52 protein-coding genes (2 of these 52 only partly in view) are annotated in these 57541 nt (G+C 63.1%); 27 read left to right on the forward strand and 25 right to left on the reverse strand.

The genetic code is table 11. From position 1 onward, the window contains the following. From VUN82_24290 to VUN82_24330, 9 genes are all read right to left on the reverse strand, one after another. Positions 1-747: the 5' portion of a thiolase family protein gene (locus VUN82_24290; protein ID XAS72155.1), read on the reverse strand. It extends 468 nt beyond the left edge of the window; 747 of the gene's 1215 nt are visible here — the first part of the coding sequence; the start codon lies at positions 745-747; the stop codon falls past the left edge of the window. 100 nt (positions 748-847) lie between these two features. Then, complete coding sequence (gene pcaC, locus VUN82_24295) at positions 848-1297, reverse strand: 4-carboxymuconolactone decarboxylase (GenBank protein XAS72156.1); 450 nt, start codon at positions 1295-1297, stop codon at positions 848-850. Next, complete coding sequence (locus VUN82_24300) at positions 1294-2097, reverse strand: alpha/beta fold hydrolase (protein ID XAS72157.1); 804 nt, start codon at positions 2095-2097, stop codon at positions 1294-1296. Before VUN82_24300 ends, pcaC begins: the two co-directional genes overlap by 4 nt. After that, positions 2090-3520, reverse strand: a complete 1431-nt coding sequence (locus VUN82_24305) for an adenylosuccinate lyase family protein (protein XAS72158.1) — start codon at positions 3518-3520, stop codon at positions 2090-2092. The genes VUN82_24300 and VUN82_24305 overlap by 8 nt, the downstream gene beginning before the upstream one ends. Beyond that, positions 3517-4131, reverse strand: coding sequence for a protocatechuate 3,4-dioxygenase subunit alpha (pcaG, locus tag VUN82_24310; GenBank protein XAS72159.1), 615 nt, complete (start codon positions 4129-4131; stop codon positions 3517-3519). The genes VUN82_24305 and pcaG overlap by 4 nt, the downstream gene beginning before the upstream one ends. A gap of 4 nt (positions 4132-4135) precedes the next feature. After that, positions 4136-5005 (reverse strand): protocatechuate 3,4-dioxygenase subunit beta, encoded by an 870-nt coding sequence (gene pcaH, locus VUN82_24315; protein ID XAS72160.1) that lies wholly within the window; start codon positions 5003-5005, stop codon positions 4136-4138. A gap of 36 nt (positions 5006-5041) precedes the next feature. Further along, positions 5042-6913: a TIM barrel protein gene (locus tag VUN82_24320; GenBank protein ID XAS72161.1), complete on the reverse strand. Its 1872-nt coding sequence runs from the start codon at positions 6911-6913 to the stop codon at positions 5042-5044. Next, a complete protein-coding gene (locus VUN82_24325) occupies positions 6913-7827 on the reverse strand; it encodes a shikimate dehydrogenase (protein ID XAS72162.1) in 915 nt (304 codons plus the stop codon). Before VUN82_24325 ends, VUN82_24320 begins: the two co-directional genes overlap by 1 nt. 203 nt (positions 7828-8030) lie before the next feature. Continuing rightward, positions 8031-8801 carry an IclR family transcriptional regulator gene (locus tag VUN82_24330; protein XAS72163.1) on the reverse strand — a complete coding sequence of 257 codons (771 nt, stop codon included), beginning with the start codon at positions 8799-8801 and terminating at the stop codon, positions 8031-8033. A 202-nt stretch (positions 8802-9003) separates the two neighbouring features. On the opposite strand from VUN82_24330, the gene VUN82_24335 reads away from it, so the two are divergent. Beyond that, positions 9004-10326 (forward strand): MFS transporter, encoded by a 1323-nt coding sequence (locus VUN82_24335; protein XAS72164.1) that lies wholly within the window; start codon positions 9004-9006, stop codon positions 10324-10326. Between the two features lie 98 nt (positions 10327-10424). Here VUN82_24335 and VUN82_24340 read toward each other — a convergent pair whose 3' ends face one another. Continuing rightward, positions 10425-13166 carry a VCBS repeat-containing protein gene (locus tag VUN82_24340; protein XAS72165.1) on the reverse strand — a complete coding sequence of 914 codons (2742 nt, stop codon included), beginning with the start codon at positions 13164-13166 and terminating at the stop codon, positions 10425-10427. Positions 13167-13439: 273 nt separating this feature from the next. Between VUN82_24340 and VUN82_24345 the strand changes: the two genes are divergently transcribed. Continuing rightward, positions 13440-13676 carry a hypothetical protein gene (locus VUN82_24345; GenBank protein XAS72166.1) on the forward strand — a complete coding sequence of 79 codons (237 nt, stop codon included), beginning with the start codon at positions 13440-13442 and terminating at the stop codon, positions 13674-13676. A gap of 26 nt (positions 13677-13702) precedes the next feature. On the opposite strand, the gene VUN82_24350 is transcribed toward VUN82_24345, so the two are convergent. From VUN82_24350 to VUN82_24365, 4 genes are all read right to left on the reverse strand, one after another. Beyond that, positions 13703-13990: a MoaD/ThiS family protein gene (locus VUN82_24350; GenBank protein XAS72167.1), complete on the reverse strand. Its 288-nt coding sequence runs from the start codon at positions 13988-13990 to the stop codon at positions 13703-13705. A gap of 7 nt (positions 13991-13997) precedes the next feature. Continuing rightward, the gene (locus tag VUN82_24355; protein ID XAS74782.1) at positions 13998-15152 is read right to left on the reverse strand and encodes an exo-alpha-sialidase; all 1155 of its coding nucleotides are present in this window, start codon (positions 15150-15152) and stop codon (positions 13998-14000) included. A gap of 102 nt (positions 15153-15254) precedes the next feature. Then, positions 15255-15833 carry a PIN domain-containing protein gene (locus VUN82_24360; GenBank protein ID XAS72168.1) on the reverse strand — a complete coding sequence of 193 codons (579 nt, stop codon included), beginning with the start codon at positions 15831-15833 and terminating at the stop codon, positions 15255-15257. Positions 15834-15845: 12 nt separating this feature from the next. Further along, positions 15846-16370, reverse strand: coding sequence for a helix-turn-helix domain-containing protein (locus tag VUN82_24365; protein ID XAS72169.1), 525 nt, complete (start codon positions 16368-16370; stop codon positions 15846-15848). Positions 16371-16549: 179 nt separating this feature from the next. On the opposite strand from VUN82_24365, the gene metH reads away from it, so the two are divergent. Continuing rightward, the gene (gene metH / locus VUN82_24370) at positions 16550-20215 is read left to right on the forward strand and encodes a methionine synthase (GenBank protein ID XAS72170.1); all 3666 of its coding nucleotides are present in this window, start codon (positions 16550-16552) and stop codon (positions 20213-20215) included. A 9-nt stretch (positions 20216-20224) separates the two neighbouring features. Here the strand turns inward: metH and VUN82_24375 are convergent, their stop codons facing one another. Beyond that, a complete protein-coding gene (locus VUN82_24375; GenBank protein XAS72171.1) occupies positions 20225-23212 on the reverse strand; it encodes an ATP-binding cassette domain-containing protein in 2988 nt (995 codons plus the stop codon). Next, on the reverse strand, positions 23209-23760 hold the full coding sequence (locus VUN82_24380; GenBank protein ID XAS72172.1) for a hypothetical protein: 552 nt from the start codon (positions 23758-23760) through the stop codon (positions 23209-23211). Before VUN82_24380 ends, VUN82_24375 begins: the two co-directional genes overlap by 4 nt. A 136-nt stretch (positions 23761-23896) precedes the next feature. On the opposite strand from VUN82_24380, the gene VUN82_24385 reads away from it, so the two are divergent. The 10 genes from VUN82_24385 (at position 23897) to VUN82_24430 (ending at position 33648) form a co-directional block, all read left to right on the forward strand. Next, positions 23897-24676: an isocitrate lyase/phosphoenolpyruvate mutase family protein gene (locus VUN82_24385; protein XAS72173.1), complete on the forward strand. Its 780-nt coding sequence runs from the start codon at positions 23897-23899 to the stop codon at positions 24674-24676. 122 nt (positions 24677-24798) lie between these two features. Next, positions 24799-25830 (forward strand): LLM class flavin-dependent oxidoreductase, encoded by a 1032-nt coding sequence (locus VUN82_24390; GenBank protein XAS72174.1) that lies wholly within the window; start codon positions 24799-24801, stop codon positions 25828-25830. Between the two features lie 299 nt (positions 25831-26129). Beyond that, positions 26130-26819, forward strand: coding sequence for a haloacid dehalogenase type II (locus VUN82_24395; protein XAS72175.1), 690 nt, complete (start codon positions 26130-26132; stop codon positions 26817-26819). Between the two features lie 17 nt (positions 26820-26836). Beyond that, positions 26837-27307 carry a RidA family protein gene (locus tag VUN82_24400; protein XAS72176.1) on the forward strand — a complete coding sequence of 157 codons (471 nt, stop codon included), beginning with the start codon at positions 26837-26839 and terminating at the stop codon, positions 27305-27307. Positions 27308-27346: 39 nt separating this feature from the next. Then, positions 27347-28453, forward strand: coding sequence for an alanine racemase (locus tag VUN82_24405; protein ID XAS72177.1), 1107 nt, complete (start codon positions 27347-27349; stop codon positions 28451-28453). An 85-nt stretch (positions 28454-28538) separates the two neighbouring features. Continuing rightward, positions 28539-29273: an SDR family oxidoreductase gene (locus VUN82_24410; GenBank protein ID XAS72178.1), complete on the forward strand. Its 735-nt coding sequence runs from the start codon at positions 28539-28541 to the stop codon at positions 29271-29273. 69 nt (positions 29274-29342) lie between these two features. Next, positions 29343-30749: an FAD-dependent oxidoreductase gene (locus VUN82_24415; GenBank protein XAS72179.1), complete on the forward strand. Its 1407-nt coding sequence runs from the start codon at positions 29343-29345 to the stop codon at positions 30747-30749. Between the two features lie 46 nt (positions 30750-30795). Continuing rightward, entirely contained in the window at positions 30796-31707 is a 912-nt protein-coding gene (locus VUN82_24420) for an ABC transporter substrate-binding protein (GenBank protein ID XAS72180.1), read from the forward strand. Positions 31708-31815: 108 nt separating this feature from the next. Continuing rightward, complete coding sequence (gene solA, locus VUN82_24425) at positions 31816-32949, forward strand: N-methyl-L-tryptophan oxidase (GenBank protein XAS72181.1); 1134 nt, start codon at positions 31816-31818, stop codon at positions 32947-32949. A gap of 36 nt (positions 32950-32985) precedes the next feature. Then, entirely contained in the window at positions 32986-33648 is a 663-nt protein-coding gene (locus VUN82_24430) for a GntR family transcriptional regulator (protein XAS72182.1), read from the forward strand. Between the two features lie 33 nt (positions 33649-33681). Here the strand turns inward: VUN82_24430 and VUN82_24435 are convergent, their stop codons facing one another. After that, positions 33682-33882, reverse strand: coding sequence for a hypothetical protein (locus tag VUN82_24435; protein ID XAS72183.1), 201 nt, complete (start codon positions 33880-33882; stop codon positions 33682-33684). A 197-nt stretch (positions 33883-34079) separates the two neighbouring features. Between VUN82_24435 and VUN82_24440 the strand changes: the two genes are divergently transcribed. The 3 genes from VUN82_24440 (at position 34080) to VUN82_24450 (ending at position 37557) form a co-directional block, all read left to right on the forward strand. Next, a complete protein-coding gene (locus tag VUN82_24440; GenBank protein XAS72184.1) occupies positions 34080-36605 on the forward strand; it encodes a CHAT domain-containing protein in 2526 nt (841 codons plus the stop codon). Beyond that, the gene (locus tag VUN82_24445) at positions 36602-36946 is read left to right on the forward strand and encodes a CU044_2847 family protein (GenBank protein XAS72185.1); all 345 of its coding nucleotides are present in this window, start codon (positions 36602-36604) and stop codon (positions 36944-36946) included. The genes VUN82_24440 and VUN82_24445 overlap by 4 nt, the downstream gene beginning before the upstream one ends. Positions 36947-37050: 104 nt before the next feature. Then, positions 37051-37557, forward strand: coding sequence for a universal stress protein (locus VUN82_24450; protein XAS72186.1), 507 nt, complete (start codon positions 37051-37053; stop codon positions 37555-37557). Between the two features lie 198 nt (positions 37558-37755). On the opposite strand, the gene VUN82_24455 is transcribed toward VUN82_24450, so the two are convergent. From VUN82_24455 to VUN82_24470, 4 genes are read right to left on the reverse strand one after another with little or no spacing between them, the layout of a single operon-like run. Then, positions 37756-39147 (reverse strand): gluconate:H+ symporter, encoded by a 1392-nt coding sequence (locus tag VUN82_24455; protein ID XAS72187.1) that lies wholly within the window; start codon positions 39145-39147, stop codon positions 37756-37758. Between the two features lie 22 nt (positions 39148-39169). Continuing rightward, on the reverse strand, positions 39170-39805 hold the full coding sequence (locus tag VUN82_24460) for a bifunctional 4-hydroxy-2-oxoglutarate aldolase/2-dehydro-3-deoxy-phosphogluconate aldolase (GenBank protein XAS72188.1): 636 nt from the start codon (positions 39803-39805) through the stop codon (positions 39170-39172). Further along, complete coding sequence (locus VUN82_24465) at positions 39802-41484, reverse strand: D-aminoacylase (GenBank protein ID XAS72189.1); 1683 nt, start codon at positions 41482-41484, stop codon at positions 39802-39804. The genes VUN82_24460 and VUN82_24465 overlap by 4 nt, the downstream gene beginning before the upstream one ends. Positions 41485-41494: 10 nt before the next feature. Further along, positions 41495-42808, reverse strand: coding sequence for an alanine racemase (locus VUN82_24470; GenBank protein XAS72190.1), 1314 nt, complete (start codon positions 42806-42808; stop codon positions 41495-41497). Between the two features lie 166 nt (positions 42809-42974). Between VUN82_24470 and VUN82_24475 the strand changes: the two genes are divergently transcribed. From VUN82_24475 to VUN82_24485, 3 genes are read left to right on the forward strand one after another with little or no spacing between them, the layout of a single operon-like run. Beyond that, on the forward strand, positions 42975-43946 hold the full coding sequence (locus VUN82_24475) for a sugar kinase (GenBank protein ID XAS72191.1): 972 nt from the start codon (positions 42975-42977) through the stop codon (positions 43944-43946). Beyond that, a complete protein-coding gene (locus VUN82_24480; GenBank protein ID XAS72192.1) occupies positions 43906-44712 on the forward strand; it encodes an IclR family transcriptional regulator in 807 nt (268 codons plus the stop codon). Before VUN82_24475 ends, VUN82_24480 begins: the two co-directional genes overlap by 41 nt. Beyond that, positions 44709-45113 (forward strand): Rid family detoxifying hydrolase, encoded by a 405-nt coding sequence (locus VUN82_24485; protein ID XAS72193.1) that lies wholly within the window; start codon positions 44709-44711, stop codon positions 45111-45113. Before VUN82_24480 ends, VUN82_24485 begins: the two co-directional genes overlap by 4 nt. Positions 45114-45239: 126 nt before the next feature. Here VUN82_24485 and VUN82_24490 read toward each other — a convergent pair whose 3' ends face one another. Beyond that, positions 45240-45461 carry a hypothetical protein gene (locus VUN82_24490; protein ID XAS72194.1) on the reverse strand — a complete coding sequence of 74 codons (222 nt, stop codon included), beginning with the start codon at positions 45459-45461 and terminating at the stop codon, positions 45240-45242. Positions 45462-45602: 141 nt separating this feature from the next. Further along, complete coding sequence (locus VUN82_24495) at positions 45603-46904, reverse strand: LssY C-terminal domain-containing protein (protein XAS72195.1); 1302 nt, start codon at positions 46902-46904, stop codon at positions 45603-45605. 218 nt (positions 46905-47122) lie between these two features. Between VUN82_24495 and VUN82_24500 the strand changes: the two genes are divergently transcribed. The 4 genes from VUN82_24500 (at position 47123) to treS (ending at position 53463) form a co-directional block, all read left to right on the forward strand. Further along, positions 47123-47725, forward strand: a complete 603-nt coding sequence (locus tag VUN82_24500) for a PadR family transcriptional regulator (protein XAS72196.1) — start codon at positions 47123-47125, stop codon at positions 47723-47725. Continuing rightward, positions 47722-49488: a sulfatase gene (locus VUN82_24505; protein XAS72197.1), complete on the forward strand. Its 1767-nt coding sequence runs from the start codon at positions 47722-47724 to the stop codon at positions 49486-49488. The genes VUN82_24500 and VUN82_24505 overlap by 4 nt, the downstream gene beginning before the upstream one ends. A gap of 59 nt (positions 49489-49547) precedes the next feature. Further along, positions 49548-50906 (forward strand): MFS transporter, encoded by a 1359-nt coding sequence (locus VUN82_24510; GenBank protein ID XAS72198.1) that lies wholly within the window; start codon positions 49548-49550, stop codon positions 50904-50906. A gap of 355 nt (positions 50907-51261) precedes the next feature. Beyond that, positions 51262-53463 (forward strand): maltose alpha-D-glucosyltransferase, encoded by a 2202-nt coding sequence (treS, locus tag VUN82_24515; protein XAS74783.1) that lies wholly within the window; start codon positions 51262-51264, stop codon positions 53461-53463. 55 nt (positions 53464-53518) lie between these two features. On the opposite strand, the gene VUN82_24520 is transcribed toward treS, so the two are convergent. Beyond that, complete coding sequence (locus tag VUN82_24520; GenBank protein ID XAS72199.1) at positions 53519-54562, reverse strand: hypothetical protein; 1044 nt, start codon at positions 54560-54562, stop codon at positions 53519-53521. 152 nt (positions 54563-54714) lie between these two features. Between VUN82_24520 and VUN82_24525 the strand changes: the two genes are divergently transcribed. Beyond that, complete coding sequence (locus VUN82_24525; protein XAS72200.1) at positions 54715-55152, forward strand: VOC family protein; 438 nt, start codon at positions 54715-54717, stop codon at positions 55150-55152. A gap of 18 nt (positions 55153-55170) precedes the next feature. On the opposite strand, the gene VUN82_24530 is transcribed toward VUN82_24525, so the two are convergent. Beyond that, complete coding sequence (locus VUN82_24530) at positions 55171-55626, reverse strand: rhodanese-like domain-containing protein (protein ID XAS74784.1); 456 nt, start codon at positions 55624-55626, stop codon at positions 55171-55173. A 179-nt stretch (positions 55627-55805) separates the two neighbouring features. Between VUN82_24530 and VUN82_24535 the strand changes: the two genes are divergently transcribed. The 3 genes in view from VUN82_24535 to VUN82_24545 are tightly spaced (at most 49 nt apart) and all read left to right on the forward strand, a layout consistent with a single transcriptional unit that may run on beyond the window. Beyond that, positions 55806-56177, forward strand: coding sequence for a metal-sensitive transcriptional regulator (locus VUN82_24535; GenBank protein XAS72201.1), 372 nt, complete (start codon positions 55806-55808; stop codon positions 56175-56177). Positions 56178-56226: 49 nt separating this feature from the next. Then, on the forward strand, positions 56227-56460 hold the full coding sequence (locus tag VUN82_24540; protein XAS72202.1) for a heavy-metal-associated domain-containing protein: 234 nt from the start codon (positions 56227-56229) through the stop codon (positions 56458-56460). Between the two features lie 8 nt (positions 56461-56468). Next, positions 56469-57541, forward strand: partial view of a heavy metal translocating P-type ATPase gene (locus VUN82_24545; GenBank protein XAS72203.1) — the 5' end (the start) only. Its footprint extends 1498 nt past the window's final position; only the first 1073 of its 2571 coding nucleotides appear in the window; the start codon lies at positions 56469-56471; the stop codon falls past the right edge of the window.

The following is a 57541-nucleotide window of genomic DNA, read 5'->3' on the forward strand; positions in this document are numbered from 1 at the left end:
GGCGGTGACCGTGCCGCCGTCGGGCCCTGAACCCTCGGCACGGAACACGGTCTTCAGCGTGGCGAGCTTCTCTGCGGTGGAACCGGCCCGGATGCCCTCGTCCCGGACCAAGTCTGTCCCCGGAACTGGTGCCACCAGGTTGTCGTAGAAGCCGTCGTTCCATGCGGAATCGGCCAGGTTGTGCGAATCAGCAGCGAACTGGTCCTGGCGTTCACGGGTGATCCCATACTTCTCGCGCAGCCGTTCGGTGGCTTCGCCCAGTGAGATGGTCCAGTCCTTGTTCATGGCCGGGTTCACCAGACGCCAGCCGAGCGTGGTGGATGCCAGCGTCATGTCCCCGGCCGGGTAAGGCTTGGACGTCTTCGGCAGCACCCAAGGTGCACGCGACATGGACTCTGCACCGCCCACCAACATCAGGTCGGCGTCGCCGGCGTTGATCTGGCGCGAAGCGATGATCGCTGCGTCCAGGGAGGAGCCGCACAGACGATTGACCGTTGTCCCGGGAATCGACACGGGCAAGCCTGCCAGCAGGGTAGCCATCCGGGCCACGTTGCGGTTTTCTTCGCCGGCGCCGTTGGCGTTGCCGAAGACCACCTCGTCGATCCGTTCAACGTCCAGCCCCGGAGCCCTGCGAACGGACTCGCGGACCACATGGGCAGCAAGGTCATCGGGACGGACAGCAGCAAGACCGGAGCCGAACTTGCCAAAGGGTGTGCGTACGGCGTCGTACACGTATGCCTGGTTCATGGGGATTCCTTTGATTCTCTCTGCCCAACTAGGGGACAGTAAACGTCGCTGTGAGCCTTCAATGGGACATGTGCTGTCCCCTAGTTGGGTGGGGTGGGGACTAGTTGGGTTCGGGGGATGGGGAAGCTGCGTCGATCTCGGCGAAGACTTTCTGCGCCGTCTTGAAGGCCGAATTGGCCGAGGGAACACTGCAATAAATTGCGGTCTGCAGCAGGATTTCCTTGATCTCGTCCCTGCTCAGGCCGTTGTTGAGAGCCGCCCGGATGTGCATGGCGAGCTCCTCCCAGTGACCGTGCGCCACGAGTGCCGTGAGGGTGACGGCGGAGCGCATTTGCCGGCTAAGACCGGGCCGCGTCCAGATGCCACCCCAGGCGATCCTGGTGATCATGTCCTGATAGTCCTCGGTAAAGGAGTCCATGGTGGCGTTCGCGCGGTCCACATGCTCATCGCCGAGCACTTCGCGGCGTACCGCCATGCCGGCGTCGTAGATGTCCTGTCCGGTGGCGCTCGGCTGAACAGCACCATTCCGCTCGGGAGACAAAGAGGTCATCGTCCGTTCTCCTTCATAAAGTCGCGCATCAACCCGGCCACAACTGCAGGCGCCTCCGCTGGCGCGAGGTGCGCGACGCCGTCGAGCGCCACCGCCTGAGCGGTACCGCCGCCCGCGGTGATACCGGAAACAACAGCTTCGGCCAGTGACGGCGGCGCCACAGAGTCCTCGACGCCGGCAATCGCCTGGGTGGGAACGGTGATGCTTCCGAGCTGCTCGCGGACGTCGAATCCGGCGAGGGCTTCACAGCAGAACGAGTAGCTGAAGCGGTCGGCGTCGCGGAGTGAGTGCAGGAGGCGGCTGCTTATGTCCGGCTGTCGGTCCATGAAGCCAGCGGCAAACCAGCGTTCGGCGGAGCCCTGAATCATCACGGGCGTACCCAGTTTGCGCACAGTTTCGGCGCGCTCCAGCCAGCCCTCGGGCGTGCCGAGTTTGGCGCCGCTGCACTGGACAGACAGGCTGCGGAGACGGTCGCCGTGCTTGATGCCGAGCTGCAAGCCGGTGGCCCCACCCAGCGAGACGCCCGCGTAGTGGAACTTCGCGCCCGGACTCACAAAGTCGACGAGATCGACGACCGCGTCCGCCAGTTCCGCGATATCGAAACCTTCGGTGGCGGCTGGCGAGATGCCGTGGCCGGGGAGGTCCCAACCGATGACGTCGTACTCGTCTCCAAGGAGGGTCGCGGTTTCCGCCCAGAGCACAGTGGACGTACCCAGCGACGGACCCACCACAAGGAGCGGCTTGGTTCCCAGTTCGCGCTGCGGGGAGAGCAGAACGGCCTTGACGGTTGGCTTAGCCACGGGTGGCTCCCTTCGTTGTCGGTGAGTCGGAGGCGGCAGACCTTGCATAGTCCGGATAGGCGGCAAGGATCCGGCGCGTGATCTCGGCGGCCTCTCCGAGGTAGCTCGCGGGGTCAAGCAATGCCTCGAGCTGCGTGTCAGAAAGCTTGTCCGCAGGGACAGCCTCGCGGAGCAGCTTTGTGTAGATCCGGGACTGTTCCGCGGCCGGCGCTTTGAGAGTCTCATCGACGACGTTCTGTAGCTTCTGTTTTCCGTCCGGGCCCAGGAGAGGCACGACGGCGGCCATCACACCTTCGCTGAGCAGCAGCGGCCCCGAAATTTCGAGGTTCCGGCGCATCGCTTCCGGGAAGACACGAAGGCCTTCCGTGAGTTCACGGAGATGTCCAGCGGCACCAAGGGCTAGCGCGAGCAGCTGGCGCAGGGCCGGCCATTCACTGTGCCAGGCACCGTCCGGGCGCTCATCGTTGAAGGTGGCCGCCGCGAGATGCAGTTGCGACGCGAGGCCGGGTGCCTGCAACGCCGCGCTGCGAATCAACACGGACAACACCGGGTTCTGCTTCTGCGGCATGGCCGAGGAAACCCCGCGTCCGGCAGCCAAAGGTTCACCAAGCTCGGCAACTTCCGGCCGGCTCAAAAACAGCAGGTCCGCGGCGATTTTGCCGAAGGAATCAATCAGGGCAGCAAGTCCATCGCCCAGGGACGTGACGGCCAGTCGGTTGGTGTGCCAAGGAGCAGGAGCCGTAGCGAGGCCAAGCTTTGAGGCCAAAGAGTCGGCCAGATCAAAGGGGGTGGTCCGCGAGGAAGCAGTCAGTTTGGTTGCCGACGCCAAAGTCCCGCCAGCCCCGCCAAACTGGATGGGCAGCTCAAGGGATTCCAACTGCGCAGCCGCAGCCGCCACACCGTGGAACCACTGCGCAGCCTTGAGCCCGAACGTGTACGGAAGCGCATGCTGCGTCAGGCTCCTGCCCACGCACAGTGTGTCCGCGTGCTGCCCCGCCAAGATGGCGAGCGCCGTCGTCGTGCGTTTCACGTCGGCCAGCAGTGCGGAAATGGTGCGGCTGGCGAGCAGCATGAGGGCGGAGTCGAGGACGTCCTGGCTGGTCAGGGAGGTGTGCACAGCGGTTACCGCAAAAGAGTCCACGGACTTCACCCGGGCGCGCAAATCACCAAGCAGCGGAATCACCGGGTTGCCCCCGCCTTGGGCGCGTTCCGCGATTGCGGCAACATCATAAGAACCGGGATTGGCGGCTTCGGCCACAACTGGGCCGGATCCTGCAGGAACGAGTCCCGCCTCCTCGAGGACAACCGCCCAGGCGGCTTCGACGTCGAGGATCGCCGCGATCACGGCACGGTCGCCCGTCAGCGCCGCCACAGCGCGCGACGCCGAGACCGGGCTTAGGAGGCCGAAGTCGCCGTCGGTCATGGCCGGTTTTCGCTTGCAGGTGAGTCCGCGTTGACGCTGGTTTCCAGCGAACCGTCCTGCTGGAAATCCAGGAATACGGTCTCATCGCCGCCCTGCAGCCGGATGTCCCAGGTGAGTCCGCCGTCGGGGTCGCGACGGGCGATCAGGGTCTTGCGACGCTCGGGATCCAGGGAGCTAAGGAGCGGATCGTTGGCCAGCGCTTCCTCATTTTCCGGAAGATACACGCGGGTGAAAAGGCGGTTCATGAGGCCGCGGGCAAAGACCGCCACGGAGATGAACGGGGCCGAACCCGGCGAGGTGGGTCCGGGGTTGACGGTAGTGAACGTGTAAACGCCGGAGTTGCCCACGGAGCCGCGGCCCCAGCCGGTGAAGGTGTAGCCATTCCGGACCAGGGAGCCGGTGCGCTGGACGATGTTGCCCTCGGAGTCCGGCTGCCAAATTTCAAGGATGGCGTCCGGGATGGTGTTGCCGGCGCCGTCGTAGACCGTGCCTTGGAGGCGGATGCTTCCCGGGCTGCCCGGGGCGAGGAGTTCGTTGTCCTTGTTAAACGGGAGGGCGTAACCGTAGAAGGGTCCGACGGTCTGGCCCGGTGTGGGTGTCAGCTTGCTCATGTGCTTACTCCTCGTCCCCGGCGTCGCCGAATGCTTCGTTCTCTGTCCAAGTCCGCTTGGAGCCGGTCAGGATGATGTCCCACTTGTAGCCAAGGGCCCATTCGGGGCTCGTCAGCTCGTGGTCGTACTCAGCCACCAGGCGGTCGCGGGCCTCCTGGTCCACGATGGACTGGTAGATGGGGTCCAGCGGGAAGAGCTGATCGCCCGGGAAGTACATCTGGGTGACGATGCGCTGCGTGAACTCCGAGCCGAACATGGAGAAGTGGATGTGGGCCGGGCGCCAGGCGTTCAGGTGGTTCTTCCACGGGTACGCGCCGGGTTTGATGGTGGTGAAGCTGTATGAGCCGTCGTCACCGGTGATGCAGCGGCCGACGCCGGTGAAGTTCGGGTCCAGCGGTGCGGGGTGCTGGTCGCGCTTGTGGATGTAGCGGCCGGCTGCGTTGGCCTGCCAGATTTCCACGAGCTGGCCCGCAACCGGGCGGCCGTCGCCATCAAGAACGCGGCCAGCAACGATGATGCGCTCACCTTGCGGCTCACCGTTGTGCTGGATGGTCAGGTCCGATTCCAGCGCGTGCACGTCCTGGTGGCCGAACGCGGGCGAGAATAGCTCGATCGTCTCCGGGTCCGCGTGGTGCAGGCTCTTGGTCGGGTGGCGCAGGATGCTGCTGCGGTACGGAGCGTAGTCCAGCCGGGGCATGGTCTCCGGCGCCTTGCCGTTCTTGAGTGCCTCCGCATAGCGGTCCCCGATGCCCTTCATCTCAGCACTGAGATCCGCCTGGGTTTCCACTTTCTTGGAATCATGGGCGGCGTGCGGCTCAGCGGGAGGCACGAGTTCCTCGGATTCGAGCGCTTCTGCTGTCTGTTCTTGTGGCACAGTCGGCTCCTTTCGGTTGATGGCTTCGTTACGGGTCTAGATGCGGTGCAGCGAGTCGTATTGGACGGCGTGGCGCACCGGCGCGTTGGGCGCTCCGTAGCCGTCGTAGTTGCCGCGGCGTTCCACCATTTCGAAGAAAACGCTGCCAACCGTGGCGGTGTAGAAGTGGAGGAATTCTCCGTTGGCGTCGCGGTCGTACAGGAGATTGAGCTCCTTGAGGGTGGCCAGGAATTCCGGTTCAAGATCGAACCGCGCGTCCAAGTCTTCGTAATAGTTGGCGGGGATCTGCAGGAACTCGAGGCCCCGATCGCGGGCCGCCCGGGCTGCACCCACGAGGTCGTCCACGGCGAACGCGATGTGTTCCTGGTACGTTTTGCGGGCAGTCTGCGTCTGCTGTGCCGGTGCCAGGTTCAGCACCAGCCTGACTGAGCCGTTCGAGGTCTCCATGACCTGTGAGCGCACCAGGCCGCTGGGGCTCGGAACCTCAGCGAATGGCTGCGGCTCAAGGGCCAGGGCGCTGGTGTAGAACAGGACGGCTTCGTCGAAGTGCTGCCACGGCTGGGCCAGATTTACGTGGTCAATCACTGCGTTTTGCACGTTGGAAACGTGTTCCAGCCCCTCGCCAAACTCGTGCGTCCAGGCGGCGGTCCCGTCCGGGCTGCCCTGGCACAGGAAGATTTCGGTGGAGTCCGGGGCGGAGATGCCTTGGAACACTTCCTCGTCAGCCTGGACCTTGCGTGCCACGACTGGCGCCTTGAGTTGTTGGGCGCGAGCGGAGGCAATCACTGGAGAGTCGACGTCGAAACCTAGGGCGGCAATAGCCGGTTCGGCGTGCTGTGCTGCTTGCTCGTTGATGATTACGCGCGCCTGGCCCATGGTCCAGAGCTGGACGTCCTTAGTGCGGTGGCGGCCCTCGAACTCGAAGCCAAGCTGGCCGAGGAGTTTCTCAAGCTGGGCGGTGTCGTCGGCCTTGACCTCTGCGAAGTTGAAGCCGGCTGGCTCGTTCACCTTTGGCAAGGTGGCCAGTTCCATGGGATAACGACGCCGGGAGGCGCTTCCGTTCCCGGCGGCGGAATCCGCGGAGGTGCTTTCGAGCCACTTGGCGCTCTGCTCCTCCAGCCAGATCAGGGAACGCATGGCGTCCACGGCCGTCCGTTCGACGTCGGACTGGCGGAAGACATCGTTGAAAACTTCCAGCGAAACCGGACCTGTATAGCCGGCGCGGACCACGTGGCCCATGAACTTGGCAAGCTCGAACTGACCCTCGCCAGGGAAAACGCGGTAGTGGCGGCTCCAGGACAGCACATCCATCGAGAGCTTGGGTGCGTCGGCAACCTGGACGAAGAAGATCTTCTCCGCGGTGATCTTCTCGATCGGCGCAGTGTCCCAGTCGCGGGAGAGGATGTGGAAGGAGTCCAGGCACGTGCCGAGGTTGGGGTGGTCAACCATCTCGACCAAGCGATACGCGTGCTCGTAATCGTTGACGTACTTCCCCCAGGCCAATGCTTCGTAGGCAACTTTGACGCCGTGGTCCCCCGCCAGTTCAGCAAGCTCTGCCAGTTGGGAGGCACGAAGTTCGTCGTCATCAATGGTTGCCGTCGCCACGTTGGAGCAGACCAGGATGGTGTCCATGCCCAGGCGTTCCATCAGGTTGAACTTCGCCTCGGCCCTGCGAAGGTTGGCTTTGAGCAGGTCCGGAGTGACGCCGTCGAAATCGCGGAACGGCTGGTACAGGTCCAGACCCAAGCCGAGATCGGCGGCCATTTTTCGCACATCTTCGGGGCTGAGCGGCGAGGTGACGAGGTCCTGCTCGAAGATTTCGATGCCGTCAAACCCCGCGATTGCGCAGGCCTGCATCTTCTCTTTCAGTGTTCCGGAGAGGCAGACGGTAGCGATTCCGGTTCGCATCAGTGACCCGCCTTCGTCAGCTCAGGGGCCAGCGAGGCTGCGGCATCTTCCACGGCGATCAGCTCCAGGAAGTGTGCCCGCATGCGGTCGCGATCGGCGTCGCGTCCGGTGAAGAGCTGGAAAGCGTCGGCCGCCTGACCGACCGCCATCCTGCCGCCGTCGAGGACGTCGCAACCCTTGGCGCGCGCCTCGCGGACCAGGCGTGTGTCGATCGGCCGGTAAACGATGTCGGCAACCCAGTGGCGCGGTTCCAGGAGGTCGATGTCCAGGGGCAGTCCCGGATGGGCGGCCATACCAATGGGGGTGCAGTGCACCAGGCCGTCCGCGAGCGGCATGATCTGCGGCAAGTCAGTGGGAGTGCGCGGCGTGACTGTGGCCGCCGGGAAAAGTCCGCCTAGTTCCTCGGCACGATCGGCTGCGCGGGCTGCATCCATGTCCACGAGGTCCAGCACGCCGACCCCGGCCTTGAGCAACGCGTAGGCGACGGCGGACCCGGCACCGCCAGCACCCAGCTGGACAACGTGGTCGCGCTTCGCCCCGGGCAGGCCGTCGGCGAGCGCCGAGCCGAAGCCGGAGAAGTCAGTGTTGTGGCCGATGAACCGACCATCCTGGATCAGGACTGTATTGACAGCACCCAGCCTGTGGGCGTCGTCGGAAATTTCGTCGAGATGCTCCAGTACCAACTGCTTGCACGGGTGCGTGATGTTCAGGCCGTTGAAGCCCATGCGCTGGGCTGCGGTGAGGAGATCCCCGACGGCGGTGGCCGGCAACGCAAGTTCCAGCAGATCGATGGGGCGGTACAGCAAGCGAAGGCCCTGCACGTCGGCTTCGCGTTCGTGCATGGGCGGCGTGAGCGAGGGCATGACGCCTTCGCCTATGAGGCCCACCAGAACGGACTCGGCTCGGTTGCTCATCCTAAAGCTCCTTTGACTTCAGCACCGCGGGCTGTTGGCGCTTTTCGGGCGCCGCCTGACCGGGTGCTATTTAGATTACTACAAGTGTTCATATTCCGCACGCTTGTTCTTATCGCGAACATTTCTGCCAACCTCACCCAAACCAAGTAGCAATAGTGCGCGTTTTGGACCTTCTAAACGCGCTTAACAGCGACCTAGTTGGGTTAGCGCTGGGGCAGGCGGGCCGCGAGTTCAGCCGCGGCCTCCTGCAACGTGGGTACGTGGGCGATGAGTTCGTCCATGGTGAGACGAAAAACCGGCACGGCCGTGGCAAGAGACGCAAAGGCGTGGCCCTGGGAATTGAGGACCGGCACCGCGACGGCGCGCATGCCGATCTCGTTTTCTTCATCCATCACCGCATAGCCCTGCCGGCGCACCTGCTCAATCTCCGCCCGGAATGCGGCCCGGTCGGTAATGGAGCGCTCAGTGAGAGGCTCCAAAGGCAACTCTTCGAGCAGTCGTTCGCGTTCGGCGTCGTTCTCAAAAGCGACAATCGCCTTGCCCACGGACGTCGTGTGCAGCGCACCCAGATGGCCGGGATCGCTCGTGACGCGGAAAGTCTTGGGGCCGTCCACCTTATTGACGGTCAGATGATGGTTGCCGTCGCGCACGGAGAGGATGGTTGCCTCCTCGGTCTTCTCGGTGACGCGCTGGAGTACAGGAAGGGCGGTTGCTGCGAAGCCGTGGTGGTTGGACACCCGCTGGCCCAGCTGGAAAACCCGCAACCCCAGGTGATATCGACGGCCGTCGGGCTCGTAGTCGACGAATCCATCGCGCGTCAGCGAGCCGAGCAGGCGGTACGTCGTACTGAACGGAAGTCCTGCACTTCTGGCCAGATCCGCGGCACTCGCGCCCTTGGGCTCATTTCCCAGCAATACCAACAGGCCCAGGGCCTTGCCGACCATGTCGGTCTTTGTGTCCTCTTTCACACTCATGCTTAGATGCTCTCACATCGTGAGAGCTATTTCTAGATAGTGGGGACAAGTCTTGACAAGTGACCCCAGTCACGGCCACTATTGCTGTATTGCACAAGTAGCTCTCACCATGTGGTTACTTTGGGATTGATCCGGCCGCACCTCGCTCTGGTCTTCCCGCAGAAGCCAGACCCGCGACATCGTCGTCACAGAAGGAACACCCATGAGCCACACAATGCCGTCAGCGACGCCAGGCACAGTTACCCCAGCAGGAACACCCAAGAAGGCGGCACTCGCCAGCTTCCTGGGAAGCGCAGTGGAGTACTACGACTTCTTCATCTTCGGCTCCGCCGCAGCCCTGATTTTCCCGCACGTGTTCTTCCCGGACGCGGACACCAACGCATCGATCATGTCCTTCGCAACGTTCGGCTTCGCCTACGTTGCCCGCCCTGTGGGCGCTGTCATCCTGGGCCACTTCGGCGACAGGATCGGCCGGCAGAAGGTCCTCATGTTCACACTGGTCCTGATGGGTGCCGCGACTTTCGTGATCGGCTGCCTCCCGGACTTCAAGACCATTGGCTGGTGGGCTCCCGTCCTGCTGGTACTTGCCCGCCTTGCCCAAGGTCTTTCGGCTGCCGGTGAGCAGGCCGGTGCCTCGTCAATGACACTGGAGCACGCTCCGGACAACCGCCGCTCGTTCTTCACCTCGTGGACACTGACCGGCACCCAAGGCGGCCAGATTTTGGCAGCGCTCGTCTTCATTCCAGTACTCGCGCTCCCGGACGAGATCAAATACGGCATTGGCTGGCGCATCCCGTTCTGGCTCAGTGCCGTAGTAGTCATCGTGGCGTTCTTCATCCGACGCACCCTGCACGAGCCGCCGGCATTCGCCGAGGCCAAGAAGAACAACCAGATCGCCAAGCTGCCCATTGCCGATCTCCTCAAGCTGCACTGGCGCGACGTCCTCCGCGTGGTGTGCTGCGCCTTCATCGCCGCCGTGAGTACCGTATTTGGAACTCTGGCCATCAAGTACGCACAGGACGTGGCCCACGTCAGCGGCACCATCACGTTGTGGCTCGTTGTAGTAGCCAACATTGTGGCCCTCGGTACCCAGCCGCTGTTCGGCATGCTCGCGGACAAGATCGGCCGCAAGCCCGTCTTCATCTACGGCGCCATCGCCAGCGCCATCATGACTCCGGTGTTCCTGCTGACTTTGGAATCGGGAGTCGTCCCGCTCATGTTCCTGGTCTCCGTGGTGTTCTTCTCCTTCGGGTATGCAGCCGCCAACGCCGTGTGGCCGTCCTTCTACGGTGAAATGTTCAGCACCAAGGTCCGCTTCTCCGGTTTGGCCATCGGTACGCAGCTCGGCTTCCTCATGGCCGGCTTTGCTCCGACCATCGTCACCGCCCTCGGCGGCACCAAGCCTGGCGGTTGGGTCCAGATCTCCATCTTCACCGCTGTCATCTGCGTGATCGCAGCGGTCTCAGCCATGACGGCACGCGAGTCAGCAAAGGTCCCGACGGCGGAACTCGGCTTGCACAAGTAAGTCGCCGCAGCTGCACCTGTACTTATTTGGCGCAGGCAATGGGAAAGCCCGGAATGTCCTCTGACATTCCGGGCTTTTCCTGTCCACCACAGAACTACCTACCGCGGGTTCAGCGCCACCGGCTTGAACTTCCCCATGCCCGTCCCGGAGTACATCAGCAGCGTTCCGTCCCCGGCGACTCCTACCACAGAGGGGTCGCCAGTACCCGTAAACCCGTTGCCGAGGGCAGCGATGCTGGAGAACATGTTCCACCCCGAACCAAGGTAGGAGCGTGTGAGGAAGCCGCCAGCGCCGTTTCCCGGGTAGAGCCAGAGCCCGCCATCACCGGAACGGCCAACGAGGTCTTCCCTTCCGTCGCCGTTGAAGTCACCGGCCTGCAGGACCAGGTTGAACATGTCCCACCCGGTGCCGATCTGCTTGCGGGCAAGGAAGCCCCCGGAGCCGTTGCCGGGGTAGACCCACAGCACGCCGTCGCCGGACTGGGCAACGATGTCCGGCTTTCCGTCGCCCGTGAAATCGCCCGGGGCCAGCAACTGCTCGAAGCCTTGCCATCCGGTTCCGATCTGTTGACGGGCAAGGAACTGTCCCGTGCCATCGGTCGGGTAGAGCCACAGTGTCCCATCGGAAGCCCGGGCTACAAGATCGGGGTGCGAATCGCCGTCGAAATCTCCAGCACTCAACACCGACGTGAACTGGTCCCAGCCCCACCCGACTTGAACACGCGGAAGGAAACTGCCGGATCCGTTGCCCGGGTAAAGCCACAACGCGCCGTCGGTTGCGCGCGCCAGGATGTCGGCGACAGCATCGCCGTCGAAATCGCCCGCTTCCCACACCTGAAGGAACTGGTTCCAGCCGGTCCCGATCGCAAGCCGATCCGCGAAGCCACTGCCGTCGCCCGGATAGAGGGTCATGCCCCCGCCCGCTGCAGCCGTCAGGACGTCCACGCGCTTGTCGCCCGTGAAGTCCCGGCCGCCGACGATGTCACCTACCCCGTTCCAACCAGTTCCGACGGCGGCACGCGGCAGGAAGCCGCCCTTGCCATCGCCGGGGTAGACGTAGAGGGTGCCGTCGTTGGCACGTGCCAGCAAACCTGGAGCGCCGCCGCCGAATGAACCTGAGGCTGCCAGACCATTGAAGGAATCCCAGCCCTGGCCGATCTGCGTTTGGGCGAGGAAACCACCCGTGCCATTGCCTGGATACAACCACAGGCGGCCATCAGAGCCGGCAGCAATCAGGTCACTCCGGCCATCCGCGTTGAAGTCCCCCGCCGCAACCAATTGGGTAAAGCCCTGCCACCCAAAACCGATCTGGCTCCGGGTCAGGAATCCGCCCTTGCCGTTGCCCGGATACAGCCAGAGTGCCCCGTCGCTGGTGCGGGCCAGGATGTCCGCGAAGCCGTCACCATTGAAGTCCGACGTTCCCAGGACGGCGTTGAAAATGCCCCAGCCCGAGCCGATTTGCACCGGATCATCCAGTCGGTTTCCCGGAAGGCCACTGAAGAGCAGCAGCGAACCGTCCGCTTCGCGGGAGATGACGTCAGCCAGTTTGTCGCCGTCGAAGTCGCCGGCGGAGAAGCGCATGCGTGCCTTGAGTTTAGGATCTGCGTTGATGGTGACGGTCGCCGAGGTGGTGGAGACGGAGTTGATCGTGACTTGGGTGCCCGTGTACGTGGTGAAGATGCTGCCGGCTTGCCAGGCGTGGTTCGTCGCGTAATAAGGATCCGAAAACGGAATGGTGGACGGCATGAGAATCAGCGACGAGGCAATCGTTGCGCCGCCGCGTTGGACGATCTTGACGCCCCTGTTGCCAGCGGGCCTGCCCTGCTCGCCGAGATAACTGTCGTACCCCACCGGCTGCCTGAGTTCCAGGTAGTAGACCTCTTTGCTGACCGGGTCTGTGAACTTGATGGCCCTCTGCGCCTCGGTGCCTCCCCAGGGCTTCAGCGTGTAGCTTTTGACGCCTGTGGCCACCCCGACATCCCGAATTTCGTCGCCGCGGCCCAGCCCCGCGTAGTCCCAGAAGCTGGAGCTCACCACCGGCTGGGCGAACTGCGCCGCGCCCATGAGGTCCGTGGTGTCCCCGTATTCGCGGATGTAGCAGGAGCTGTCCGTGAACCGCCCGGTGCTGTCCACGCCGACGTCGGATGCGCCGCTGTAGCACTGCAACGCATCGGCGTGCATCAGTCCGATCACGTGCCCGAATTCATGGCTCATGACGTTGTTGGAGAATTTGCTGATTTGTGGCATCAGCACCCGCCCGCTGTAGCTGCCACTGCTGTAGCCCACGCCCAAGGCGTTCCCGGAAAGCGTGGATGTCGGAATGAAGATCACCAGGGCGGTGTACGGGCTGGCTGTCCACTTCAACTCGCTGGTGATGGTGGACATGATGGTGCTGTAGCTGTCCGTCGACTTGGCTTTGGATTGGAACCCGGAGACCTTGCTGTCCACGGTCATGGACAGCTTGTTGTCCGTCATGGCTTTCCAGTAGCTGCTGGTGGCCGCCACCGTCTGCTCGGCCCCTGACATGGAGATTGGGTTGGTATTATCGGCCAGTTTGGCCGTCACCAAACGGACCCGGATATCGCCATTGGGGCCGGTTGCTGCTCCGCCCGCGCCGAGAAGGGATTCGACGTCGGTGATCTCGCCACTGCTGGACGGGGCTTGTCCGGGTGGCGTCTCGAAGACGTGCTCCGAATGCGGTGTCCCCTCGAAGAACCGTACGTTCGGACTATCGGGTGTGGGTTCCGGCACTGCCGAAGCAGGGGCCTGGACGAAAAACAGGCCGGTGGTGAAAACCACCAGGCCTGTGGACACCGCGATTGCGCGCCGCAAAAAACCCATTGAATCTCCCCGGGGACGGAGTCTGTGGTTCCTGTGAGTCTCAAGAACCGAGATCAGGCTACAGCCGAGCCGGCAGGCGTCTCTGGAGGTGCGCGCCAACCGACGGCGAGTCCTGCCGCCGGTGGCGAGTACCGGCGTCGGGCCTTACCCGAAACGCAAGCATCCCGGAATGCTAACCGGACCCTAACCACGCCGAAATACTCCGGCAACAATGCCCCGCCACACTGGAATAGCCGGCAAGTGCAGGCACCAGCTCCAGTTCAGGAGGACACCATGCTGAAGGAAGTCACCACTCACACAACACGAATACGCGCTCTCAGCCAGCTCCACCGCGGAGACGAGATCGAGGCCCGCATGTCCGTTGGTCCCGCCTACGATGACGTGGTCATCCGCCGCGGACGAGTCCAGGAAACGGCGCCCGGAATCGGCGTCGTCTGGATCATGGACCAAGCCTCCGGGATGCGGAAAGCCATCAATACCGACGAATGCAGTGTTTGGCGCGTCGCCTGAACCCCGGCTTGACCCCAAACACCCGCTTAGCCGCCGGCCACGGACTGGATTATCAAGACCTCCTGGCCAGCCGCAACCTCAGTATCCAGACCCTTCAGGCGCCGGACCTCATCGCCGTTCACGTAAATATTCACGAAACGGCGGAGGGCACCGGTTTCATCCCGCAAACGCCTGGCCAGCACCGGATAGTCTCCGGTTACCGAGTCCAGCAACTGTCCAACGGTCACAGCCCCGTCGGCGGACGCAGTCAGATAGGACTGTCCGCCGACGAGAGGCTGGAGGACACCCGGCAACACCACCGTAAAGTCAGCCACAACGGGCCTAACCAGGTACCGGGGCGCTGGCTGATGCTTCCCGCTCCATGCCACTGCTGCTTCCAACCACGACGGCGGCACGCACGCACAGCACGTCCGGCAAGTGCGAGGCCACTTCAGTGAAGGTCTCGCCCTCGTCGGCGCTGGCATACACCGATCCGCCGCGGGTTCCGAAGTACACGCCAGTCGGTTCGGCGGTATCCACGGAGGCAGCATCCCGAAGGACTGCGTTGTATTCATGGTCCGGCAAACCAGTGTGAAGCTCTCTCCACGTTCCACCGGCATCTTCTGTGCGGTGCACACTCAGCTTGCCGTCCGGCGGGATGCGTTCGCCGTCGGCCTTCAGTGGAATGACCCAGGCTGTGCCCTCGCGCCGGGGATGGGTCAGCATCACGAAGCCGAAATCGGCAGGCAGCCCGTCCGCGATGGAGTTCCAGTTCTCGCCGTCATCGTCCGTGCGGTACACACCGTGGTGGTTCTGTGCGTACAAACGGCCCTCGACGGCGGCATCCGCAGCAATCTTGTGAACGCACTGGCCGAACTCCGGATTGGGATCGGGCATGAAGTAGGCCGAGATTCCCTTATTGCGGGGCTCCCAGGAGGTCCCGCCGTCGAGCGATCTGTAAACGCCGCCCGTGCTCATGGCAACATGGACCTTCTCGCCGGACGGATCCACCACGATCGAGTGGGCCGCCGCGCCACCATACCCCGCACCCCACTCGCTGCGATGAGGGTGGTCCCACAGTCCGCGGTTCAGCTCGAAGTGCTCGCCGCCGTCGGTCGATTTCCATACTGAAATCGGTTCGCACCCGGCCCAAACCACACCAGGGCGGGACTCGGTGTCGGGGTAAATCTGCCAGATGCGTTCCAAGGCAGCGTCTGCGCCGTCCGGGAACTTGATGGCGCCCTGCTCGGGCTCGGTCCAGGTGGCACCGAGGTCATCGGAATGGGCAACGGTGGGTCCCCAGTGCTCCGAACGCACCCCCACCATGATTCTGGTTTTGCCGTCCCGGGTGTCTATCCCGATGCTGGGGATCTCGCTCATCAGGAAGTGCGGGCCGGAGAGGGACCATTCCTTGCGGTCCGGGCTGGTTGCCAGCCACAAACCCTTCTTGGTCCCGATCGCTAGGACATAACTTTCTGCGGTAGCCATGAACCCCATCGAACCATCAGGGCGCATGGGTGGCAACGGGTTCCTTGGAGCTATGTGGATAACCACGGTGGTTTGGATGGCAGCCTGCGAAGAGCCCCGCGTCATGTTTCGCTAGAGGAGGTCCCGGATGAGTTCCGTTGCAGCATCCATGCCGTACAGCTTGTTCAACGTATCCAGAATCTCCTCCGGGGAGCATGCAGTACCCTTTCGCCCTGACCGAACAGACATGGTCCAAACGGCGCGAAGACCCAGGTCAGGCCTCATGGATACCGTGTCAAAGGCAAACTCCTTGGCACTCACGATCTGGATTCCCCCGGGGAGCTTTTCTTCAGGGAAATCGCGGAAATTCTCCGTCACGATACTTCCGGCGCCGCCCACAACTGCGGCGGCCAGCACATGCTCATCATCGGGATCAGGCAAGCTGTAGGTTCCTTCGAGCCCTTCCCACTGCATGACAATCGCGTCTCGAAAGCTGGAACGCATGCGCCCGACCAGGTGGGCAGCTTTTTTCCGTCCCTCTTCTTCGCTATCCCCCCGCTCGACACGCTTAATCTCCTCATTGGCTTCGACCTCCGCCAGGATGGCCTCACTGAAGATGAAGCGGTAAGCTCCCTCGAATGCCAGAGACAATAGAAAATCGCGTTGCGTGCTCGGCCAAAGGACGCAACTGTCAAGAAGGGCCGTGAACATGGCCCTATCGTGTCACCCTTTGTGCTGCCGGCGCCGCTCCGCTGCTACAGCACGAGCCTTCTTCATCCTGTTGATCGCCGTTTCCGGGTCCTCATCGTCAATCGTTCCCATGGAATCCAAAGCTTCGTACTGCTCGGCTTTTCGGACTTCCTTGAACGCCAGTACGTCTTCAAGCTTGATACGCCGGTGAGTTCCAGGCTTTTCGAAGGGAATCTTTCCAGCATCGAGGAGTCGAACGATTGTAGGCCGGGTCACGCCCAAAAGCTCTGCTGCCTGCTGGGTCGTCAAAGTCATCGAACTGGCTGTGATCGTAATTGCCAGGCCCTTACGCATAGCCTCAACGGTCTTAACGAGCACTTCGTAGATTTCGTGAGGGATCTCAACCTGATCACCGGCATCCGCGCCGGAAAGGAAGAACTGAGGAGAAGGCTGAGAACCATTCTTCTCAGCATGGGCCTCCATGAAGTTGTAGATCTTCCCCGTTTGAGGTGCCTCTGGTGCGAGGAAGGTTTCTTTGGCCGCTGCACTCATAGCCATGGTGTGCTCATTTTCCGTTTCCTGCGAATTTATCGTTTTGTTCGTTTTGGCTCATGCTAGTCCCTAGAGATAGAGGAAGCCAGCCGTGGTGGTTTGAAGCCCTCCACAGTTATCCACATATGGAAGTAGTACACGGAAATACTCCGTACTGTGTCCGGCCTCACCCGTACTCTGTTTATATGCCTCGTTTTGCACTCGACATCGATTCCGTTCCTCGTCCCGTTCGCTCCCAGTCGCTTCTGGACGCCGTCAACCAGCGCGTCGTCATTGCTGATGGCGCGATGGGCACCATGCTGCAGGACCGGGAATTGTCGCTTGAGGCCGACTTCCAAAACCTCGAGGGCTGCAACGAGATCCTCAACCACACACGTCCGGACGTTATCGCGGACATCCATGACGCCTACTTCGCAGTGGGAATCGATGCCGTGGAAACCAACACTTTCGGCGCGAACTGGTCCAACCTCTCCGACTACGGCATCGATGACCGCATCGAGGAACTGGCCAACAAGGGGGCCAGAATCGCGCGGGAGCGCGCCGAAGCGGCCGAGGCCGAAGACGGTCGGATGCGCTGGGTCCTGGGGTCCATGGGGCCTGGCACCAAGCTCCCGAGCCTCGGCCACACCAGCTACGACTACCTCAAGAAGACCTTTGCCCTGCAGGCCGAAGGGCTCATCGACGGCGGAGCCGACGCATTCCTCATCGAGACGAGCCAGGACCTCCTGCAGACCAAAGCCGCCGTGAACGGCTGCAAGCAGGCGATTGTCTCCCGCGGCGTCCGCCTCCCCATCTTCGTGGAGGTGACGGTGGAAACCACCGGAACCATGTTGATGGGTTCCGAAATCGGCGCCGCACTCACCGCCCTGGAGCCATTGGGCGTCGACGCCATCGGCCTGAACTGCGCCACTGGTCCGGATGAGATGAGCGAGCACCTGCGGCACCTCTCCAAGCAGTCCTCTGTCGCAATCGCCTGCATGCCCAACGCCGGGCTGCCGATTCTCGGCGCGAACGGCGCGCACTATCCGCTCTCCCCCACGGAACTCGCCACTGCGCACGAGCAGTTCGTGCGCGAATTCGGCTTGGGTCTGGTGGGCGGCTGTTGCGGTACGACGCCGGAGCACATGGCCGCCGTCGTCGAACGTCTTGAGCCCTTCCGTACCAACGGCAACGCGCCCGACGCCGAGACCGTCACCGGCGGCGCGAAAAGCGCTGGCGGCCGGGTCCCCACCGAGCGGGAGGCCGGCGTCGCGTCCCTCTACCATCACGTTCCCTTCGACCAGGAGTCGGCTTATCTGGCCATTGGTGAGCGCACCAACGCCAACGGTTCCAAGGCGTTCCGTCAAGCGATGTTGGAAGAGCGCTGGGACGACTGCGTCGATATCGCCCGCGAGCAGGTCCGGGTGGGCGCGCACTTGCTCGATGTTTGCATCGACTATGTGGGGCGCGACGGCGTAGCCGACATCAAGGAGATCGTCTCGCGTTTCGCGTCGGCCTCCACCCTGCCGTTGGTCATCGACTCCACTGAGCCCCCGGTGCTGCAGGCCGGACTCGAACACATCGGCGGCCGCCCGGTGGTCAACTCCGTCAACTACGAGGACGGCGACGGCCCGGAGAGCCGCTTTGCGCGCATCATGCCGCTTGTGAAGGAACACGGGACGGCCGTGATTGCCCTGACCATCGACGAACAGGGCCAAGCCCGCACCACCGAAGGGAAAGTGGCCATCGCTTCCCGCCTCGTGGACGCGTTGGTGAGCGAATGGGGGATGCGCGTCGAAGACATCATCGTGGATGCCCTGACCTTCCCCATCGCCACCGGCCAGGAAGAAACCCGTCGGGACGCCATCGAAACCATTGAAGCCATCCGCCAGATCTCGACGAAGTACCCCGGCATCCAGACCACCCTCGGCGTGTCGAACGTGTCCTTCGGCCTGAACCCTGCCGCGCGCATGGTGCTGAACTCGGTGTTCCTGCACGAGGCCGTCCAGGCGGGCCTGACCAGCGGCATCATCGACGCCGCGAAGATCGTCCCGCTCGCGTCGCTGCCGGATGAACAGCGCAAGGTGGCCCTGGACCTCGTCTGGGACCGTCGCGAGTACGACGCCGATGGCAACGTCACCTATGACCCCTTGGCGATCATGCTCGACCTCTTCGCCGGCGTCGACACCGCCGCGCTTAAGGACCAGCGCGCCGCGGAACTCGCGGCGCTGCCTACCGGCGAACGTCTGCAGCGACGCATCATCGACGGCGAAGGCAAGGGCCTCGAAGAGGACCTCGACCTCGCACGCAGCGAAGGCATGACCCCGCTCGGCATCATCAACGACCAATTGCTGGAGGGCATGAAGGTTGTGGGTGAACGCTTCGGCGCCGGTGAGATGCAGCTTCCCTTCGTGCTGCAATCCGCTGAGGTGATGAAGAACGCGGTCGCACTACTCGAGCCGCACATGGAGAAGTCGGATTCATCGGGCAAGGGCACCATGGTGATCGCGACCGTTCGCGGCGACGTGCACGATATTGGTAAGAACCTCGTGGACATCATCCTTACCAACAACGGCTACAAAGTGGTCAACATCGGCATCAAACAGGGCATCGCCGAGATCATGGCCGCGGCCGAGGAGCATGACGCCGACGTGATTGGCATGTCTGGCCTGCTCGTGAAGTCCACTGTGGTGATGAAGGAAAACCTTGCCGAGCTCCAGTCCCGGGGCCTGGCGAAAAAGTGGCCCATCATCCTCGGCGGTGCAGCCCTGACGCGTGCCTACGTGGAGCAGGACCTGGCGGAGCAGTTTGAAGGGACCGTCAGGTACGCCAAGGACGCCTTTGAGGGCCTCGCTCTCATGGAACCGTTGGTGCAGGTGGCGCGCGGCGCTGACCCGGACGCGGTCGGCCTCCCGCCACTGAAGAAGCGGATCCACAAGAGTGGCCCGAAGTTCACGGTCACCGAACCGGAGGCAATGCCCGGCCGGTCCGACGTCACCGCCGAAAACCCTGTGCCTGCCCCACCCTTCTGGGGCACGCGAATTGTCCGCGGCGTCGCGTTGCACGATTACGCTGCTTTGCTCGATGAGCGCGCCACTTTCATGGGCCAGTGGGGGCTCAAGCCCGGGCGGGGCGACGACGGCGCCTCCTACGACGAACTGGTGGAACTCGAAGGCCGCCCGCGTCTGCGGTATTGGCTGGACCGGATCCTCGCGGAGGGCATGCTCGATGCATCGGTCGCCTACGGCTATTTCCCGGTAGTGGCCGAGGGCGAACAGGTGGTGGTGCTGCACCATGGAGAGGACCTCGACGGCGTCCTCGGCACTCCCGGGCTGCTCGCCCCCGATGGCGGCTCCGGCGGTCCAATCGGCACCGAGCGCCTGCGCTTCGACTTCCCACGCCAGCGGCGGGACCGGCACTTGTGCCTCGCCGACTTCGTTCGTTCCCGTGAATCGGGCCAGATCGACGTCCTGCCGATCCAGCTGGTCACCGCGGGCTCGAAGATCGAAGAAGTGACTTCCAAGCTGTTCGCAGGGAACCACTACCGCGACTACTACGAGCTCAATGGCCTGGTCATGCAGCTCACCGAGGCGCTGGCTGAATTCTGGCATGCGCGGATCCGTTCCGAGCTGGGTTTCGCAGCCGAAGAGCCCAAGGACAAAGCCGGATACTTCAAGCTCGACTACCGCGGTGCGCGCTTCTCGCTGGGATATCCGGCGTGCCCGGACATGGAGGATCGCCGCAAGGTCACGGAGCTGCTGAAACCGGAACGGATGGGCGTGATCCTCAGCGATGAACTGATGCTGCACCCGGAGCAGTCAACTGACGCTTTCGTGTTCCATCACCCGGAGGCCAAGTACTTCAAGGTATGAGGCGGCGCCTCAAGGTGTAAGTTGGCGCCGGTCCTTGGCTTTGGGGCCTTGGGGGCGGGCACTCTTTGTGCCCGCCTTCTTGGTGCTCGTCCTCCTGGATCCAGCGTCCTCAACCCGGGTGGTTTGGCCGTCCTGGCTGGAGACTGGCTTCGCTCGCCTGAAAGCGGCCAGGATAGCCCGCCCCACAGCAGCGATTCCGATGATCGTGGTGATGCCACGCAGGGTGTCCCATCCCGCCGTCGAGGTCACTAGGGAGTAGAGCAGGAAGCTGCTGAGGTTGGTGCCCAGCGGGGCACCGGGCGCGTACGAAATGCCGGTTCCGGCACCGACAGCGAAGGGCCAGAACCAGAGATTGGTCAGCAGGCCGAAGACATAGGACGCCACAACGCCGTACCCACAAAGCATCCATAGTTCAGCCCGTCCTCGAACCCGGCGTGGCAACAGGCCCGCCCCAGCCCCCACCCAGGCGCAGGCGAAGATCTGGAACGGCGACCAAGGGCCGATACCGCTCCACAGGACACTGGAAACGGCGATGGTCAGCGCCCCGAGGAGCATGCCGAAGCGGGGACCGAAGGCGCGGCCGGCCAGGATCAGCAGGATGAACACTGCTTCAACGCCCCCGACGCCGGTGCTCGCCACACGAACTGCCGAACCGACTGCAGCCAAGACGCCCAGCAAGGCCACGGTGTGTGCGGAACGCACTGAGCCGTCGAGGGACACCACAATGCCGACAACGGCAAGGGGTGCGATCGCCAGAGCCGCGTAGGGGACGGCCGCGGCCGCATCCTCAGGTAGGGCCGCCGCGAGCAACGGCCAGCAGAACGCGCCGAGGGCCAAAACGTTGGCAGCCGCGAGAACCGCGATCTCCAAGGCCCGCGGCAAGCGGAGGTGGCGTTGCGGGGTCCGCTCTGCGCCCCGAACTTCGGAATTATCGCGCAGAGCGGGCCCCACAACCGCGGGAGTCGCAACTGCGGGCCTCGCAGCCGGGGCTGGCGTCACCGAAGTCGTGTCTGCACTGGATGCGTATGCGGCGTCGGCCTGCGCGGCTGGCGCCACGCCTTCGTCCATCTGCACGATCCGGGCGCCAAGGCCGTGGGCGAAATCGACGTCATGCGTGGCGATAAGTACTGCTGCGCCAGAGTCCGCCAATGCGCGCAAGGCGGCCGAGACTCCTGCCCGGGCCTCAGGATCGAGCCCGCGGGTGGGCTCATCAATAAGGAGGACTTGGGGGTCGCCCGCAGTCTGAAGCGCGATGGCGAGGATACGGCGCTCTCCGGCCGACAGGTCCCGCGGATGCTCGTGACCTATCGGCATCCCAACCTCACCACGCAATCGGACCAGGCGGGATGTTGCCGATTTTGACAGGGTCCTGTCCGAGCCATTCGCGTCTGATTTACGCCGTGCCCGTGCTTCGCGCCGATCTGCCGCCCGGAGCTCAGCAGCCACTGTGTCCCTCGTGAAAAGGTCATCAGAGGCGTCCGGAACCAGGGCGACGCGGCCGCCGCCGACCGTGCCGCTGGTTCCTTCCCCGAGCGCGAGGGCCACCAGGAGCGAGGACTTCCCGGCCCCGTTCGGCCCAACCAAGGCGACCACTTCGCCAGGGTGGAGGGTCAGTGAGGCGTCGCTTACGAGCGCCTTGCCGTCGCGGTGCACCGCGAGCTTTGTCGCAGTCAGCACCGGCGCGTCCTCCGGTTTCGACGTCGGTGAGACTGCCGCCGTCGGTGACAGTGCCAACCTCGGTGACACTGCCGGCGTCGGACCTATTCCACCCGGACGTGCAGGTGCTGGCGCGGCGCCTGCTACCAAGCCGCCGTCGTGAATTCTCCACCACAAATCGGCGACGCGTAAAAGCGGCTCCGCCCGATGCTCAGCCACAATGATGCAGATGCCCGATCCGTGGGCGAGGGCGTCGAGTACTGCGATGACCCGGGCCCGCGCTGTGGTGTCGAGGTCGGCAAGCGGCTCGTCAACCAGGAGCAGGGCCGGGTGCTCCACCACGGCAGCGGCGATGGCCACGAGCGTTGCCTCGCCGGCCGAGAGAGAGTTGAGGTTCCGGTCCAGGAGCGCCGACACTCCAATCCACTCCGCGACCTCCACCGTGCGGGCCCGGGCGATGCCGGCTGCAACGCCGCGCAGTTCAAGCGAAAGTGAGATTTCGTCCCGGACGCGGGTGCTGGCGAAAGCGGCGCGTGGGTTTTGCAGGACGACGCCGACGACGCCGGCGGTATCGCGTGGCGGCGCGGCGGCACGGTCCACTCCGGCGACACAGACCGTGCCGGTAAGCTCTCCGCCGTCGACGTGTGAAAGGAGTCCCGCAACGCCCCGCAGGATGGTGGACTTTCCGGAGCCGGTGGGCCCGGTAACAACGGTTATTGTCCCGGGGCCTGGCTTGAAGTTTTCGACCTGCAGCCGCGTGTCGCCGATGCGGAATTGGGCGCCCCGGATCTCAAGGGGCAAGCCGGAATCGCTGCCGGCTTGGTGCGCCGCCCTGCTCCCGAAGCCACGCAATTCCAAGGCCGCGGCTACCCGGCTGGCGTGCTCAAGAGTTCGCTCAAGTACCGGAACAAGGGCTCTCGGCCCCAGGCGTTCGCCCCGCAACCGGAAGGCCAAGCGGACGGAGGCAACGGCGTCGGCGAGTGCGGGGAGCGCAGCCCAAGCCACCACAAGCGTGCGGGCTATGCCTTGGAATGGGCCACCGCGGGCCAGCCGCATGAAGCCCCTTGCCACGTCCACGAAGGCGTTGAGCAGTCCGAAGGCAAGGATCATCCCGGCAATCGGCAGGGCTGAAACAACCGCCTCCCACAGACCAGGCGATGTTACGGGTCCGAGGAAGACCACGTGGGCGTATGGGGCGGGCAACCGCACTGACGGGAGTTCCAGCAGCACCGGCCCGACGGTGCCCGCTCCGTTGAAAAGGATGCGATAGATGACCCGCGCCGCTATGAAGACGACGGCGAGCGCCGCGGCAGCGCGTAACGGCGCGGGTCGAAGGGTCATGCCTTGGGTGCGGCCGGTGCGCCGTCGATGGTGTACAGCAGTTCCAGGCTCTCTCCTGGCTTCACCTGCTGGGTGGCGAGGCCTTCCTGGGCGTAGGCCCAGTCGCCGGCGGCCGGCTTGACCCAAATGGACCAGTAGGCAAAGCCCGCCGGCATCTTGTCGCATTCTTCGCGGTATGTGCCGCCCTTGTGGGTGATGTCGAAGTCGGCGGCCGGCACGCCATTGACCCGGCACACCAGTTCGGTGGGGTATTGCTTTGTTCCCTCGGTTTTCACCTTGGCTTCATCGAGCACCTTGGCAGCGGTCGTTGGCGCGTCCACGGCAACGCAAACAGTCTTGTCGGCGGCAGCCTGCTTCAGGGCGCCGGAATCGACGATGACCTTCACACCGGTGCAGGGCCCGGCGTCAGCGCTGGAGGAAGCCGAGGTTGCGGACGGCGCGGTGCTTGGCTGGGTGGCAGCCGGCGTGGAACAGGCGGCGAGGGTAATCAGGAGACCAGCGGCGGCGAGGGAGCTCGCGGCGGCGGTGCAGATCTTGGAAAAAGTCACGAGTCAAGGGTAGGACGTTCATTGTCCCCAGGCGCTTGGTATCGCGTTGTGTGACGTTATGTCTAGGCTGAGGTTGGACAGTGAGACTGGTTCCCACCCGGTGGATCACCGAGAACAGCGATGACGGAGAACAACGATGACTGAAGCAAACAGCAATGCCCGTGCACAGCAGCTGAAAGCCCTGCACGAGGCACCGGAAATCCTGAGTGTGGTTAACGTGTGGGACGCCATCAGCGCCCAGACAATTGCAGCACTTCCTGAAACGAAGGCCATTGCCACTGCAGGGCATTCGATTGCTGCGGCCTTTGGCTATGCAGACGGAACCATGCCCCTGGACGTCGCGCTTGAAGGGGTGAAACGAATAGTCAACGCTGTCGATCTGCCGGTCACCGCCGATCTGGATGATGGCTACGGCAACCCGGCCGAGACTATCCGTCGAGCTATTGGGATCGGGGTAGTTGGTGCAAACGTCGAAGACCGGTTGCGGCCGTTCGACGAGGCCGTTGCCCGTGTCCAGTCGATCATTTCAGCCGCCGCAGACGAAGGGATCCCGTTCCAGTTAAACGCACGCACCGACGCGATCGCCCGGGGCGGGGACCGGCCAGTCACGGACAGTATTGAGGACGCCATCAGGAGGGGACGAGCCTTCCTCGACGCCGGTGCTTCACTGGTTTTCGTACCTGGCGCCATGACCCGTGAGGTCATCGAGCCGCTGGTTCAGGGCCTCGGACACGGGAAGCTCTCCGTGATCGGCGCACCGGGAGCCCTGCCGGCAGCAGAGCTCCAGGAACTCGGTGTGGCACGTGTGTCCTACGGTCCGTTTACCCAGCGGGTGGCTCTGCGCGCACTTCGGGACCTGGCCAGCGACCTTTATGGCTCTGGCGTCATGCCTGCTGACACTCCGGCCCTGAACTAGGCGCTTTTGCCCGCTGGGTTCCGAGGTCCTGTGGTCGCATCACATAAGGTAACGTCCTGTCTTCGCCCCGTGGACCAGAGCCTATTCTGGGCAGTAGCCAGCGCCCGACAGTGAAGGAAGCCATGCCCACCAGCGAACATCCCCTGCGCAAGCTTGGTTTCCTCACTATTGGCCTGTTCGACCCCGTGGACCCGGCCGCCGGGCACCAATCCACGTTGGAGATCATCGAACTCGGCGAGCGGCTCGGCTTCAACAGCGCTTGGCTGCGGCACCGCCATCTGCAGTTCGGGATCTCCTCTCCGGTTGCGGTCATGGCCGCGGCAAGCCAGCGCACCTCCAGGATCGAGCTTGGCACAGCAGTGACGCCATTGGGATGGGAAAACCCCTTGCGCTTGGCAGAGGATCTGGCCACCGTGGACCTGCTCTCCGGTGGACGGATCAATCCGGGGCTGAGCGTAGGGGAACCCATGAACTACGACACGCTGAAGCATGAGCTCTACCCGGAAACCGCTGACCTGGAGGACTTCAGCTACACCCGCGTGGACCGGCTTGCCCGTCTGATCGCCGGCGAAAAGGTGCGGGATTTCTCCGGCAAGCAAGGTGTGGTGGAGGAATTCTCCAACCGCGTGGAGCCGCACTCTTCCGGGCTTCGTTCGCGGCTTTGGTATGGGGCGGCGAGCATGAAATCAGCGGAATGGGCCGGGACAAACGGGTTCAATTTGCTCTCCAGCAGTGTGATCTTCCCCGAAACGGGCCAAGAACCGGATTTTGCCCGCGTCCAACAGTCCCAGATTCGCGCCTACCGCGAAGCCTCTGCCCTGGCAGGGAACACTGCCCGGGTATCGCAGGGCCTGGTAGTGATCCCGACCGACTCGGCTTCGCCCGCCCAGCGGCAGAAATATCAACGGTACGTCGATGAACGCACACCCCGCACGCGGGCACCACAGGGGCCCAAGCGCATGATGTTCGCGGAAGACATCATCGGTACGAGCGAGGAGATTGCTGAGCAGCTCTACGCCCACCAAGGATTCCAGGAAGTTGACGAGGTTGCTTTCGCACTGCCCTTCAGCTTTGACCATGAGGACTACGTGCAGATCCTCACTGACATTGCGGACAAACTGGGGCCGGCCCTGGGGTGGAAGCCGGCCGGCTGAACAGCCCTTTAATCCACGAACTCCGACTGCGCCTCAATGAAGTCCCCATCCATACAACGTCAGCACACACTGACCTTGTGTGGATGAAGGCCGCCTTTTGGGATCACGGTCGTGCCCTACGGCGTCGGGCTGTCAGTAGCCCAGGGACCGGCGTATGCGGGACGAGAAAGAAAGAATCGTTTCGGCGAAGTATCGTTGACAATCTACAACCACCCCGAGTATTGTCGACAATCGACGGTACTTGCCCATCCAAGCCTCGTCGACAATCGACGAAGATAAAATCCAAACTGGAGGAAAAAATGGCATTCGACATCAAGCCGAAGTTCGTAACGTTCGACATGAACGGAACGCTGATTAAGTTCGCTATCGCCGACGCGACCCGAACGGTCCTGGGCGAACGCCTGCCGGCAGAGCTCGCCGATGAATACTTGCAGGCCACCAAGGCATACCGGATCGATGAGTGCATGGGCGATTACAAGCCCTTCCACCAAATCATCGCCAACTCCATGGAACGCGCCTCGCGCAGGCTCGGCCTTGAGTACCGGGAGGCCGATGCAAGGGCAGTCTACGAAATCGTCCCGACGTGGGGCCCGTACCCGGGTGTAACCGAGGCACTGAACCGCTTGGCTGAGGCAGTCCCCCTGGTCATCATTACCAACAGCGACACCGTGCATGCTGAGCGACTTTCGGAGAACCTCCAAGCTCCCTTCGCAACCGTCATCAGCGCCGAGCAGATGGGCATGTACAAGCCCCGCCTCGGAGCGTTTGAATACATGTTCGACAAGCTTGGCGCGACACCTGACGAGATCGTGCACGTCTCCGCGAGCCCGATGTACGACCTTCGGTCCGCAGCCACCCTGGGCATCAGGAACAAGGTGTATGTGGACCGTGGCTTCGAGCATGACGAGCACTGGCTCGGCTACGAGCGGATCACCGACATTGCCGAGCTCCCCGTCCTCTTCGGCCTGCCACGTTCCGCTGCTTCGTAAGAAAGACCTGATGACAGGTGAGCGTCACTACGGCGGGCTCGGCCTTGGATCGGCTTCGGGCCCTTGGCCTGGAGCTTCCAACCCTCGCTGACAGCCCTTATTACGTGGACCACCGCGCCGTGGGTTCCAGTATCCACATCGCCGGCCAACTGCCTTACAAGGACGGTGTGCTGCTGGGCCAAGCCATCGTGGGCCGGGACGTGGGGCTGGAGAAAGCGCGGGAGCTCGCCCGCCATGCCGCCCTCAATTGCCTCGCCGCGGCTGTGCAGGCAGTGGGGGACCTGGACCGGGTCCGGATCGTGCAGATGCTGGTGTTCGTGGCCAGCACACCGGACTTCGGCCTGCAATCGCGGGTCGCCAACGCGGCCAGCGAATTGCTCATCGAGGTGTTGGGGGAGAACGGACGGCACGCCCGGACCGCAATCGGCGTCGCCGGGCTGCCGGCCAACACTCCTGTAGAGATCCAGATGATCTGCACAGCCGCTTAGGCGCGGATATGTTGGCGGCAAATTCATGAGGAGAACAGCGTGAACCGTATCCAAGGAGCGCTCAACGCCCTGGTTGAGCGGGTCGACACCCCGGCGCCGATCGTGCTGATCGACGTTATGCAGGACAACATCCATCGCATGCAGGGCTTCGCCGCCCAGCAGGACCTCGACGTCAGGCCGCACGTAAAAACGCACAAATGCGTCGAAATCGCTCGTCGTCAGGTCAAGGCCGGAGCTGTGGGAATCACCGCTGGCAATGTTGGCGAGGCCGAAGTCTTCGCCGCAGCTGGCTTCGACGATATCTTCATCGCCTACCCGATCTGGCCTTCGGGAACGAAAGGCTTGCGCATCCGCAAACTTGCCGTAACCACCCGGCTGCGGGTCGGCGTCGACAATTTCGCGGCGATCGATGCCCTTGCTGATGCGATGGGATCTGAGGCGGAACGACTGCAGGTTGTCATCGAGGTGGACTGCGGAGCACGTCGTTCCGGTGCACCACCCGAGTTTGCAGGCGAGCTCGCCGCCGCCGCGCGCAGGCGTGGACTTGTGCCGGTGGGTGTCTTCACCTATCCAGGTCATGGAAGCGCCAGCCCGGACGCCCGCCAGCGCGCTACAACGGACCAGGAAGCCGCGCTCACCACAGCGGTGCGGAGCTTCAGCGCGGTGGGCATCAGCGCAGACGTCGTCAGCGCTGGCTCAACACCCACCATTGAGTACGCTACGAGCAACGTGATCACTGAGATCAGGCCCGGCGAGTACGTGTTCAATGACTTGAACAACACTCGGCTCGGAGCCTGCACGGAAGATCAGATTGCCCTGTTTGTGGCTGCCACGGTGGTCAGCGACTGGGTTCCCGATCAGGTCATTCTCGACGTAGGAACCAAAGCACTAAGCCGGGAAGGCAGCCCCGAGATCGGTTATGGCGCTGTCCCCGGTACGTCGGCCGTTCTCTCCAAGCTCAACGAGTACCACGGGTTCCTCCCCCTGCCGGCCGGCGATTTCCACCCGGGTGTCGGCACGGTTCTCCCGATCGTGCCGAACCACGTTTGCCCGGTCGTGGTCAATTTCGAGGAGTACATCGTCACTGACAGCACGGGAACCTCGCTGGAACGGTGGCGGGTGGATGCCCGCGGCTTCCTGAGCTGATTCGTGGGGGCCGACATGTCCGGACCCCAGCCCGCAAACCCCAGACCCCGCAACCCAAGAAACATACCGTACAAGGACTACCACCATGAGACTTGATAAGACCACTGCCGTCATAACCGGCGCCAGCAGCGGAATCGGGGAAGCAGTGAGTTCCCACTTCCGGCGCGAACGTGCCCGCCTGCTGCTCACCGGCCGCAGGGAGCAGCTGGACAGCGTCGAACCTGATGACGTGTACGTCCCCGGAGATCTCAATGACGAGGCTTTCGTCGAAGGCCTCGCCCGCCGGGCCGCCGAAGCGTTCGGCACCGTGGGCGTCGTCGTCCTTAACCATGGCCTGCAGGTAAGCGGCCCGCTGACGGAGATGGCGTATGAAGATGCCAAAAACGTGCTCCACAGCAACCTCCTCAGCGCCTTCCTGATGATGAAGCATTTTGCACCGTTGATGCCTGCCAAGGGAGGCTCGTTCGTCCTGGTCAGTTCACGGCTGGGAATGGTTGGCAAGCCTGATGAAGTCCTTTACTCCGCGGCCAAGGGCGGCCTCATCATGCTCGCCAAGGGCGCCGCAATCGAGTGGGCCGCACGCAATATCCGCGTCAACGTGGTCGCGCCGGGACTGACCGTCACTCCGGTCATCGAGGCATCGTTCCAGCGCAGGCCCGATCCCGAGGCGTACCGGGCAGAACGCGAGGGCCAGATCCCGCTCCGGCGCCTGGCCACCCCCGAAGAAATCGCTGACGCCATACTTTTCATGGCGTCACGGGAATCGTCCTACATCACCGGCGCGGTACTGCCCGTCGACGGCGGCTACACGGCCGCCTGAACACCACACCGCTTGGCACACCAACTCCCCACAAATTGGCACACCAACTCCCCACAAAGTAGGACAACGATGAAAGCCCTCACAGCAACACCCCGAAACGGAGACCTCGGCTTCTGGATGGCAGGACTCGCGGAAAACCGGCCGGCATACCCGCGTTTCGCAGGGCAGGGGTCCGTGGATCTGGCCATCATAGGCGGTGGCTACACAGGCCTCTGGGCTGCATACTTCGCCAAGAAACTCGAACCCTCACTCGAGGTCGCGGTTTTTGAGGCAGAACAGATCGGCTACGGAGCCTCCGGGCGAAACGGCGGCTGGCTTTCTGCGATGCCCCCGGGAAACCGGGCCACCTTCGCCCGCGCATCAGGAGATGGGTTGGACGCAAGCCGGGCATTGCAGCGGGAGTTCGTGACCGGCGTCGACTCCGTCCTTAGTATCCTTCAGGCCGAGGGTATCGACGCGGATCAGCACAAGGGCGGCGCGCTCGTCGCTGCCCACACGAAGGCGGGGCTGGGGCGGCTGGTAGCCAGGCGTGACGCCGACTGGAAGTATGGGTTGACCGAAGACGATGTTCACTTGCTCGACCGGGACGAGTTCCAGAGCAAGATCAACATCTCCACCGTCCACGGCGGGCTCTTCTACAAGCCCTGCGCCCGCATTCATCCGGCGAAACTTATCTATGGCCTCGCGGACACCCTCACGTCCATGGGCGTGGAGATCTACGAAAACAGCCGGATAAACAGTATTGACGGCAAGACCCTGACCTTGGCCAACGGACAGGTCACGGCGGCCAAAAAATTCATCTGCACGGAAGGGTACTCCGGGCAACTCCTGGGCAGCAGGGCTTTGATACCGATCAACTCCTCCATGATCGTGACCAAGCCCCTGTCCGAGGAGGCCTGGCAGCAGATCGGCTGGAATGGGCGTCAGTGCCTGAGCGATTCCGCCCACACATTCATCTATTCGCAGCGAACAGCGGACGGACGCATCGCCATTGGCGGCCGTGGAAGGCCCTACCGCTACGGTTCCGGTACGGGCGGCGCCGGTGCCACAGCCCAGTCCACGGTTGACCTGATCTCCACAAAGCTTCGCTCCTTCTTCCCGGGTATCCACCTCGAAGTGGACCACGCCTGGTCCGGAGTCCTGGGCGTTACCCGCGACTGGAACGGCGGAGTGCACTGGGACCAGGCATCCGGAATCGGATCGTCCACCGGCTATGCCGGACACGGTGTTACAGCCGCCTACGTGGGCGGCCGAACACTCGCGGAATTGGCTTTCGAACGGGAAACGGAACGGACCACACTCCCCTGGGTTGGCTACCGCGCACGGAACTGGGAACCGGAACCCATTCGCTGGCTGGGTGTTCACGGCATGTACCGGCTTTTCGGTCTTGCTGATCAGTGGGAAGAGCGCAAGGATTCCACCAAGACGTCCCTCCTGGCCAGATTCGGCAGCAGGCTCGCCGGACTTCACGAATAACGCACCATGCAAAAACCTTCATTTGAAACGCCCCCGGAGGTACATCATGAAGACCATAAGCAGGATCCAGGCTGCAGCCGCAGGGTTTGCAATGCTGGTGGCCCTCACCGGCTGTGGCGGGTCAACGAGCACCTCCCCAACAGATCCGAAAACGGCCGACATCTCCGAGGGCGTCCAGCCTGACGAAAAGGCTGTGAGCCTGTTGCCCGCGTTCTATAAGGACAAGGGCGAACTGACGGTCGCGATGGACCTGCACTACCCGCCGACGACGTTCCTCGCCGAAGACAACTCGACGCCGATCGGCCTGAACCCGGACATTGCCCGCCTGATAGCCAAGAAGCTCGGCCTGAAGCTGAAGTTCGAGAACACCGTCTTCGACACGATCATTCCGGGCATTGACGGTGGCCGCTACGACTTCACCGTCACCACCATGGCACCAACGCCGGAGCGGCTGAAGGTCCTGGACATGATCGACTACTTCAAGGCCGGCAACTCAGTGGCAGTGAGCGCTGGAAATCCGTTGAAACTCACCAACGAAACCCTGTGCGGCAAAAACATTGCCGTCACAGCGGGCTCCACAGGCCAACTCAAGCGCCTCCCGGCCCTCTCGGAGCAGACCTGCACCTCCAAGGGACAGCCAGCCATCAACGCCGTGACCCTGCCCAACGTCCAGGACGCCCTGACCCAGCTGGCGTCCAAGCGCATCGACGGCATCCTCTACGACACAACCTCCCTCGCATGGGCCGAGAAGCAGCAGCCCAAATCGTTCACCATCCTGACCCCGCAGATCAACGTCGGCTCCAGCGACGTGACGGCGATCGGCCTGAAAAAGGGCTCTCCCCTGACCCCCGCCCTCCAGGCCGCCGTCCAGTCCGTCCTGAACAGCCCGGAGTACAAGAAGTCCCTCTCGAACTGGGGCCTTGAATCCGGCGCCATCACCGAAGCCAAGCTCAACTAGGAGACGTGCTCCCCAAATGCAAACCATCAGTCGCAGAAGCATGGGCTTCGCCCGCCCAACAGCAGACACCCTGCTGTTCATGAATGAAGATATCGAGGTGCTCTAAGCATGGATGGAAAACTCGCCGTCATCGGCCTGGGCAGCATCGGAAGCATGGCACTCTGGCAGGCCTCCCGTCTTTCCGATTCCGTGGTCGGTTTCGAAACACACACCCCGGCCCATGGACGCAGCGCCGTAGGCGGCGACACCCGGCTGTTCCGCATGATTTATCGTGGCAGCCCGGCGCTCTACCCCATCCTGGAGCGTTCACGGGATCTCTGGGCGGAACTCGAGGCAGAAACCGGACAGGACATCCTCACCCGCTGTGGCGGACTCTCCATCGGCACCACCGATGGGCCATACCTCCGCAGCGTCCTGGAGACTGCCCGCACAAATGGGGCTGCACACCAGATCCTGAGCCGTGAGGAAATGGCTGAACGCTACCCGCAGCACAACCTCCGGGCTGACGACTCCGCGGTGTTCGACCCCAACGCAGGGGTCCTACGGACCGACCGGGCAGTAACGGCCGCCATCGCCGCTGCACAAGCCAACGGGGCAACGGTCCTTAACAACACTCCTGTTACCGGCATACGGGAAACCAACGACGGCGTCGTCGTCACCTCCGAGGACAGCACCTGGACCTTCGAGAACGTCATCGTCGCCTCAGGGGGCTGGTCACGGCGGCTCATGCCTGACTACCTGAAGGCGCACACGGAAACCCGCAGGGTTTTCCTGAGCTGGTTTGTTGCCCGCGACGCCGCCCAGTTCACCCCGGAGAAGTTCCCCACTTTCAGCTGGATGTACGAGGACCGCTCCATGTACGGGGCACCGACCGTGGACGGCGTTACGGTCAAAGCCACCCTCGACGGCAGGGGCACGGTGACGACGGACCCCGATGCTTTCCCCAGAGAACTCACAACAGCCGAAATTGCCGACACCTTGGAAACCGTCACCGAGTTCTTGCCCGGCCTGGCTCCCAGCATCATCCGCTCCGACGCCTTCCCGGACCTCTACACCGAGGACCGGAACCCGCTGTTGGGCTGGCTCGGCAGGTCAAGCAGGATCTACGGCGCCACAGGCTTCTCCGGTGGCGGATTCAAAAACGCCACGGGTTTCGGCCACATCGCCGCGTACGAAGCGCTCGGAAAACAGTCGCTCGACGGCCTGGAATTCGTACGCCCGGAGCGGTTCAGGACGAGCTAGGCCGGTATAATCGACAATCGACAAGGGAGGTGGCACATGGACCGCAAGTTCACGTGGCAGGAACAGCGGATGACGACGCCGGACGGTGTCTACCGTGTGCTCCGCACCGCCATCCTGAACGGTACTGTGCCTCCAGGGGAACAACTTCGCGAGACGCACATCGCCGCAGACCTCGGCATCAGTCGATCCCCGCTCCGTGAGGCGCTGACCAAACTTGAGGAGGAAGGGCTGGTCGTCAAGATCCCCTTCCGAGGGTCCTTCGTTGTAGAAGTCAGCGCTCGTGACGTCGCAGAAATCGCGTCGATCCGGGTGCTCGTCGAGACCTATGCTGCCGAGCTCTCAGCCCCCACCCTGCGGGGTCCCGAGCGGCTCCGGCTCAAACAAACCATCGAGGAACTTTACCGGGCCACCGACACCAACGACATCCCCGCCAGCATCGACGCCCACCTTCGTTTCCACAGGCTCTTCTACGAATTTTCTGGGAACACCGCCCTGCAGAACATGTGGAACGGGTGGGAGAACAAGTTGCGTCTCTACCTGGCGGTCGATCACCGTACCTATAGCGACCTGCACGACATCGCTGTTGAGCACGAGAAATTGGCTGAGCTTGCTCTGGCAGGAGACTTCGATGCCTTCCGTCAGGAAATGGTCAGCCAATTCCAGAATGCCCTTCATGAAGAACCACTAGAGCAGAAGTAACCCGGCTTTCCGCGACGTTGGCTCGGCCCTGCCTTAGTCCACGAACTCCGACTGCGTCTCAATGAAGTCCCAGTCCTGCACCGTCAGCACCCCACTGACCTTGTCTGGATGAGGGCCGCCGGCCTCGGCAATATGCTGCAGGACCGGCAACGGAAGTTCCTCGGCACGCAGGTTTTCGCGTAGCCACTCCTTGCTGTCCAAGTGCAGGTCCAGCCACCACATGAAGATTTCCATCGCAGACCACCTTCCTTCGGATTAACCGTAGGCCGGGGCCGGGTCGTCTACAAGGGCTGCCCTACAAGGGTTGCTCCATCACGGCCTCGGCTATCAGGGTCTTGTGGGGAATCGGGCGAAGGGCCAATCTGTACCTAGGACGCTGGCGCGCAGGTTTCAAGAACCCGTGCCGACGCCCCTCGCACAAGGGATCCGCCATGGACTGTGACATCGAGCTGGAGATCGATACCGGCTCTGCACGCGGCGAATACACGGTGCACGTGGTCCGTGCTCCGGCAGGAGGCCACGCTTCGGGGATGTTCACTTTGGACGTTGACGGCATCCTGGACCGGCTTCCCCAACTTGAAGCCACCGTCCTTGCCTCCGCAGTGGCCGCCCGGCGCACTATGCCCGTGGCCGAGATGGCAGTCCGCGAAGTAGGCCAACAATTGTTCCAGGCCTTGTTCACGCGCGAGGTCTACGGCACGTACCGGGCCAGCCTTGGCGCGGCCCAACACGCTGGCCAGCAACTCAGGGTGGTCCTGCGGCTTGCCGCGCCGGAATTGGCAACCATGCCGTGGGAGACCCTCTTCGACCCCGAAACCGAAACGTACCTGTGCCAAACGGAACCCCTGTTGCGGCATATCCCTGCTCCCGACTACAACCAGAACCCCTTGGACGTGGCTCCCCCGCTGCGGATCCTGGGCATCGTCGCTTCACCCCGGGACCTTCCTACCCTCGATGTCGATGCCGAGAAGGACCACCTGAGCAGGGCGTTGGCTGGCCCCGTGGCCGAAGGACGCGTGGAGCTGGTTTGGTCCAGGAGCGGGACCTGGGACGACGTTCAGTCCCTGCTGCTCGCCGGCCCATGGCATGTGGTCCATTTCGTGGGCCACGGCGATTACGATTCCCGGACCGACGAAGGCAGGATCGCTCTCGTCGGACCCGACGGCAGGGCCGCCATGGTCCGCGCCGTGCGCCTCATGGCCTTGCTCAGCGTTGCCGCACCACGCCCGCGACTCGTGGTGTTGAACTCGTGTTCCTCCGGAGAGATGGGCCAATCGGACCTCTTTTCCGGTACCGCTTCGTCCTTGGTCAGGAGCGGGATAGGCGCCGTCGCGGCAATGCAGTTCGCCATCAGTGACTCCGCGGCCATCGCCTTCGCCCACGGCTTCTACGCCGCAATCGCCAATGGCCGAACGGTGGACGAGGCAGCACGCGTCGGCCGGATCTCGGTTATGGCCAGCCCGGACGGCACACTCGAGTGGGTCACCCCGGCCCTCTACGTCCGGGGCGGCTCCACTCAACTCTTCACGCTGCGCGGCACGCCACGCGCAACGGTTTCGGAAGCACGTTCGACGCCGGCACCCGCCTTGGACGGGCCAGCCGGCCAAGCTACGGTTCCGACGGCGCCACCCACCTCGGGCGGGCAAGCGTCCGCCCCGCTCCAAGCTTCGGGCGGCTCCGGCGCGGGAGACGGCGCTGCCGCGAGGGCCGCACAAACCAACGCCGACCAGGCCATGAAGCGAGCCCAATTGCGAGCCCTTTACGTCCAGGCTTCGGCGGAATTAAGGGCACGACGCTTCGAGCAAGCCGTGGAATTGTTCGATGACCTCCTGACCTTGGAGCCCGGCTATCGTGACGCCACGGCACTAAGGGAGAGCGCACAGCATCGGCTGGACATGTCCCGCACCTACCGTGAGGCACTCGCCGCTGAAGAGACCGGCGATTGGCTGGCCGCGGCGGACGGCTTTGCCCTGGTGCAGGAAGATCCGGAGTTCCCGGAAGCAGCAAGCCGACGACAGGACTGCGAGCGCCGTCAGCGCATCTCCGACCTCCAGGGCGAGCTGCGCTACCACTCGTCTTTGGGCTCGTGGGGAGCCGTGGTGGACGTATCAGCCGAACTTGCGACGCTGGACCCGGACGCGGCCGACCCCGACGGACTTGCGAGCGCTGCCAGGGCTGAGATCGAGAAGGCGAAGCCACCAGAACCGGAGCCGCCAAAGCAACCTTCCCCGGAAAGAGGTTCATATACGGCAGCGGACCTTTCTCCAGAGCCCCGGCGGCCAACCACAGCCCCCACAACGAGAGTCAAAGCACCAAACCAGGTCCCGCCGTCGAGCACTCCATTCGCGAAACCGCCGCAACCAGCACTTGCTTGGACCCCGCTCGCGTGGGGCGGTGCGGCCTTGGCGGTCGCGGGCGCCATGGGGGCGTGCATCGTGGTGTTCTTCATGTGGTTCGACGAGACTTACTGGCAGGACAACGGCGGCGACATCGTGCTCCGGATCCTGTACGGACTTCTGGCACCGCTCGGTTATGTGCTGCTCATGGTCGCCGGACTGCCCGAGCGGACCGTACCAGCGCGTGTTGCGATGACCGGCGTCGTGCTTTCCGGGGCGATCTTTGGGCTTGCCGGCCTTAACTACACCGTGGAAGTGACCGCCGTCGTGGCCAGTTTTATCCTGGCCGCCTTCGGACTTTGGGCGGGCATCATGGCCTTGAAGCACCCGGAACTGCGAACGTTTGCGTGGCTCCTGCTGCTGCCCACCGTGCTGCAACCGATCATCTGGATCCAAGGGAAAGGCGTGTTCATGGAGAGCTGGTACATGTCGCAGGCGCTGCCGTTGCTGCTGCATCTGATGCTTCTTTGCGCGGTGGGCGTGGTGTTCGTCGTGATGGCGCGGCGCCTTCGGCCAGCCACTGTAGCGGGACCAGCTGCCAAGGCCGGAACGTCGCCATGAGCCGGCTGGTTGAGTTCACCACCGACGACGGCGGCACGGTAGTTGTGGAAGTCGCGAGCACAGCCGGGAGCATCGTGACCCGGGGCGGCGATCACGCGGGGGATCATTCCGGCGTCTTCGCGAGAGCCCAACAGACGTTCCAGCGGGCCTTGGAACATGTTCGGCCCGCAGTACAGGGCGTGATTGATGAGTTGCTGAGTCTGGAGAACCGCCCCGATGAGGTCAGCGTTGAGTTCGGCATAGACCTCCATGCCGAGGCCGGAGCTTTCATTGCATCGGCCAGCACTGCGTCCAACTTCAAGGTGCGGCTGACGTGGAACAAACCGTCCCCACCCAAGTAGGTCGCAGTTGAGCGCGTTCTGAGCCCTCAAAACGCGCTCAGCTGCGACTTACTTGGGTGAGCAGACGGCCTGTTCAAGGACACCTCGCGGCGCAACAATAAGGTATGGCTGCGGAGAATTTCAGCGGACGGATTCCTTTGGTTGTCGGCGTCTTGCCCGACCAGCACGTGGAGGTGCTGCAAACAGCCCGGACGCTGGCTGAGCAACTCGGCGTGCCGCTGGTTTGTGCCTACGTGGACGAGGCCAGTTACCTCGTGGAATGGGACCCGGCGCGGGAGACACACCGAATGTCGCTTCATCCGGAGAAGGATGACGAGGAGGTCGCAGCTGTCCGTAGTGATCTGGGCAAGGTCATCGGCGAAGCCATGGATGGCGGCTCAGCGGATTGGACTCTGCGGTTGCTCGCTGGAGATCCTGCCCGCGCCCTGGGCCGACTCGCCGAGGACATCCACGCCTCGATGATCATCGTCGGTACGCCGGAACCTGGTTTGGGACACCGCATTTCCGAGGCATTGAACGGCTCGGTGGCGGCATGGTTGAGCCACCACCAACGCCGGCCGGTGCTGATCGTGCCGCAGAAAAAGCCCCAGGAAGCTGCCCGTAAAAACTAAAGCGAAAGTACTTATTCGAGGTGGTGGCAATGCCGTCCCGCCCAACGTAGAGTGATTACTGCAGGAAGCGGAAGCACCTGCTCAAAGACCGCTCCGGAGTGCGTATCCCCCAATAACGCACTCCGGAGCTCTTTGTTTAAGCCGCACTCTCACGGGTACAGGCGCACGACGCCGGCACTCGGCTTGAGTGCCGAAAGGTCACCTCACGAACGTGTACAGCAGCGCCGCCATTGCGAAGCCCACGATCGACAACACTGTCTCCAGGACGGTCCACGTCTTCAGGGTGTCCTTGACTGACATGTTGAAGTACTTGGAGATGATCCAGAAGCCGCCATCGTTGACGTGGCTGGCGATGATGGAGCCGGAGGAGATCGCCACCACGATCAGGGCGAGCTGCGGCTGGGAGTAACCCGAGGCCAAGCTCGGGGCCAGGATGCCGCCGGTGGTGACGATCGCCACGGTCGCCGAGCCCTGTGCAATGCGCATGCCCGCGCTGATCACGAAGGCGGAGAGGATGATCGGCAGGCCGGCCTGGGCCAGCGAGTCCGCCACAGCCTTGCCCACACCGGTAGCCGAAAGAACTGCGCCAAAGAACGCACCGGCGCCAACAACCAGCAGGATCATGCCCACGGGACGAAGCGATGAACCCGTGATTTCGCTGAGTTCGGCGGAGCTCATGCCGCGTCGGATGCCCAGGAGCCACATGGCCAGCAGCACGGCGACGGTCAGCGCGATGGCCGGGTTACCGAAGAACTGGAGTATGTCCCGGAAAACACCGGGAGGAGCAAAGATGTTACCGAACGTGCCGCCAAGGATGAGGATCATGGGCAGGCCGATAGCCAGCAGCACCAGCCCGATGGACGGCTCGTGGCCACGCGCTTCCTCGGCCTCAGCAACGATGCGGTCCTCGGGAACATTCACCATCACGCGCTTGCCGATCCACGTGCCCCACAAAATACCGGAGGCGAACCAGGCCGGGATGCCGCAGATGAGGCCCATGAGGATGATCCAGCCAAGGTCAACATGGAAAAGGCCGGCGGCAGCAACGGGACCGGGGTGCGGTGGCAGGAAGGCGTGTGTCACGGAGAGGCCGGCCAGCAACGGAAGCGCGTACAGTGCCAGCGACTTACCACCGCGAATTGCAGCGACGTAAACCAAGGGCGCCAGGACGAAGATGCCGATATCGAAGAACACCGGAATACCCAGCACAAAGCCGGTGATACCCATGGCGAGCGGGGTGCCCTTTTCGCCGAAGATCTTCACGAGCCTGCCGAGCAGCACTTCCGCGCCCCCAGAGCGTTCGAGGATGGCACCGAGCACTGTACCGAGGCCGATGATCACGGTGATGTGGCCAAGGATGCCGGCAAAGCCCTTCTCAATCAGGGCGTCACTGCTCTTGGTGGCCGAGCCGACCAACGCTTCAACCGAGACCCCACCCACCAAAGCCACGATCACGCCGGTTCCCACCAGGGCGATGAACGGTTCGAGCTTGACCTTGATGATCAGGAACAGCAGGAGGGCGATGCCCGCGCCTGCCAGGAGGAGCAGGCCGGCGGTGTCATGCCGCAGCCATTCGAGAAATTCATTCATGGGGATTCTTTCTGGGTGAGTCCTACTTGAGGGTGCCGGTAAACGCGGCGGCACGGGCCGCGATGTCTGCCCAGTTGCCTGCAGCGACCGCTGCGGGCGGGACCACGCTGGTGCCGCAGCAGACTGCGGCAGCACCGGCGTCGAGATAGCTCTTTGCGTTGGAAGCGTCGATGCCTCCCGAAGGCAACAGGCGGATGCCCGGGTAGGGGCCCTGCAGATCCTTCAGATACGCAGGTCCGAGTTGCCGGGCAGGGAAAATCTTGACGACGCCGGACCCAAGGTCCAATGCCTGCGCCACTTCGGTGGGCGTCATGGCGCCAAGGCTGAAGGGTATGCCGGCGGCCACGGCGACTGCGGCGACCTCGGGCCGAATGCCAGGTGTCACCAGGAACTTGGCCCCGGCGTCGATCGCTGCGCGGGCTTGGTCAGCGGTCAGGACCGTACCGATTCCGACGGCGGCACCATGGTCTGCTGCAGTCTCTGCCGCGCGCTTGACGTGCTTGAGCGCATCCGGTGTGGTGAACGTCAGTTCCACGCTGCGGATGCCGCCGTCGGCCAATGCCCGGCAGAGATCCGCGGCGTCCGTGATGGACGGAGCGCGGACCACGGCCAGGGTGCGGTCGGCTTCAAGCTGCTGGATGAATTCTTCAGGAGTCATGGGTGGTGCTGCTTTCCTTCTCGGGTGAGTCCGTCACTGCTTCGACGCAGCGCACGGCCGGCGCGGGCACCGGTGGGCTGGCCGCCGTCGATCGCTGCTTCGCCGTTGACGAAGACGTAATGGATGCCGCTGGCGGCTTGGCGGGGATTCTCAAAAGTGGCTTCGTCGCGGATGGTCTCCGGATCGAAGAGCACGACGTCGGCCGCGTAGCCCTCGCGAACCAGTCCCCTGTTGTGGAGCTTGAGTCGTGCGGCCGGCCGCCCAGTCAGGTGATGAACGGTTTCCTCGAGGCTGAGCAATCCGAGATCGCGGGAGTAGTGGCCGAGGTAGCGCGGGAAGGTTCCCCAGGCGCGGGGGTGTGGCTTGGCGCCGACCAGGAGGCCGTCGCTGCCGCCGGTGTGCGTGCGGTGTTTCATGATGGCCTGGACGTTTTCCTCGTGCCCCACGTGCTGCAGGATGCCGGTGCCGAGGCGGTCTTCGGTGAGGATGCGGGCGAAGACATCGAACGGCTGCTCGTTGGTCTCCGCGGCGATGTCCTTGATGGTCTTGCCCACGAGTCCTGCGAGCGCCGGGTTCTGGACGCCGCTGATTTCCAGGGTGTCCCACTCGGCAACTACCCCGTGGCAGCCGTCGGATCCGTAGATCTCCACGGCTTCCCGGATGCGGGCGCGGGACTCGGGATCTGCCAGGCGGGCAAGCGTCGCTTCCGTTCCGCCGGACGATGCCCAGCTGGGCAGGATCGCGGAAAGCGTGGTGGCGCCGGGGAGGTAGGGGTAGGTGTCCAGGGTGATGTCGACGCCTTGCTCCAGGGCTTCATCGATGAGCTCCAGGAGTTCGCCTGCCCGGCCCTTGTTCTCCGCGAAGTTCATGGTGGCGTGGGACAAATGAAGGGCGCAGCCTGTGTCCCGGCTCAGCCCGATCATCTCCGCATACGCACCCAGCGCACCCTTGCCGTAGGAACGGTGATGGGGTGCGTAGAAGCCGCCCAGCTCCCCCACAGTCCTGCAGAGGCCAGCGAGTTCTTCGGTCTGCGCGTACATGCCCGGCGTGTAGGTCAGGCCGGAGGACATTCCGACGGCGCCCTCCTCCATGGCCAACCGGATGACGTCCTGCATCTGCTGCTGTTGCTCCGGCGTCGGGTCGCCTTCGGCGAAGCCCATCACCATGGCCCGGACGGTTCCTTGAGGTACCAGGTAGGCTGCATTGGTGGCGATGCGGCCTGTAGAGCCATCCGCATCGGTGACCTCGCTATCCAGCCGTTCCAGGTACTCCCCCACGGTCCGCCAGTTCCAGTCGAAGTCCGTTGGGTTATCGTTCCAACCAGCGATCTTCTCCCGGACACCGGCAAGCGTGGCATCATCCACTGGCGCGTAAGACAGGCCGTCCTGGCCGAGCAGTTCTGTAGTAACGCCTTGGCTGAGCTTCGCGTAGTGCTGCCTGTTAACAAGCAGTTGCAGGTCAGAATGCGCGTGCATGTCGATGAAGCCGGGACTCAGGACCAGGCCGGCGGCGTCGATAACGCGGTCCGCGCCGGTTGAGGCTGCAGTGAGGGAACCAGCGGTGAGGGAACCGGCGTCGACGACGGCGGCAATCACCGCACCGTCCAGCAGGACATCCGCCGTGCGGCGGTCCGCTCCGGTTCCATCCACCAGGGTGGCGTTGCTGATAAGGGTCTTCATGGCAGGGGTCCTAGAAGAAGGTATGGATAAGGTCGACGACGGCCTGGTTGCCTGTGTTTTCGGCGGACGAGAGCACCGGGATGACGGTCCACTTATCGAAGGCTGTGCAGGGATGGGACAGGCCCAGGCGGATCACATCGCCGGGTTGGACGCTGGTGGTGTCGGGATCGTAGGTCATGAAGCAGTGCTGATCGTTGACCGACGTGATTTCGGCTCCACGCAGTGATTCCATCGCTCCGCCGAGCACGGGACCGATGAGCTGCGGCTCCGGAAGTCCTTCGTCGAACGGGAGGTCGCGTTTGCCGGCGTCGAGGATGGCCAAGCCCGGCTCCGTTTGCGATACGACCCTCGCCCAAGCGTGCATTCCCGCCCGGAACGGCTGATCACCCTCGCGGGAGAAAGGCGAGATTCCGCGGTAGAACCCGTCGTCGTGAATGATGTAGGCGCCGCTGCGGATCATGAGGTCCACGCTGGGATCTCCCATTTCGGCCCCTGTGCTGATGCAGGGCGAGAGGACGGTGACGACGTCATCGAAGTAGGCGCTGCCACCGGCGGTGATGATCACTTCGCTGGAATCGTAGAAACCCCCGGCGAGCAGTTCCTCGTGAAGCAGCCGCATCTGGGCGAGGTAGCCGCGGACGGCACCCAGTCCGGCGTCGTCGGCTGTGTGCGCGAGCGAGCCTTCGTAGCCGCTGACACCTACCAACCGCAGATTCGGTGAAGCAGCAACCGCGCGGGCCACCGCCATGGCAGCGTCAACGCCCCGGGCTCCGGTCCGGCCTCCATGCGCACCGAGCTCTACGAGCACATCCAGCACGGCGTCGCTGCCGGAGAGCACGCGGTTGATGACCTCCATGGTTCCCACCGAGTCCACCCACGACAGGATCGGCGCATCGGCAGTGGACGTTCCCGCCACCCATTCGATGGCGTGCGGGTCCGTGAGGCTGTTGGCGAGCTGAAGGTTCCGGACGCCGAACTCGCGGGCTACCCGAAGCTGCGCGAAGTTCGCCAACGTGATTCCCCAGGCTCCGCGATTGAGCTGCTCGGTCCAGAGCTGGGGAGACATCGTCGTCTTGCCGTGCGGCGCTAACAGCACGCCGTGTTCCTTGCACCATTCGGCCAAGTGATCGGCGTTGGCCTGGAGCGCAGCACTATCAAGTGTGAGCAGCGGCGTCTGGAGATCGGCCAGCGTGTGCTTGGCCGCAAGGAATTCGGCGTGCGTGCTCCCGTTGGCGGTGGCCGGAATGGCCTTGTGCCGCCAATCGAGTTGACGGTCTGCAAGGCTGGCCACTGCGTGTGCCGAGATGGCTTCGGAAGTGTTCACGGGTTCATTCCCTTCGCGGTTGCGTTGCGTATTTTGCAACGCTGGTTGCAAACCTGATGGTGATATGTCTAACATGGTGGCGGATCGAGAGTCAAGGCCGCGCAGAAGCGCACGAACTAGTGGGAGAACGATGCTTTCAGCTGTATGCGTTGGCGAAACAATGGCCATGCTTACCCCTGTCCAGGCCGTTCCCCTGCACCTCGCAACCGAACTCCACTGCGGAATTGGTGGCGCTGAGTCCAATGTCGCCATGGGACTCGCGGCCATGGGCCTGGAGACGCACTGGGTTAGCCGGGTGGGCCATGACGGCTTCGGCACGCGCATCCTTGACGAGCTTCAAGCGCACGGAGTGGGAGTCTCCGGCGTCGAGGTGGACGAGTCCCGGCCCACCGGCCTCTACGTGAAGGTCCCCGCCCAGGAAACAGACCCCGACGGCGGCAGCTCAGTTTTGTACTATCGGCAGGGTTCTGCGGCGTCGGCCATGGGACGCCCATTGCTTTCCAATCCCGCTGTTTCGTCACTGCTGGAAAATGCGGCCCTCATCCACCTGAGTGGCATCACCGCTGCCCTGTCCGCCGAGTGCCTGTCTCTCCTGGAGGCCATGCTGACCGAGCCGCGGAACGGGCGCATCGTCAGCTTCGACGTCAATTGGCGCGAAGCCCTCTGGGCGGGCCAGGATCGTTCGGTCCTGCAGCGCCTGGCGAACCTGGCCGACGTCGTGCTGGTTGGAAAAGACGAAGCCGAGCACGCCTTTGGCACCACCGACGAAGCCGAACTCCGTCGTCTAATGCCGGACCCTCAGGTGCTGGTCATCAAGAACGAGGCGATCAGCGCCATCTCTTTGGACCGGGCCGGCACCCGGGAGGAAGTTCCCGCACTGTCCGTCGCCGTCGTCGAGCCTGTTGGCGCGGGTGACTCGTTCGCCGCCGGTTACCTCAGCGGCATGCTGTTCGGGCTGGGACAAAAGGAGAGCCTCCGGCGGGGGCACGTCGCTGCTGCCTGTACCTTGACCGTCCATGGCGACCGCGGCCCACTGCCTGACGCTGTTGAGCTCGCGGCCATCCTCGATTCTTCGGATGAGGACTGGGCTGCTATCCATGTTGAAGAGGGACGTTTCAACACCAGAACCGGAGCGTGACATTTTGAGCCAGAGCCTCATGCGGGCCATCGACCTGCTCGCCGAACTCGCTGCGAAGCCCGCCACCCTTGACGAACTCTCGTCCAAAGCATCCGTGCACAAAACCACTGTGATGCGGCTCCTGCACGCCATGGAGGAGAAGCGGTTTGTGGTGCGGGACGAAGAGCAGCGGTTCATGCTGGGTTCCAAACTGTTCGAACTGTCATCGCTGGCCCTTGAGCAGAGGGACATCCGCAAGGTAGCGCATCCGCACCTCGCCGAGCTGAATGGTCGCACTGGGCACACCGTGCACCTCGCGGCATTTGAAGGAAGCGAGGTGGTGTACATCGATAAGTTCGAGTCCCACCACCCCGTCCGCATGTACTCGCGCATCGGCCTGACTGCATCGCTGCACTCGGCCGCTGTGTCCAAAGTCCTCCTCGCCGACATGCCGCGGAGCCGGCAGGAAAAGATCGCGGCGGGGCTGGACTACATCAAAGTTACCGAGAACACCCTGACCTCGCCGGAGGCCTTACTGGCCGAACTCGAGCAGGTCAAGGAACAGGGCTGGGCCCACGACAACGCTGAGCACGAGGCATTCGTGCACTGCATCGCGGCCCCCATCCGCGACGCCAGCGGTGCTGTTGTTGCCGCAGCCTCTTGTTCGGTACCGGTAGTGATGCTCAGCTATGAAGGCTTGCTGGAGCTGCTGCCCGACCTCAAAGCCAGCACCGAGGCCATCTCGAATGACCTCGGCTGGATCAGCCACGAAAGGAACTCAGCATGAGTGAAAAGAACGTAGTACTGACCGAAAACGCCCCGGCCCCGGCGCACGTATTCTCCCAGGGCATCAAAAAGGGCGGGATGTTCCAGGTCTCGGGCCAGGGCCCCATGGATCCCGCCACCAACCAGTACATCGGCGAGGGCGACGTCCGCGTCCAGACACGTCGCACGCTGGAGAACGTGAAGGCCATCCTCGAAGCTGGCGGATCCTCCGTTGAAGACGTCATCATGTTCCGCGTGTACCTCACCACCCGTGATGACTTTGCCGCGATGAACGAGGTTTACGGGGAGTTCATTCGCGAGAACGTGCCCAGCGGTTTGCTGCCGAGCCGCACCACCGTGTTTGTGGATCTCCCCCACGAGGTCATGCTGGTGGAGATCGACGCCCTGGCTGTTACTGCGTAGGCTCCCAGGCCGCGACACCCATTTTCTTACGCGCCACAGTTTCGGGCTGGCGACACCTATATCCAAGCGTCGTCAGCCCGTTTCTGTGACCCCAGTGATTTTGCGCGGCGCCAGCGTTCTCCTGGGCTAGGGAGCCGGGGTTTCGCTCTTGTTCTTGCGGCGGTTTTGGATCCCGAGGATGAGGAAAGTGATGCCCATCCCAAGGAATGCGATCCAGGCAGGGTTGACTATGACCGCCATGGTTACCGCGACAATGAGGAAGACGATTCCAACTGGGAGCAATGCCGAACTCCTGTACTTGTCCGCTCGGGTGTTCCGGTCCAAGGTGGGCTTTGTGTCATCGCTCATCTACGCGAGGCTACGTGGGCTGCTGGACGAGGCGCAAGCGTTGCTGCGACGCGCGTTGCTTCCTCACCCACTTTGACTCTCACAGCGCGCCGACACGCCGCATTCCCCGGCGCGTCGCGGGACCCTCGGCGCCAAAGAAGGTCAGGAAGCCACCCGGCGAACCACCGACGGCGGGACGGCTGGAACGCGCTGGCGCTTGGCATAGATCCTGGCCCGTTGGCTGGACAAAGCAAGGAGCACCAGGATGTCCGTGGCCAAGCCGGACAGGCCTGCCTCAAGTGTGAGGTTGGTGGTCCCCGTGGAGGCATCGATGGCTTGGACCACGATCGAGATGGAGCTGAGTCCCATCGCAATGACTCGGGCGCCGTTGCTGCCGAGGAATATCCGCCAGGCAAGGAATACCTCGCCGAGTCCGAAGACCAGGACGATCGCAGCTATGGTGACGATTGCCGCCGTCGTGGTTTGCGGGTCAAGGTTGGCGTCCTCGATGGTGATGTCGCCGCCCGAGGTGAGCAACGTGATGGCCAAAGCCAGCGCCGCCAAGGCCCGGATGACCACGAGGAATGCGCCCGTCATGGTGGGTGCGGGACGGCGGTCGCGGCTGTCCGTCTGGCTGGCTGGTTGGTCGGCGGGGACGGGCACACGGCGGGCGTCGATGATGGGCAGATCGCCGTCTGTAGAGATGGAGTCGCCGCCGCCGTTGCGCGAGTGATATCCGGTGGAAAAGTCCTTGATGACGCGGACGGTCACCGCAGGCGCAGCCTCAGACACCGTCCGCACGATGTGGTCCCGCTCCACATCCGTATTCTGCTCGATCTTGTGCGTGATCTGCAGGGTGAACAGTGAGAAGCCAACGCTGCGATCGTAGGTGCCGGCGGCGAGCCAGTCCACCTTGTGCCCGCCGGGCAGCATCCAACCCTCGGGGCAGCGCCAAAAGCGGACGTGGTGGCGTTTGCCGGGGTTGCTGTCCACTTCCTGCTGGTAGGCGAAGTCCTGCTGACGGTCAAAGAGGTACAAGGGGCTGACGGGCGCCTGGGTGTAGCTCTGCCTCAAAAGTGTCGAGCTCACGATGCGACGGCTGCTGGCGAAGGTCACGTCGTCGGCAATGGTCCACCCGGCGGCCCGCATGATCGCATGGATCTGCGGCTCCGTGCCCATAAGGGCCACGTTCACAGGGTCACCGAGCAGTCCGTCACTGGTTCGGGCCCGGCCGATGAAGTAGCCGGGAACGTAAATGGTGGTCAGTATTCGGTGGAGGCGGGGCAGCAGCAGGTAGGCAAGGAAGGCCCAGAACACAAAGGAGAACCACACCTGGCCCCACCCGAGGTGAAAGCTCTCCCCCACCAACAGGAATGCCAGCCACGCAGCTGCGGCTCCACCAAGAACGAAGAATGCGTGGTCGAGCCGGCTGTCCGTGACTGCCTTGTTCGGCGCTTTGTACATTCGGAACTCCCCCTTGGTGCACGTGCCCCTTAAGCTTCGCCTCCCGCCCTCCTTGTGTACACAGGCTTGGGCGTTAAGGTTCGACGCCGGAACTTGCATTGGCGCCTACGCAACCAAAAGCATTCCACTTGTGGCATTGACTCACCACTCCACTTGTGTCATTCTTTTCTTAGAAGACGTGATCCGCGTCACGCAATGACCCGCCAATGGAGAGAACAATGAAGCTCGAACACATCCTTCTTGGAGTCCTGCTGGAGCACCCGAGCACGGGCTACGACATCAAGAAGTTCCTGGACACCCACGGCCGCTTCCTGCGCTCAAATACGCAGATGAGCCAGGTCTACCGCTCGCTCGGGAGCATGGAGAGCCAGGGTTGGGTGACCCATAGCGTGGACCCCCGGCCCGGCGCCCAGGACGCAAAGACCTACCGCGTCACTGATGAAGGAGCCACGGTGTTCCTCGATTGGCTCACCGGACCGTACCACCCGGCCAGCCGTTTCCAGGACCCCGAACTCGCCGCGCGGTTGTCCTTTGCCGGCTTCATGAGCGCCGAGCAACTCCTCCGGATTCTGGACGTCGAAATCCAGACCCGCCAGGACGAAATCGCCCGCTACCGCAACCGCGACCGCAGGGAACAATGGGCTCCCACCATCGCCTTTGACACGGAGCTGGCCGAATCCGTGGGAGAGCGCCTGCACCTCATGGGCGCGAGCGCCATCGACGCCCACGTGGCTGGACTCATCAGCCTGCGCAAGGAGCTCCTGGATGGACAGCTGTCGTCCCGCTCGCTCACCGCAGTACCGGCGGAGCTGCGACCATGAAGGCCATCATTCTCATGTTCGATAGCCTCAACAGGCACATGCTCTCCCCGTACGCCGCGGACACGTTCGTAGATGCCCCCAACTTTGCCCGCCTCGCAGCAAAGACAGCCACGTTCGACAATTTTTATGCAGGTTCGATGCCCTGCATGCCAGCCCGCCGCGAGATGCACACGGGCCGCCACAATTTCCTGCACCGCAGTTGGGGGCCGCTGGAACCGTTCGACGATTCCATGCCGGAGATGCTGGGAAAGGCAGGAGTGCACACGCATCTCGTGTCAGACCACCCGCACTACTGGGAGGACGGAGGCGCCACCTATCACCCGCGTTACACAACCTGGGAGTTCTTCCGTGGCCAGGAAGGAGACCCTTGGAAGGGTGTAGTAAATCCTTCCGGCGGAAGCCAGGACTGGCGTGCCGGGATGAAGCGTCAGGACCTCATCAACCGCAGTTACATGCCCACCGAGGCTGATCACTCCCAGACCAAAACTGTTGACGCCGGCCTGCACTTCATCGATACCAACCATGAAGCAGACAAGTGGATGCTCCAGATCGAGCTTTTCGATCCGCATGAGCCCTTCTTCACGCACAGCAAATACAAGGCCTTGTACGAGCATGATTACGATGGCCCCGAATTCGATTGGCCTGGATATCAGAAGGTCACCGAGCCTCAGGATCAGGTGGAGCACGCCCGTTACGAGTATGCCGCTTTGGTCTCGATGTGCGACAAGTCGCTCGGACGCGTTCTGGATGCCATGGATCAGTACAACCTGTGGGAAGACACCCTCCTCCTGGTGAACACGGACCACGGCTTCCTGCTGGGCGAGCACGGTTGGTGGGCCAAGTCTGTTCAGCCATGGTTCAACGAGCTGGTTCACCTGCCCATGTTCCTGTGGGACCCGCGCACCGGCGGCAAGGACACCCGGCGTGGAGCTCTTGCCCAGACCATCGACATCGCACCCACCATGCTGCGCTTCTTCGGCGTCGACCCTACGCAGGATATGCAGGGCCACGACCTTGCCGCCGTGCTGCAAGATGACAGCGAAGTACGCGAGGCGGCCCTGTTCGGTATTCACGGTGGCCACGTCAACGTCACTGACGGCCGCTACGTCTACATGCGTGCCGCCGTCGATCCTTCCAACGCACCGCTGGAGGATTACACGCTGATGCCCACCCACATGCGGTCCCGGTTCTCAACGGCCGAACTCGCACAGTGGGAACCTGCGGAAGCGTTCAGCTTCACCAAGGGGCTGCGGACAATGCAACTCCAGACCACCTCCATGATGAACTCGTGGGTCCACGGAACCCTCCTGTTCGACGTGGAAAACGACCCACACCAAACGAACCCGATCATCGATGACGAGCTGGAACTGCGCCTCCTGAAAACACTGGCCAAACTCATGCACGCCAACGATGCACCGGAAAGCCAGTTCCAGCGGCTCGGAATTCCCTTCGATTCCGAACCCACAGCCCAGCACCTGCTCGCCGCCCAGCAAGCAGACAGGGCGCGGCTCGCCTTGGAACCCCTGCCTCCGATCGACAGCTTCGCCGACGGCGGAGCGGCCCTGACACTGCCCCTTCTGGAACTGCTCCAGGACGTCCGCGGCCGCGAAGCCGTGGAGAGGTACCTCCCCGACCTCATCAGCACTGAGTTGGTAAACATCCCCGCCCAGCTCAGCCTCTACCAGCTCGCAGCCGTCATCCCGGTTCCCTCGAGCGCCCTCGGGTCCATTGCCGAGGAACTGGCTGCCGTCCCCACGGCGTAACTCCAAGCCAGTGACACATCCCCAGCCCAGCCTGACAATGTAGACAGGACCTACAGCCCATGACCACCCAACCCAGCCCCGCCCTCGCCACGGAAGCTCCAGCAGAAGGAGCAGCCCAGGCCAGCAAAGTCCCCCACCGCTGGCGAAACCTCGCTGTCCTCACCGGCGTTACCGTCGTGGACAATACGGAAGCCGGCCTGAGTGCCACCCTCTTCCCGACCATTGCGGCGGCCCTGAAACTGCAGAGCAGCCACCTTGGCCTGCTGGCCGCACTCGGCAAAATCATTGCTGTTCCGGCTGGTCCGGCGTGGGCCTGGCTTGCCGGAAAGATCGGCCGACGGAAAGCGCTGATCGCCACTACCTTGGCAGGTGGCGTCTTCGGTATAGCAGCAGGTTTTTCCCAGGACTTCGTTCAACTGTTGATCCTCAACACGCTGATGTCGGCGTCGATCATCGGTGGAAGCCCGATCGCCAACGCCATCATCGCGGACTCCTTCGATGACAGCCAGCGCGGCAAGGCTGCGGGCTACTTCTACGGATTCATGAGCCTTATCAGCTCCTTCATTGCCCCGCTCATCGCCTTGTTCACAGGCATTACTGACGGCTGGCGCTTCGGCATGTGGACCATCGGTGGCATCTGCCTTCTGGCCGGCCTGCTGGTGGCACTGCTCCTGAAGGACCCCGGAGTTGGCGCTTCCGAGAAGCAGCTCGCAGACCTCAGCGGCCGCGAGCGCCTGGCCCCTAAAGTCACTGTCCGCTCCGTGGCCTCGCTGTTCCGGATTCCGAGCTTCTCCATCATGATGCTCTCGCGGTTGCTGTCCGGGCACCTCCTCATCACGATCTTCGGTATCCAGTTCCTGGTGGTGGAACGGGGGTTCACCAACGCTGTCGCGGCCATCGTCCTGGTGCCCTTTGGACTCGGCTACTTTGCCGGAACCGCGGGTGGCGGCTGGCTCGTCGCCCTCCTGGATCGGGTCCTTCCCGATCGCGGCCGGGTTGCCTACCTGCAGGGCGCCCAGGTTCTCTTCGCCGCCGTCGCATTCTTCGCCACCCAATTCGACTACGACAACATCGGCATCTACAGCGCGTTCTGGGCCTTGATCGGCTTCGCCCAAGGAGCCAATCCGCCCGCCAACCGTCCGATCGTCGCGGCCGTCGTCCTGCCGGAACTTCGCGGCCAGGCCTTCGCCATCTTCCTGACCGTTTTCGAGACCATCGGGTGGGCCGTGTTCTCCCTCGGAGCGGGCGCACTGGCCTCAAGCCTCGGAATCCAGGCCGTGTTCCTCTGGACCCTGGTGATCCTCATGCTGGTCAACGCGGCAGTCCTCACCGCCCTCTACTTCTGCTACCCGCGGGACGTGGAGCGTGTCCGCAATGCCCTGGAGGAGCGCCGGCAGGAAGCACTGCACCAGGGCTGACCAAAGCAACCGCCAAGGCTCGACGCCGGCACTCACCTGAGGGCCGTCGTCGAGCCTTTTCGGGTGGTTCCGCAACCCACAGGTCAGTCATGGGTCGACAAATGGTGTACTCCGGTGCTTAGCATGAAGACTCCGGGAAGCCGGAGTACGCGACCTCTTGAACGACCCCTCGGAAGGTCGGCGCGAAAGCGGCGACCGCGTAAAGGAGAAAACTGTGCGGGAGCCCATAGCCAGCGAGAACGTGTCAGAGAACCGAAGCCTCGCAGGAGATTCCGGGGGGCAGGATACGCCGGCCAACGGTTCGAAACCCACGAATGACGGGGTACCCACGGACGGCGCGGAGCCTACGGACGCTGTGGAGGCCGTGGACAGCGCAGCATCCGAGCCGGCGGAAATCACTTTTGACGAACAGTTCTATCCCGCCCGACCGAAAGCCCTGCGGCCAATAGCGCGCAGGCGGCAATTCTTCGCAGCCCGCCCCTCCTTGGAATTCGACGGGCGCAACCCAACGTATGTGGACTGGCTTCGGAACCAGTCGATGCTCGGCGACGCGAACACCATGGCACGGCAACTCTCAGGTCAGGCGAGTATGTGGCAGAACGCCTACGCCCGGCCAAACCCCAGGGCCGCTGTGGAGCGCGCACCCGTGTGGTTCACGGCCTACCCTCTCTCCTTCATCACCCGTGAGGGCCAGTCATTCCTGTCCGCCTTGGGAGATCCCGGACTCTGGAAAGCGTTCCGGGAGATCGGCATCCGTGGACTGCACACGGGACCCGTCAAGCTGGCCGGAGGCATCAGCGGCTGGTCCCAAACGCCCAGCGTTGATGGTCACTTTGACCGCATCAGCATGGCCATCGATCCTGCGTTCGGCACTGAAGAAGAATTCCGCCGGATGTGCGAAGTCGCCGCAGATCATGACGGCACGGTCATCGACGACATCGTGCCCGGGCACACGGGCAAGGGCGCGGATTTCCGTCTTGCCGAGATGAACTTCCGGGATTACCCGGGCATCTATCACATGGTGGACATCCCCGAGGAAGACTGGCATCTGTTGCCTGATGTTCCCGAGGGCGAAGATTCAGTGAACATCAGTCCCGACGCGGAGCAGGCCCTGCAAAAGGCCGGGTACATCATTGGCAGGCTCCAACGGGTGATCTTCTACGAGCCCGGGGTCAAGGAGACCAACTGGAGCGCCACCCGGCCGATCGTGGATACCACCGGCAAGACCCGTCGGTGGGTGTATCTCCATTATTTCAAGGCCGGTCAGCCGTCCATTAACTGGCTGGACCCAACCTTCGCCGGGATGCGTTTGGTGGTGGGCGATGCGCTGCACTCCCTCCTTGACCTGGGCACCGGCGCCCTGCGGCTGGATGCCAACGGATTCCTCGGCGTGGAGAAGAGCGCTGAGGAGCAGCCGGGCTGGTCGGAAGGCCACCCCTTGTCCGAGGCAGCGAACCAGCTCATTGGTTCCATGATCCGCAAAGTGGGCGGGTTCTCGTTCCAGGAACTCAACCTCACCATTGACGACATCAAGGCGCAGTCCGAGTCTGGCCCGGATCTGTCCTATGACTTCATCACCAGGCCGGCCTACCACTACGCGCTGGTCACGGGTGATACCGAGTTCCTGCGGCTGACCCTTCGGCTGGCCATGGAGATCGGCGTGGACCAAGCCTCCCTGGTGCACGCGCTGCAGAACCACGATGAACTGACCTACGAGCTACTCCACTTTGCCGCTGGCCACCGGGAAGACATCTTCGAGCTTGCCGGCGAAGAGCTGACCGGTGCCGAGGTTGCCGAGAAGGTTCAGAACACCCTGCGTGAACGCCTCACGGGCGAGAATGGCCCGTACAACGCGGTCTTCACAACCAACGGCATCGCCTGCACCACCGTCAGCTTCATCATGGCGGCCCTGGGCATCAATGACCCCGCCGCCATCACCAAGGAACAAGAGTCCCAGGTCCTTGACGCCCACGTTCTCCTGTCCATGTACAACGCCCTGCAGCCCGGGGTCTTCGCCCTTTCAGGTTGGGACCTTACCGGCATCACAGCTTTGGACCGCGCCACCGTACGTGAGCTCACTTCGCAGGGCGACACCCGCTGGATCAACCGCGGTGCACACGACCTCATGGGGACGAGTCCCGATGCCAAGACGTCCTTGGCCGGGATGCCACGTGCTACCAGTCTTTACGGTCCGTTGCCTGAACAGCTCAACGATCCAGGCTCCTACGCCCGGCGACTGCAGCAGATCCTGAAAGTAAGGGAACAATCAGGGATCGCAACCAGCACTTTGCTGGACGTGCCCGACGTTTCCAACCGCGGGCTGCTCGTCCTTGTCAACCAACTCGGCAGCGGCGAGCTTGAAGTCACCGTCCTGAACTTCTCCGACCAGGACATCGCCGGCAGCATCCAGTCCTCGCATCTTGTCCCTGGCGCCAGCGTCCACGATCTCTTCAGCGGCGAAAACGTGGGGCAAGTGGACGATCTTGGCAGCTTCTTCCTCGAACTGCGGGCGTTCCAGGGGACCGCGCTGGTTCTGAAGGAAGCCGAGACCGAATAGAAGGCCCCGACGTCGGCACCCGGGTGAGTGCCGGCGTCGAGCCTTCTTGCGTCGTTCAGGACGCGTAGGGAACGCGCTGCCAGCTCAGAACGTCGCTGGCCCGTGAACTGTTGGGAGCAACCGTCACACGCAGCCACTCGTTGGACGTTGCTGCACCTTCAACGGTCACGCGACGGATGTTCTCTGCAGCGTCCACGCCGTAGATGTCCAGCCACGGTGAGCCCGCGGTCAACGGTGCATCGTCGTTGTACACGTGGCTGTCGCCGTTGAAGATGTAGACGGGGCCACCGAAGGACGCGGACCCGGCAGCAATTGCCTCGACGATCGGGCGGAAGCCGCTCACGAGCTCCGGGTTCGCCTCGGCACCCTGCGAGAGCATGAACGGGTCGAACATGTCGGCCTGGGTCATGATCACGACGGCGCGCGAATTGGTCTTCTTGGCATCCGCAAAGGTCCGCTGCAACTGGGCGACATCCGCTGCTGTCCTTGCCTGGACCTCCGCAAGTTGAGCTTCATTGGGCACGGTCTCACCGAGACCCGACCAGGGCGCGAGCGAATTGTTGGAACCCTGGACGTTGATGACGGAGAAGGCGACCCGCTCCTTGCTGAATGTCACATTTTCGGGCAGCCCCTGCTCCGCGGCGGACTTGACCGGCATGTTGCCACCCAGGGTCTTTCCCGGAGTGTTGAAGAACATTTCGCGCAAGGTGTCGAGCCGCTCCAGCGGGTTGTAGGCGCCATTGTTTACTCGGTGGCAGTCCACCCATTCGTTGTCGCCGGGCGTGTAGATGAGTGGAGCTTCGAAACGGTCAAACTGCGTCTTGATAGCGGCGAAGTACTCGTCCGTGCATTGAGCGGATCCTGCCTTGATGTCGCCCAGATGCGTGACGAACTTCAGCTCGTCCTGGTTGTTCAGTTCGGTGACCATCTGCGGAAAGCGTTCGACTTGGGCGGGACCGTACGGAACGTCCCCGATCACGCCGAAGGTGAAGGAGGAATCACCGGCGTCTGCGCTCGGGGCCGCTTGGGCTGGCAATGCGGGGATGGCACTGAGGACCAAGGCGGCGGCTACGCCCAGGGCACGTTGTGTGAGTGACATATCAGGCTCCAGAGATCGGTTTGGCTTTGGGGGCACCGGCCAAATTACTTGCGCAAGGCTACGGGAACGGGAAGCCGAGCCGTCCCCTGGGTGAACAGGCGGCGCCGCCCCATCACTGGAGCCAATCGCAAGACCTTGGTAGCTTTCAACGCATGGCCATCAAATTTGAGAATGTCGGTATCGCTGTTCGCGATATCGAAGCAGCAATCGCCTTTTTCACCGACCTCGGTCTTACGGTCATTGGCCGTGACACGATCAGCGGCGAGTGGGCCGACATGGCTGTAGGACTTGACGGAAACCATGCCAAGATCGCGATGCTACAAACCCCTGACGGTCAGGGTCGCCTTGAGCTCTTTGAATACATCCACCCGGAAGCGATCGAGTCTGACCCCACGCGCCCCAACGACATTGGCATGCACCGCGTGGCCTTTTCGGTCGACGATATCGATAAGGCCCTCGAGGTAGCTGCAAAGCACGGATTCCATCCGCTTCGCGGCGTGGCGACCTACGGCGACGTCTACAAACTCACGTACCTCCGAGGCCCCAGCGGAATCCTCGTGATGCTCGCCCAGGAACTGAAGAAAGCCTGACGGCCGAAGTTCCTCACATCACCGGCCCGAGGTTCGGGCGATGTCTTGGGCAGAATCCTTCAAGCCGTCCCCGTACTTGTGAGCTGTGACCAGTGGATCGGGCTTCTGCGAGCTGACTCCGGAAGCAGTCTCAAGTGGGAGGCCATTCCTGATCCAGTACTCGATGCCGCCTATCATTTCCTTCACGGAATATCCCAGTTCGGCGAATGCGAGCGCCGCGAAGGTGCTGCCGTTGCATCCCGGACCCCATGAGTAGACCACCACTTTTGAACCCGCCGGGATCAAGCCAGCAGCCATCGCCGGAATCTGCGCAGTCGGAATATGTACCGCGTCGGGAATATGCCCGTGATCCCATGAGGCCTGCCTGCGTGTGTCCACCACAACGAGGGAACCCGGCTCCGACTCTGCCACTTCCATGACGTCAATCTCGCACTGCAGCTTGGCGCGAAAATAGGCGGCGGGATCGAGATTTATGGCGAGCGGCGAGGTTTTCACGTGTCCTCCGTTGAGAAAAGCGGATTCAGCGGCATTCTCCTTCCGCCAAAGCAAAGACTACGTGATCGCCGGCTTGCTTCGCGCTCCTTGGCAACAACTAGCGCGATACCCCTGGGGGGTACTTGATTTGATACCCCCAAGGGGTATACATTCAATGCATGAGCAATGCAGACCTGAGTATTAGTCAGCCGGGCGGTGACTTCCCGACCATTGAAGTGGATCTGGAGCACGCCGCGCCACACGGTTATACGAGCAACAAGGATGCATACCTGCGTCGCCTGAAACGCATTGAGGGGCAGGTCCGCGGCATCGCGCGCATGGTGGAAGAGGACAAGTACTGTATCGACATCCTCACGCAGGTAGCTGCGGCCACGAAAGCCCTGCACGCCGTCAGCCTTGGGCTCGTCGAGGAGCACATCGGCCACTGTGTGGTTGGCGCTGCCTCCGAGCCCAACCCGGAAGCCCGCGCCGAACAGATCGACGCCAAAGTGAAGGAGGCCACCGATGCCATCGGGCGCCTGCTGCGGTAACTCCGCCACCACACACCACACCATTCAACTCACTACAAAGGAGCGCATCATGAGCCAGACCATCCAGACGAACGTCAACGTTTCCGGCATGACCTGCGGCCACTGTGTTTCAAGCGTGAGCGAGGAACTCGAAGCACTTAACGGCGTCGAAGAGGTCTCAGTAGACCTCAACCCCGGCGGACTGTCCACCGTGACCATCAAATCCACCAACCAGCTCTCGCCTTCAGAAATAGGCGAGGCCGTTGCTGAAGCCGGCTACCTGGTGGTAGCCAACGAAGCCTAGGAGACCTCTTGAGTAACCAGGAGACCTTCAATCAGCCCGAAACCCGGGTCATCGAACTGGACATAGAGGGCATGACCTGCGCCTCGTGCGTCAATCGAGTTGAGCGGAAGCTCGGCAAGCTTGAAGGCGTTGAAGCCAGCGTCAACCTGCCCTTGGAATCAGCCCATGTGACCGTTCCGGCCACGGTAACGGACCAGCAAATCGTGGACACCGTCAACGCCACGGGCTACAAAGCCAAAGTCCGCCAACCCCCGGCCCCCCACACCCGCGAGCGCCACGCCGAGCACCACCACGTTGGACTCACCCCCACGGAGCTCACGAATGACCCCTCGGCCCACGAGGACCACCAAAATACGTCCACCCATCACGGCACGATGACACCGGAACAGACAACGCTGGGTGTGCCCGGTGGAAGCGGCCACGGTGGAAGCGGCCACGGTGGAAGCGTTCACGCCCACGGCGGAACCGCCGGAGGCGTGCGGCAGCATGCGTCTAAGCGAGGCACGAGCGAGCATGCAGAGCACGGCTCCGGCGGTTCCGCACCCGCCGACCACGAAAATCACGCAGAGCACGCAGAGCACGCAGACCACATGTCCCACGGCCCGGCCGCGTCAACACTCCGCCCACGTCTGATCACGGCAGCCATACTGACCGTGCCCGTCTTCGCCATTTCGATGGTGCCCGCCCTGCAGTTCACAAATTGGGGCTGGATTGTGGGTGCCCTGGCGCTGCCGGTAGTCAGCTGGGCTGCGTGGCCATTCCATAGGGCCGCCGCTATCAACGCCCGGCATTTCGCATCCACCATGGACACGCTCGTTTCGATCGGGGTGATCGCGGCTTACCTCTACTCCGCCTGGCAGTTGTTCGCGGATCCCCGGATGACTGAGCATCCCGGCATGGAAAGTATGTCCGGCGGTGGCCTGTATTTCGAGGTCGCCGCGGTTGTCACCACGTTCCTGCTTTTGGGCCGGTATTTGGAAGCAAATGCGAAGGCCAAGGCGGGCGACGCTTTGAAAGCCCTGCTAAATCTTGGCGCGAAGGATGCCACCATTTTGGTGGACGGCCGGGAGCAGAAAATACC

This window comes from Micrococcaceae bacterium Sec5.1 (genome assembly GCA_039636795.1).
Classification (GTDB): domain Bacteria; phylum Actinomycetota; class Actinomycetes; order Actinomycetales; family Micrococcaceae; genus Arthrobacter.

What these genes read in the sequence shown, in the direction of transcription:
- pcaC (XAS72156.1), bottom strand. Translation starts at nt 1,297, where the DNA reads ATGACCTCTTTGTCTCCCGAGCGGAATGGTGCTGTTCAGCCGAGCGCC.
- VUN82_24305 (XAS72158.1), bottom strand. Translation starts at nt 3,520, where the DNA reads ATGACCGACGGCGACTTCGGCCTCCTAAGCCCGGTCTCGGCGTCGCGC.
- pcaG (XAS72159.1), bottom strand. Translation starts at nt 4,131, where the DNA reads ATGAGCAAGCTGACACCCACACCGGGCCAGACCGTCGGACCCTTCTAC.
- VUN82_24320 (XAS72161.1), bottom strand. Translation starts at nt 6,913, where the DNA reads ATGCGAACCGGAATCGCTACCGTCTGCCTCTCCGGAACACTGAAAGAG.
- VUN82_24325 (XAS72162.1), bottom strand. Translation starts at nt 7,827, where the DNA reads ATGAGCAACCGAGCCGAGTCCGTTCTGGTGGGCCTCATAGGCGAAGGC.
- VUN82_24330 (XAS72163.1), bottom strand. Translation starts at nt 8,801, where the DNA reads ATGAGTGTGAAAGAGGACACAAAGACCGACATGGTCGGCAAGGCCCTG.
- VUN82_24335 (XAS72164.1), top strand. Translation starts at nt 9,004, where the DNA reads ATGAGCCACACAATGCCGTCAGCGACGCCAGGCACAGTTACCCCAGCA.
- VUN82_24340 (XAS72165.1), bottom strand. Translation starts at nt 13,166, where the DNA reads ATGGGTTTTTTGCGGCGCGCAATCGCGGTGTCCACAGGCCTGGTGGTT.
- VUN82_24345 (XAS72166.1), top strand. Translation starts at nt 13,440, where the DNA reads ATGCTGAAGGAAGTCACCACTCACACAACACGAATACGCGCTCTCAGC.
- VUN82_24355 (XAS74782.1), bottom strand. Translation starts at nt 15,152, where the DNA reads ATGGGGTTCATGGCTACCGCAGAAAGTTATGTCCTAGCGATCGGGACC.
- VUN82_24360 (XAS72168.1), bottom strand. Translation starts at nt 15,833, where the DNA reads ATGTTCACGGCCCTTCTTGACAGTTGCGTCCTTTGGCCGAGCACGCAA.
- VUN82_24365 (XAS72169.1), bottom strand. Translation starts at nt 16,370, where the DNA reads ATGGCTATGAGTGCAGCGGCCAAAGAAACCTTCCTCGCACCAGAGGCA.
- metH (XAS72170.1), top strand. Translation starts at nt 16,550, where the DNA reads ATGCCTCGTTTTGCACTCGACATCGATTCCGTTCCTCGTCCCGTTCGC.
- VUN82_24375 (XAS72171.1), bottom strand. Translation starts at nt 23,212, where the DNA reads ATGACCCTTCGACCCGCGCCGTTACGCGCTGCCGCGGCGCTCGCCGTC.
- VUN82_24385 (XAS72173.1), top strand. Translation starts at nt 23,897, where the DNA reads ATGACTGAAGCAAACAGCAATGCCCGTGCACAGCAGCTGAAAGCCCTG.
- VUN82_24390 (XAS72174.1), top strand. Translation starts at nt 24,799, where the DNA reads ATGCCCACCAGCGAACATCCCCTGCGCAAGCTTGGTTTCCTCACTATT.
- VUN82_24395 (XAS72175.1), top strand. Translation starts at nt 26,130, where the DNA reads ATGGCATTCGACATCAAGCCGAAGTTCGTAACGTTCGACATGAACGGA.
- VUN82_24410 (XAS72178.1), top strand. Translation starts at nt 28,539, where the DNA reads ATGAGACTTGATAAGACCACTGCCGTCATAACCGGCGCCAGCAGCGGA.
- VUN82_24415 (XAS72179.1), top strand. Translation starts at nt 29,343, where the DNA reads ATGAAAGCCCTCACAGCAACACCCCGAAACGGAGACCTCGGCTTCTGG.
- VUN82_24420 (XAS72180.1), top strand. Translation starts at nt 30,796, where the DNA reads ATGAAGACCATAAGCAGGATCCAGGCTGCAGCCGCAGGGTTTGCAATG.
- solA (XAS72181.1), top strand. Translation starts at nt 31,816, where the DNA reads ATGGATGGAAAACTCGCCGTCATCGGCCTGGGCAGCATCGGAAGCATG.
- VUN82_24430 (XAS72182.1), top strand. Translation starts at nt 32,986, where the DNA reads ATGGACCGCAAGTTCACGTGGCAGGAACAGCGGATGACGACGCCGGAC.
- VUN82_24435 (XAS72183.1), bottom strand. Translation starts at nt 33,882, where the DNA reads ATGGAAATCTTCATGTGGTGGCTGGACCTGCACTTGGACAGCAAGGAG.
- VUN82_24440 (XAS72184.1), top strand. Translation starts at nt 34,080, where the DNA reads ATGGACTGTGACATCGAGCTGGAGATCGATACCGGCTCTGCACGCGGC.
- VUN82_24445 (XAS72185.1), top strand. Translation starts at nt 36,602, where the DNA reads ATGAGCCGGCTGGTTGAGTTCACCACCGACGACGGCGGCACGGTAGTT.
- VUN82_24450 (XAS72186.1), top strand. Translation starts at nt 37,051, where the DNA reads ATGGCTGCGGAGAATTTCAGCGGACGGATTCCTTTGGTTGTCGGCGTC.
- VUN82_24455 (XAS72187.1), bottom strand. Translation starts at nt 39,147, where the DNA reads ATGAATGAATTTCTCGAATGGCTGCGGCATGACACCGCCGGCCTGCTC.
- VUN82_24460 (XAS72188.1), bottom strand. Translation starts at nt 39,805, where the DNA reads ATGACTCCTGAAGAATTCATCCAGCAGCTTGAAGCCGACCGCACCCTG.
- VUN82_24465 (XAS72189.1), bottom strand. Translation starts at nt 41,484, where the DNA reads ATGAAGACCCTTATCAGCAACGCCACCCTGGTGGATGGAACCGGAGCG.
- VUN82_24475 (XAS72191.1), top strand. Translation starts at nt 42,975, where the DNA reads ATGCTTACCCCTGTCCAGGCCGTTCCCCTGCACCTCGCAACCGAACTC.
- VUN82_24480 (XAS72192.1), top strand. Translation starts at nt 43,906, where the DNA reads ATGTTGAAGAGGGACGTTTCAACACCAGAACCGGAGCGTGACATTTTG.
- VUN82_24485 (XAS72193.1), top strand. Translation starts at nt 44,709, where the DNA reads ATGAGTGAAAAGAACGTAGTACTGACCGAAAACGCCCCGGCCCCGGCG.
- VUN82_24490 (XAS72194.1), bottom strand. Translation starts at nt 45,461, where the DNA reads ATGAGCGATGACACAAAGCCCACCTTGGACCGGAACACCCGAGCGGAC.
- VUN82_24495 (XAS72195.1), bottom strand. Translation starts at nt 46,904, where the DNA reads ATGTACAAAGCGCCGAACAAGGCAGTCACGGACAGCCGGCTCGACCAC.
- VUN82_24500 (XAS72196.1), top strand. Translation starts at nt 47,123, where the DNA reads ATGAAGCTCGAACACATCCTTCTTGGAGTCCTGCTGGAGCACCCGAGC.
- VUN82_24505 (XAS72197.1), top strand. Translation starts at nt 47,722, where the DNA reads ATGAAGGCCATCATTCTCATGTTCGATAGCCTCAACAGGCACATGCTC.
- VUN82_24510 (XAS72198.1), top strand. Translation starts at nt 49,548, where the DNA reads ATGACCACCCAACCCAGCCCCGCCCTCGCCACGGAAGCTCCAGCAGAA.
- VUN82_24520 (XAS72199.1), bottom strand. Translation starts at nt 54,562, where the DNA reads ATGTCACTCACACAACGTGCCCTGGGCGTAGCCGCCGCCTTGGTCCTC.
- VUN82_24525 (XAS72200.1), top strand. Translation starts at nt 54,715, where the DNA reads ATGGCCATCAAATTTGAGAATGTCGGTATCGCTGTTCGCGATATCGAA.
- VUN82_24535 (XAS72201.1), top strand. Translation starts at nt 55,806, where the DNA reads ATGAGCAATGCAGACCTGAGTATTAGTCAGCCGGGCGGTGACTTCCCG.
- VUN82_24540 (XAS72202.1), top strand. Translation starts at nt 56,227, where the DNA reads ATGAGCCAGACCATCCAGACGAACGTCAACGTTTCCGGCATGACCTGC.